The organism is Streptomyces carminius, assembly GCF_002794255.1.
GTDB classification, from domain to species: domain Bacteria; phylum Actinomycetota; class Actinomycetes; order Streptomycetales; family Streptomycetaceae; genus Streptomyces; species Streptomyces carminius.
The window spans coordinates 2,501-59,520 of sequence record NZ_PGGW01000058.1 but is presented as its reverse complement, the minus strand read 5'-3'; the positions used below and the strand labels follow the sequence as shown (position 1 = coordinate 59,520).

General features: G+C 73.9%; 53 protein-coding genes and 1 pseudogene (2 of these 54 running past the window's edge). 40 read left to right on the top strand and 14 right to left on the bottom strand.

All coding sequences use genetic code 11. From position 1 onward, the window contains the following. Positions 1-242, bottom strand: the 5' portion of a protein-coding gene (locus CUT44_RS17435; protein ID WP_100202815.1) for an inorganic diphosphatase. 256 nt of this gene lie to the left of the window's left edge; only the first 242 of its 498 coding nucleotides appear in the window; the start codon lies at positions 240-242; its stop codon lies beyond the left edge, outside the window. A gap of 123 nt (positions 243-365) precedes the next feature. On the opposite strand from CUT44_RS17435, the gene dacB reads away from it, so the two are divergent. From dacB to CUT44_RS33565, 14 genes are all read left to right on the top strand, one after another. After that, positions 366-1,856: a D-alanyl-D-alanine carboxypeptidase/D-alanyl-D-alanine endopeptidase gene (gene dacB, locus CUT44_RS17430; RefSeq protein ID WP_233221456.1), complete on the top strand. Its 1,491-nt coding sequence runs from the start codon at positions 366-368 to the stop codon at positions 1,854-1,856. Positions 1,857-2,042: 186 nt separating this feature from the next. After that, positions 2,043-3,197 carry a zinc-dependent metalloprotease gene (locus CUT44_RS17425; protein ID WP_100202813.1) on the top strand — a complete coding sequence of 385 codons (1,155 nt, stop codon included), beginning with the start codon at positions 2,043-2,045 and terminating at the stop codon, positions 3,195-3,197. Between the two features lie 154 nt (positions 3,198-3,351). Next, the gene (gene tilS / locus CUT44_RS17420; protein WP_100202812.1) at positions 3,352-4,455 is read left to right on the top strand and encodes a tRNA lysidine(34) synthetase TilS; all 1,104 of its coding nucleotides are present in this window, start codon (positions 3,352-3,354) and stop codon (positions 4,453-4,455) included. 36 nt (positions 4,456-4,491) lie between these two features. Beyond that, entirely contained in the window at positions 4,492-5,031 is a 540-nt protein-coding gene (hpt, locus tag CUT44_RS17415) for a hypoxanthine phosphoribosyltransferase (protein WP_100203037.1), read from the top strand. 296 nt (positions 5,032-5,327) lie between these two features. After that, a complete protein-coding gene (ftsH, locus tag CUT44_RS17410) occupies positions 5,328-7,373 on the top strand; it encodes an ATP-dependent zinc metalloprotease FtsH (RefSeq protein WP_100202811.1) in 2,046 nt (681 codons plus the stop codon). 123 nt (positions 7,374-7,496) lie between these two features. Continuing rightward, a complete protein-coding gene (folE, locus tag CUT44_RS17405; protein WP_100202810.1) occupies positions 7,497-8,102 on the top strand; it encodes a GTP cyclohydrolase I FolE in 606 nt (201 codons plus the stop codon). A gap of 59 nt (positions 8,103-8,161) precedes the next feature. After that, positions 8,162-9,037, top strand: a complete 876-nt coding sequence (gene folP, locus CUT44_RS17400; protein WP_199185738.1) for a dihydropteroate synthase — start codon at positions 8,162-8,164, stop codon at positions 9,035-9,037. Between the two features lie 172 nt (positions 9,038-9,209). Beyond that, positions 9,210-9,710 (top strand): nuclear transport factor 2 family protein, encoded by a 501-nt coding sequence (locus CUT44_RS17395; protein ID WP_100202808.1) that lies wholly within the window; start codon positions 9,210-9,212, stop codon positions 9,708-9,710. A gap of 87 nt (positions 9,711-9,797) precedes the next feature. After that, complete coding sequence (gene folB / locus CUT44_RS17390; protein WP_100202807.1) at positions 9,798-10,157, top strand: dihydroneopterin aldolase; 360 nt, start codon at positions 9,798-9,800, stop codon at positions 10,155-10,157. Then, positions 10,154-10,750 carry a 2-amino-4-hydroxy-6-hydroxymethyldihydropteridine diphosphokinase gene (gene folK, locus CUT44_RS17385; RefSeq protein WP_100202806.1) on the top strand — a complete coding sequence of 199 codons (597 nt, stop codon included), beginning with the start codon at positions 10,154-10,156 and terminating at the stop codon, positions 10,748-10,750. Before folB ends, folK begins: the two co-directional genes overlap by 4 nt. 80 nt (positions 10,751-10,830) lie before the next feature. Beyond that, positions 10,831-11,316 carry a DUF3180 family protein gene (locus tag CUT44_RS17380; RefSeq protein ID WP_100202805.1) on the top strand — a complete coding sequence of 162 codons (486 nt, stop codon included), beginning with the start codon at positions 10,831-10,833 and terminating at the stop codon, positions 11,314-11,316. Positions 11,317-11,377: 61 nt separating this feature from the next. Beyond that, the gene (locus tag CUT44_RS17375) at positions 11,378-11,992 is read left to right on the top strand and encodes a class I SAM-dependent methyltransferase (protein WP_100202804.1); all 615 of its coding nucleotides are present in this window, start codon (positions 11,378-11,380) and stop codon (positions 11,990-11,992) included. A 96-nt stretch (positions 11,993-12,088) separates the two neighbouring features. After that, positions 12,089-13,201, top strand: a complete 1,113-nt coding sequence (locus CUT44_RS17370) for a hypothetical protein (protein ID WP_100202803.1) — start codon at positions 12,089-12,091, stop codon at positions 13,199-13,201. A gap of 122 nt (positions 13,202-13,323) precedes the next feature. Continuing rightward, a complete protein-coding gene (locus CUT44_RS33565) occupies positions 13,324-14,367 on the top strand; it encodes a hypothetical protein (protein ID WP_199185737.1) in 1,044 nt (347 codons plus the stop codon). A 34-nt stretch (positions 14,368-14,401) separates the two neighbouring features. Here CUT44_RS33565 and CUT44_RS17360 read toward each other — a convergent pair whose 3' ends face one another. Both CUT44_RS17360 and CUT44_RS17355 read right to left on the bottom strand, forming a co-directional pair. Continuing rightward, positions 14,402-15,718: a PH domain-containing protein gene (locus tag CUT44_RS17360; RefSeq protein ID WP_100202802.1), complete on the bottom strand. Its 1,317-nt coding sequence runs from the start codon at positions 15,716-15,718 to the stop codon at positions 14,402-14,404. Next, complete coding sequence (locus CUT44_RS17355) at positions 15,718-16,230, bottom strand: PH domain-containing protein (protein ID WP_100202801.1); 513 nt, start codon at positions 16,228-16,230, stop codon at positions 15,718-15,720. Before CUT44_RS17355 ends, CUT44_RS17360 begins: the two co-directional genes overlap by 1 nt. 69 nt (positions 16,231-16,299) lie before the next feature. Between CUT44_RS17355 and CUT44_RS17350 the strand changes: the two genes are divergently transcribed. The 4 genes from CUT44_RS17350 to CUT44_RS17335 are packed head-to-tail and all read left to right on the top strand — an operon-like array spanning position 16,300 to position 20,514. Continuing rightward, complete coding sequence (locus tag CUT44_RS17350; protein ID WP_100202800.1) at positions 16,300-17,478, top strand: NADH-quinone oxidoreductase subunit D; 1,179 nt, start codon at positions 16,300-16,302, stop codon at positions 17,476-17,478. Next, the gene (locus CUT44_RS17345) at positions 17,475-18,533 is read left to right on the top strand and encodes an SAM-dependent methyltransferase (protein ID WP_100202799.1); all 1,059 of its coding nucleotides are present in this window, start codon (positions 17,475-17,477) and stop codon (positions 18,531-18,533) included. Before CUT44_RS17350 ends, CUT44_RS17345 begins: the two co-directional genes overlap by 4 nt. Before the next feature lie 36 nt (positions 18,534-18,569). Further along, complete coding sequence (locus tag CUT44_RS17340) at positions 18,570-19,790, top strand: sensor histidine kinase (RefSeq protein ID WP_100202798.1); 1,221 nt, start codon at positions 18,570-18,572, stop codon at positions 19,788-19,790. Positions 19,791-19,821: 31 nt separating this feature from the next. Then, complete coding sequence (locus tag CUT44_RS17335) at positions 19,822-20,514, top strand: response regulator (RefSeq protein WP_100202797.1); 693 nt, start codon at positions 19,822-19,824, stop codon at positions 20,512-20,514. Between the two features lie 686 nt (positions 20,515-21,200). On the opposite strand, the gene CUT44_RS17330 is transcribed toward CUT44_RS17335, so the two are convergent. Beyond that, complete coding sequence (locus CUT44_RS17330) at positions 21,201-22,361, bottom strand: threonine aldolase family protein (protein ID WP_100202796.1); 1,161 nt, start codon at positions 22,359-22,361, stop codon at positions 21,201-21,203. Between the two features lie 112 nt (positions 22,362-22,473). Between CUT44_RS17330 and CUT44_RS17325 the strand changes: the two genes are divergently transcribed. The 11 genes from CUT44_RS17325 to CUT44_RS17270 all read left to right on the top strand — a co-directional run bounded on the left by CUT44_RS17325 (position 22,474) and on the right by CUT44_RS17270 (position 33,610). Beyond that, positions 22,474-23,385, top strand: coding sequence for a Rossmann-like and DUF2520 domain-containing protein (locus tag CUT44_RS17325; RefSeq protein ID WP_100202795.1), 912 nt, complete (start codon positions 22,474-22,476; stop codon positions 23,383-23,385). An 11-nt stretch (positions 23,386-23,396) separates the two neighbouring features. After that, positions 23,397-24,359, top strand: coding sequence for a pantoate--beta-alanine ligase (panC, locus tag CUT44_RS17320; RefSeq protein ID WP_233221455.1), 963 nt, complete (start codon positions 23,397-23,399; stop codon positions 24,357-24,359). Beyond that, the gene (locus CUT44_RS17315) at positions 24,356-26,068 is read left to right on the top strand and encodes an L-aspartate oxidase (RefSeq protein WP_100202793.1); all 1,713 of its coding nucleotides are present in this window, start codon (positions 24,356-24,358) and stop codon (positions 26,066-26,068) included. The genes panC and CUT44_RS17315 overlap by 4 nt, the downstream gene beginning before the upstream one ends. Further along, complete coding sequence (gene nadC / locus CUT44_RS17310) at positions 26,065-27,120, top strand: carboxylating nicotinate-nucleotide diphosphorylase (protein WP_100202792.1); 1,056 nt, start codon at positions 26,065-26,067, stop codon at positions 27,118-27,120. Before CUT44_RS17315 ends, nadC begins: the two co-directional genes overlap by 4 nt. Further along, positions 27,120-27,917 carry a type III pantothenate kinase gene (locus CUT44_RS17305; protein ID WP_100202791.1) on the top strand — a complete coding sequence of 266 codons (798 nt, stop codon included), beginning with the start codon at positions 27,120-27,122 and terminating at the stop codon, positions 27,915-27,917. The genes nadC and CUT44_RS17305 overlap by 1 nt, the downstream gene beginning before the upstream one ends. A 149-nt stretch (positions 27,918-28,066) precedes the next feature. Beyond that, positions 28,067-28,567: a hypothetical protein gene (locus CUT44_RS17300; RefSeq protein WP_146252250.1), complete on the top strand. Its 501-nt coding sequence runs from the start codon at positions 28,067-28,069 to the stop codon at positions 28,565-28,567. A 55-nt stretch (positions 28,568-28,622) separates the two neighbouring features. Further along, entirely contained in the window at positions 28,623-28,805 is a 183-nt protein-coding gene (locus CUT44_RS17295; protein WP_100202789.1) for a hypothetical protein, read from the top strand. Between the two features lie 194 nt (positions 28,806-28,999). Beyond that, on the top strand, positions 29,000-29,410 hold the full coding sequence (locus tag CUT44_RS17290; RefSeq protein WP_100202788.1) for a BlaI/MecI/CopY family transcriptional regulator: 411 nt from the start codon (positions 29,000-29,002) through the stop codon (positions 29,408-29,410). Positions 29,411-29,419: 9 nt separating this feature from the next. Next, on the top strand, positions 29,420-29,947 hold the full coding sequence (locus CUT44_RS17285; RefSeq protein WP_100202787.1) for an amino-acid N-acetyltransferase: 528 nt from the start codon (positions 29,420-29,422) through the stop codon (positions 29,945-29,947). A 171-nt stretch (positions 29,948-30,118) separates the two neighbouring features. Further along, a complete protein-coding gene (locus CUT44_RS17280; RefSeq protein ID WP_100202786.1) occupies positions 30,119-30,451 on the top strand; it encodes a histone-like nucleoid-structuring protein Lsr2 in 333 nt (110 codons plus the stop codon). Positions 30,452-31,084: 633 nt separating this feature from the next. Next, the gene (locus CUT44_RS17270; protein ID WP_100202785.1) at positions 31,085-33,610 is read left to right on the top strand and encodes an ATP-dependent Clp protease ATP-binding subunit; all 2,526 of its coding nucleotides are present in this window, start codon (positions 31,085-31,087) and stop codon (positions 33,608-33,610) included. Positions 33,611-33,713: 103 nt separating this feature from the next. On the opposite strand, the gene CUT44_RS17265 is transcribed toward CUT44_RS17270, so the two are convergent. Continuing rightward, a complete protein-coding gene (locus CUT44_RS17265; protein ID WP_100202784.1) occupies positions 33,714-36,332 on the bottom strand; it encodes an NACHT domain-containing protein in 2,619 nt (872 codons plus the stop codon). Between the two features lie 180 nt (positions 36,333-36,512). Between CUT44_RS17265 and CUT44_RS17260 the strand changes: the two genes are divergently transcribed. Continuing rightward, complete coding sequence (locus CUT44_RS17260) at positions 36,513-36,962, top strand: VOC family protein (protein WP_100202783.1); 450 nt, start codon at positions 36,513-36,515, stop codon at positions 36,960-36,962. Between the two features lie 68 nt (positions 36,963-37,030). Here CUT44_RS17260 and CUT44_RS17255 read toward each other — a convergent pair whose 3' ends face one another. The 6 genes from CUT44_RS17255 to CUT44_RS17230 form a co-directional block, all read right to left on the bottom strand. Further along, positions 37,031-38,383 carry a sensor histidine kinase gene (locus CUT44_RS17255; RefSeq protein ID WP_100202782.1) on the bottom strand — a complete coding sequence of 451 codons (1,353 nt, stop codon included), beginning with the start codon at positions 38,381-38,383 and terminating at the stop codon, positions 37,031-37,033. Between the two features lie 7 nt (positions 38,384-38,390). After that, complete coding sequence (gene cseB, locus CUT44_RS17250; RefSeq protein WP_100202781.1) at positions 38,391-39,089, bottom strand: two-component system response regulator CseB; 699 nt, start codon at positions 39,087-39,089, stop codon at positions 38,391-38,393. 9 nt (positions 39,090-39,098) lie between these two features. Beyond that, positions 39,099-39,971, bottom strand: coding sequence for a hypothetical protein (locus CUT44_RS17245; RefSeq protein ID WP_146252249.1), 873 nt, complete (start codon positions 39,969-39,971; stop codon positions 39,099-39,101). A 62-nt stretch (positions 39,972-40,033) separates the two neighbouring features. After that, positions 40,034-40,651: a SigE family RNA polymerase sigma factor gene (locus CUT44_RS17240; protein ID WP_100202779.1), complete on the bottom strand. Its 618-nt coding sequence runs from the start codon at positions 40,649-40,651 to the stop codon at positions 40,034-40,036. Positions 40,652-40,987: 336 nt separating this feature from the next. After that, the gene (locus tag CUT44_RS17235) at positions 40,988-41,950 is read right to left on the bottom strand and encodes an HhH-GPD family protein (protein ID WP_100202778.1); all 963 of its coding nucleotides are present in this window, start codon (positions 41,948-41,950) and stop codon (positions 40,988-40,990) included. A gap of 180 nt (positions 41,951-42,130) precedes the next feature. Further along, entirely contained in the window at positions 42,131-42,751 is a 621-nt protein-coding gene (locus tag CUT44_RS17230) for a phosphatase PAP2 family protein (protein WP_100202777.1), read from the bottom strand. A 226-nt stretch (positions 42,752-42,977) separates the two neighbouring features. Here CUT44_RS17230 and CUT44_RS17225 point away from each other — a divergent pair, with 226 nt between their 5' ends. Beyond that, the gene (locus tag CUT44_RS17225) at positions 42,978-43,796 is read left to right on the top strand and encodes a hypothetical protein (protein WP_332888271.1); all 819 of its coding nucleotides are present in this window, start codon (positions 42,978-42,980) and stop codon (positions 43,794-43,796) included. Between the two features lie 143 nt (positions 43,797-43,939). Here the strand turns inward: CUT44_RS17225 and disA are convergent, their stop codons facing one another. Together disA and radA are read right to left on the bottom strand one after the other, a co-directional pair. Further along, positions 43,940-45,040, bottom strand: coding sequence for a DNA integrity scanning diadenylate cyclase DisA (gene disA, locus CUT44_RS17220; protein ID WP_100202775.1), 1,101 nt, complete (start codon positions 45,038-45,040; stop codon positions 43,940-43,942). Positions 45,041-45,154: 114 nt separating this feature from the next. Beyond that, complete coding sequence (gene radA, locus CUT44_RS17215) at positions 45,155-46,603, bottom strand: DNA repair protein RadA (protein WP_100202774.1); 1,449 nt, start codon at positions 46,601-46,603, stop codon at positions 45,155-45,157. Between the two features lie 242 nt (positions 46,604-46,845). Here radA and CUT44_RS17210 point away from each other — a divergent pair, with 242 nt between their 5' ends. Further along, on the top strand, positions 46,846-48,546 hold the full coding sequence (locus tag CUT44_RS17210) for a BACON domain-containing protein (protein ID WP_100202773.1): 1,701 nt from the start codon (positions 46,846-46,848) through the stop codon (positions 48,544-48,546). 149 nt (positions 48,547-48,695) lie between these two features. Here CUT44_RS17210 and CUT44_RS17205 read toward each other — a convergent pair. After that, positions 48,696-49,409, bottom strand: a pseudogene (locus tag CUT44_RS17205) (hypothetical protein); the annotation flags it as partial. Between the two features lie 209 nt (positions 49,410-49,618). On the opposite strand from CUT44_RS17205, the gene CUT44_RS17200 reads away from it, so the two are divergent. The 8 genes from CUT44_RS17200 to proC form a co-directional block, all read left to right on the top strand. Continuing rightward, positions 49,619-50,563: a Ppx/GppA phosphatase family protein gene (locus CUT44_RS17200; protein WP_100202772.1), complete on the top strand. Its 945-nt coding sequence runs from the start codon at positions 49,619-49,621 to the stop codon at positions 50,561-50,563. Positions 50,564-50,678: 115 nt separating this feature from the next. Continuing rightward, positions 50,679-51,509: a sugar phosphate isomerase/epimerase family protein gene (locus CUT44_RS17195; protein ID WP_199185736.1), complete on the top strand. Its 831-nt coding sequence runs from the start codon at positions 50,679-50,681 to the stop codon at positions 51,507-51,509. Next, on the top strand, positions 51,506-52,216 hold the full coding sequence (locus CUT44_RS17190; protein WP_100202771.1) for a TetR/AcrR family transcriptional regulator: 711 nt from the start codon (positions 51,506-51,508) through the stop codon (positions 52,214-52,216). The genes CUT44_RS17195 and CUT44_RS17190 overlap by 4 nt, the downstream gene beginning before the upstream one ends. Positions 52,217-52,405: 189 nt before the next feature. Then, positions 52,406-54,244: a dihydroxy-acid dehydratase gene (gene ilvD / locus CUT44_RS17185; RefSeq protein ID WP_100202770.1), complete on the top strand. Its 1,839-nt coding sequence runs from the start codon at positions 52,406-52,408 to the stop codon at positions 54,242-54,244. Between the two features lie 43 nt (positions 54,245-54,287). Further along, on the top strand, positions 54,288-54,812 hold the full coding sequence (locus CUT44_RS17180; protein WP_100202769.1) for a hypothetical protein: 525 nt from the start codon (positions 54,288-54,290) through the stop codon (positions 54,810-54,812). 139 nt (positions 54,813-54,951) lie between these two features. Further along, complete coding sequence (locus CUT44_RS17175) at positions 54,952-55,716, top strand: ABC transporter ATP-binding protein (RefSeq protein WP_100202768.1); 765 nt, start codon at positions 54,952-54,954, stop codon at positions 55,714-55,716. After that, positions 55,713-56,450 (top strand): ABC transporter permease, encoded by a 738-nt coding sequence (locus tag CUT44_RS17170; protein ID WP_100202767.1) that lies wholly within the window; start codon positions 55,713-55,715, stop codon positions 56,448-56,450. Before CUT44_RS17175 ends, CUT44_RS17170 begins: the two co-directional genes overlap by 4 nt. 188 nt (positions 56,451-56,638) lie before the next feature. Further along, positions 56,639-57,020, top strand: the 5' end (the start) of a protein-coding gene (proC, locus tag CUT44_RS17165) for a pyrroline-5-carboxylate reductase (RefSeq protein WP_100202766.1). Its footprint extends 431 nt past the window's final position; 382 of the gene's 813 nt are visible here — the first part of the coding sequence; it begins with the start codon at positions 56,639-56,641; its stop codon lies beyond the right edge, outside the window.

Below are 57,020 nucleotides of genomic sequence, written 5' to 3'. Positions count from 1 at the left end.
CGGAACATGCCGATCGCCCGGCACTTGATGATGCAGCCGGGGAAGGTGGGCTCCTCCAGCAGCACCAGGGCGTCCAGAGGGTCTCCGTCCTCACCCAGGGTGTTGTCGACGAAGCCGTAGTCGGCCGGGTACACGGTCGAGGTGAACAGGTGCCGGTCGAGCCGGATGCGACCGGTCTCGTGGTCCACCTCGTACTTGTTCCGCGAACCCTTCGGGATCTCGATGACGACGTCGAACTCCAAGGGAGACTCCTCCGTGTGCTTCAGTCCTCGCCGGGGCCGCGGGGGCTCTCCCCCTGAGACCGGCGGTGTGGTGGTTAAGTGTCCCTCACGCAGGTGTGTGGGCGCGAAAGGGGCTGGTCCGAGGTGCGGGACACATGGCTGGTGGCGATCGGTTCCGCCGCCGTCGGACTGGCGGTCGCGCTGTCGGCGGTGGCCGTCGCGGGACCGTGGGACTCCGGCCAGCGTACGGCCGAGCGGGTGCGCGCCGCCGACCGGGACCGGCACAGTGGCGCGGAGCACACCGACGGCCGTCCCGGCACCGCGCCCGGCGCCGCGGCGGTGCTGACCGCGCTGGGCACCGGCCGGGGCGGGGGACGGGACGCCGCCGGGCCGGACGACCCCGCCGCGCCGGGCTCCGCCGCCGCCCCCGTGCCCGCCCGTCTCGCCGCCGTCCTGGACCCGCTGCTGGAGAGGGACGTCCTGGGCACGGTCCGTACGGCCGCCGTGGTGGACGTGGCGACCGGACGGCAGCTCTACGGCTCGGAGGCGGACCGGGCCGTCACGCCCGCCTCCACCATCAAGATCGCCACCGCGGTCGCCGCGCTGTCGGCGGCCGGTCCGGACCACCGGATCGCCACCCGGGTGGTGTGGGACGCGGCGGAGCGGCGGATCGTGCTGGTCGGCGGCGGGGACCCGACGCTGACCGGTGCGCAGCTGCGGCGGCTGGCCGGCGCCACCGCCCGGGAACTGGCGGAACGCGGCGCGGGAAGGAGCGGGGCGGACGGGAAGGACGGGAAGGACGGAGCGGAGATCACCCTGGCCTACGACACCTCGCTCTACACCGGCCCGGTCCGCCATCCGATCGGGGTGAACGACAACATCGCGCCGGTCGTCCCGCTGATGGTGGACGAGGGGCGGCTGGACGACAGCACCGCCGGGCCCGCCCCGCGCTCGGCCGACCCGGCCGGCGACGCCGCCCGGGCCTTCGCCGACCGGCTGCGCGAACTCGGAGTCCTCGGGGGTGACGCCGCCCGGCCCGCCGTGGCGGGCCGGGCCCCGGCGGGCGCCGAGGAGCTGGCCGTCCACCGGTCCGCGACGCTGGCGGAGCTGACCGAGCGGATGCTGACGCACAGCGACAACGACATCGCCGAGGCGCTCGCCCGGCTCACCGCCGCCGAGCGCGGCGAGCCCGCGAGCTTCGCCGGGGCCGGGCGCGCGGTGCGGGCGCAGCTCGCGGAACTGGGGCTGCGTCCGGCGGGGGCGCGCTTCGCGGACGGCAGCGGGCTCGACCGGGACGGCCGGATCTCCGCCGGGCTGCTGGCCCGGCTGCTCGCGCTGGCCGCCGAGCCCGGCCGGCCCGGGCTGCGGCCGGCGCTGACCGGGCTGCCCGTGGCGGGTTTCAACGGCACGCTCGGCGGTCGCTACGACGGTGCCGGCACCCGCGGCGGCGCGGGTCTGGTCCGCGCCAAGACCGGCACGCTGACCGGGGTCAACACGCTGGCGGGCACGGTGGTGGACGCCGACGGCAGACTGCTGGCCTTCGCCTTCCTGGCCTCGGGCACCACCGACCGCCAGGGGGCCCACACCGCCCTGGACCGTCTCGCCGCGGCCGTCGCCGCCTGTGGCTGCCGCTGACGCCGGCCCACCGGCACGCACCGCGGCGGCCGGATGCCGGCGGTGACGGACACCGCCGGGGCCGCCGGGCTTTACGACCGGGCCCCGGCGGGCACCCGGGAGCGGAGCCGGTCCGGACCCGGCGTCCCCTGTAGTCGTCCCCCCGTCGTCCTCCCGTCCGGCGGCGACGGCACGTACGGTGAAGCTATGACGAGCCTCGGTGGTGTGGAGATGGTCGACTGGAATCTCGCGGTGGCGACCGCGACCCGGCTCGTGAAGCCGGGGCCCGAAGTGAGCCGGGACGAGGCGCGCGAGGCCGTGGCCGAGCTGCGGCGGCACGCGGCGGCGTCCGAGGAGCACGTACGCGGCTTCACCCGGCTGTCACCGGCCGACGGTGCCGGTGACACCCCCGTACTCGTCGTGGACCGGCCCGGCTGGATCCGGGCCAATGTGGCGGGCTTCCGCGAGCTGCTGTCGCCGCTGCTGGGCAAGATGCAGGAGCGGCGCGCGGGCGGGCCGGGCGGCGCGGTGCTCGGAGTGGTCGGCGGCAAGGTGACCGGTGTGGAGGTCGGCATGCTGCTGTCGTTCATGGCCTCGCGCGTCCTGGGCCAGTACGAGACCTTCGCCCCGCCCACCCCCGACCTGCCGGGCACCCCGGGCGCGGGCGGCGGGCGGCTGCTGCTGGTCGCGCCGAACGTCGTGCACGTGGAGCGCGAGCTGGACGTCGACCCGCACGACTTCCGGCTGTGGGTGTGCCTCCACGAGGAGACGCACCGCACCCAGTTCTCGGCCGTGCCCTGGCTGCGCGACCACATCGAGGCGGAGATCCACTCCTTCCTCGGGGAGACCGACATGGACCCCTCCACGCTGCTGGAGCGGCTGCGCGAGGCCGTCCAGTCGCTGGCCGGGGGCGGGAAACCCTGGACGGCGGGGACGGAGAAGGAGGAGGCGGAGGCGGACGGCGAGGGCCGCAGCTTCGTCGAGCTGGTGCAGACGCCCGCCCAGCGCGAGGTGCTCGGCCGGCTGACCGCCGTGATGTCGCTGCTGGAGGGGCACGCGGACTACGTGATGGACGGGGTCGGCCCCCAGGTGGTGCCGAGCGTGGCCGAGATCCGGGAGAAGTTCCAGAAGCGCCGCGCGGCCGGGGCCGGCCGGCTCGACCAGGCACTGCGCAGGCTGCTGGGACTCGACGCCAAGCTGCGCCAGTACCGCGACGGCGAGCGGTTCGTCCGCGCGGTCGTGAACGAGGTCGGGATGGAGGGCTTCAACAAGGTGTGGACCTCCCCGAACACCCTGCCCACCAAGGGGGAGATCGCCAAACCGGCGGACTGGGTCGCGAGGGTGCACCGGAAAACGGACTGATGACCGCCGAACGCCCGCACAATCACTCTTCCGAGGGACCGTGAGCCGTGGGTGCGCGTGCGATGCTCAGGAAGACCACTCTTCTCTGTCACCATCTACGCACACTGTGTAGTCACAGTGGCCATCCACCCCCCTCCCGAGGAAGTGAACGGACATGGGTCCCCACCCCGCGGTCGCGGCGATACGCCTGGCGGTTCGCCGCACACTCCACGAGATCCTCCGCGAGGCCCGCGGAGACGTTCCCGGCGCCGGGCTCCCCCCGCTGGTGCTCGTCGCCTGCTCCGGGGGAGCCGACTCGACGGCGCTCGCCTCCGCCCTCGCCTTCGAGGCCCCCCGCCTCGGCCTGCGAGCCGGCGGCGTCACCGTGGACCACGCCCTGCAGCCCGGCTCCGACGAGCGGGCCCGCGAGGTCGTCTCCCGTCTCACCGCCCTCCACCTCGAACCGGCCGAGGCCCTCACCGTGACCGTCGGCCGCGACGGAGGCCCCGAGGCCGCCGCCCGCACCGCCCGTTACACCGCCCTCGACGAGGCCGCCGAACGGCACGGTGCCCTCGCCGTCCTCCTCGGCCACACCCGCGACGACCAGGCCGAGACGGTCCTGCTCGGACTCGCCCGTGGATCCGGCACCCGCTCGCTGGCCGGGATGGCGGCCGTCTCCGGTTCACCGGCCGGCCGCCCGGCCGCCCGGCGCCGCTACCGGCGGCCGTTCCTCGCCCTCGACCGGCAGACCACCCGCAAGGCGTGCATGGTCCAGTCGCTGCCCGTCTGGGACGACCCGCACAACGCCGATCCGGCCTTCACCCGCTCCCGGGTGCGCCACGACGCCCTGCCCGCGCTGGAGAAGGCGCTCGGCAAGGGCGTGGTGGAGGCCCTGGCCCGCACCGCCCAGCTCTCGCGCGACGACGCCGACGCGCTGGACGCCTGGGCGCGCGAGGCCGAGCTCTCGGCCCGTACGGCCGCCCCCGCGGCGGTGGAGGGCGCCACCGGCACCGGCACCGCCCCCGGCGCGGGCACCGGCACGGGCGGGACGGTGGCGTTCGACGTCGCCCGGCTCCGCGCCCTGCCGCCCGCCGTACGCCGCCGGGTGCTGCGCCGGGGGGCCGTCGCGGCGGGGTCCCCGGCGGGTTCGCTGTTCGCCCGCCACATCGAGGAGATGGACCGGCTGGTCACGGACTGGCACGGCCAGCGGGCGCTCAACCTGCCCGGCCGGGTGGCCGCCCGGCGGCAGGGTGGCACACTGGTCGTCCGGCAAGTGTGAACCTCGACCGAGAGCGGCAGGGTGGACGAGAAGGACATGGGCACCGACCTGAAGTCGGTGCTCGTCACCAAGGAAGAGATCGACGCGAAGCTGGCCGAGCTGGCCGCTCGGATCGACGCGGAGTACGCGGGCAGGGACCTTCTCCTGGTCGGGGTCCTCAAGGGCGCGGTGATGGTCATGGCCGACCTCGCCCGCGCCCTGTCCACACCGGTCACCATGGACTGGATGGCGGTGTCGTCCTACGGCGCGGGCACCCAGTCCTCCGGCGTGGTCCGCATCCTCAAGGACCTGGACACCGACATCCAGGGCAGGCACGTACTGATCGTCGAGGACATCATCGACTCCGGCCTGACGCTGTCCTGGCTGCTGTCGAACCTCGGTTCGCGCGGGCCCGCGTCGCTGAACGTGTGCACCCTGCTGCGGAAGCCGGACGCCGCGAAGGTGGCGATCGACGTGAAGTGGGTCGGCTTCGACATCCCCAACGAGTTCGTCGTCGGCTACGGCCTGGACTACGCGGAGAAGTACCGCAACCTGCCCTTCGTGGGGACGCTGGCACCCCATGTCTACGGCGGCTGACGCCCCGGACGCCGGGCGGCCGCGGGGCGTCCGAATGTCCCCGCGGCCGCCCGGGAACGCGGGGAGGGTGCTCGGCGTTGTAACCAATGGGCGGGATTGTTCACAGCCCCTCAGGCGCCGCAAGGCCGTGCTTCGGGCGGCAGTGCTGGGGTACCGTCCGAAGGTCGGTCTGTTGATGCAGTCTGTTCGTAGGCCGAGCCGAGCCGAGTAATACACCGTACGCACGGCGACCTCCCCCCGGGATCGCCGTGCCTCAACTGTGGCAGGAGGGACGGGGCGCACGCCGCCCCGTGTGGATGGACGTGAAGCGCTACTTCCGTGGTCCCATCATGTGGATCGTGCTGGCCGCCCTCGCCGTGGTCGTGTTGATGAACGTCGTCGGCTCGTCCGGCGGCTACAAGACGGTGGACACCGGCCAGGTCGTACAGGCGATCAGCAAGAACCAGGTCAAGTCCGCCGAGCTGACCACCGGCGACGAGCAGACCGTCAAGATCGAACTCAAGGGCGACACCGAGATCGAGGGCGGCAACAAGGTCCAGGCCAGCTACATCGACGAGCAGGGCTTCAACCTGGCCCAGCAGTTGCAGTCCAAGTACCAGGAGGGGCAGATCCCCGAGGGGTACACCGTCTCGCCGCAGGAGCAGAACGCCTTCGTCGGGATGCTGCTCTCCCTGCTGCCGTTCGTGCTGATCGTCGTCGTCTTCCTGTTCCTGATGAACCAGATGCAGGGCGGCGGCTCCCGGGTGATGAACTTCGGGAAGTCGAAGGCGAAGCTGATCACCAAGGACACCCCCAAGACGACCTTCACGGACGTCGCGGGTTCCGACGAGGCGGTCGAGGAGCTCCACGAGATCAAGGAGTTCCTCCAGGAGCCCGCCAAGTTCCAGGCCGTCGGGGCGAAGATCCCCAAGGGCGTGCTGCTGTACGGCCCCCCCGGCACCGGCAAGACGCTGCTGGCGCGTGCCGTCGCGGGCGAGGCCGGGGTGCCGTTCTACTCGATCTCCGGCTCCGACTTCGTGGAGATGTTCGTCGGTGTCGGCGCCTCCCGGGTCCGTGACCTGTTCGAGCAGGCCAAGGCGAACGCCCCGGCGATCGTCTTCGTCGACGAGATCGACGCCGTCGGCCGCCACCGCGGCGCCGGCATGGGCGGTGGCCACGACGAGCGCGAGCAGACGCTGAACCAGCTGCTGGTCGAGATGGACGGCTTCGACGTCAAGGGCGGGGTCATCCTGATCGCCGCCACCAACCGGCCGGACATCCTCGACCCGGCGCTGCTGCGCCCGGGCCGCTTCGACCGGCAGATCGCGGTGGACCGCCCCGACATGCAGGGCCGGCTGGAGATCCTCAAGGTCCACGCCAAGGGCAAGCCGATGGAGCCCGACGTCGACCTGAGCGCGGTGGCCCGCCGCACCCCCGGCTTCACCGGTGCCGACCTGGCCAACGTGCTCAACGAGGCCGCGCTGCTCACCGCGCGCAGCGACCGGAAGCTGGTCGACAACAAGTTCCTGGACGAGGCGATCGACCGCGTCGTGGCCGGACCGCAGAAGCGGACCCGGATCATGAGCGACAAGGAGAAGAAGATCACCGCGTACCACGAGGGCGGACACGCCCTGGTGGCGGCGGCCCTGCCGAACTCCGACCCCGTCCACAAGATCACGATCCTGTCGCGCGGCCGGGCACTGGGCTACACGATGGTCCTGCCCGAGGAGGACAAGTACTCCACCACGCGCAACGAGATGCTCGACCAGCTCGCGTACATGCTGGGCGGGCGCGCGGCCGAGGAACTGGTCTTCCACGACCCGACCACGGGCGCCGCCAACGACATCGAGAAGGCCACCGCCACCGCCCGTGCCATGGTCACGCAGTACGGCATGACCGAGCGGCTGGGTGCGATCAAGTTCGGCTCCGACAGCTCCGAGCCCTTCCTGGGCAAGGACATGGGCCACCAGCGCGACTACTCCGAGGAGGTCGCCGGGCTGGTGGACGAGGAGGTCAAGAAGCTGATCGAGACCGCGCACAACGAGGCGTGGGAGATCCTCGTCGAGAACCGGGACGTCCTGGACAACCTGGTGCTGGCCCTGCTGGAGAAGGAGACCCTCGGCAAGGAGGAGATCGCCGAGATCTTCCGCCCGGTCGTCAAGCGTCCCTTCCGTCCCGCCTGGACGGGCTCCGCGCGCCGGACGCCCTCGACCCGGCCGCCGGTCTCCACACCCAAGGAGCTGGCCCTGGCCAACGGCTCGTCGTCCGTCCCGGAGAAGGGCAAGGAGATCGGCCCGACCGACACGGCACTGGCCAAGGAGGACCCGGCCCGGCGGGCTCAGGAGCCCCGTCCCGAGGACTGAACCCGGGCCCGTGAGTGACGGGAGCCACCACGGCTCCCGGAATGCCGTACCGCGCCCCTCCGGTTTACTGACCGGAGGGGCGCGCCGTATTCCCGCCGCGCAGGCACGAGAAACGAGGAACGCATGATCGACCCGGTCACGCTGGACGGCGAGAGCCCCGTCGGCGAGTTCGACGAGAAGCGCGCCGAGAACGCCATACGCGAACTGCTCCTCGCGGTCGGCGAGGATCCCGACCGCGAGGGACTGCGGGAGACCCCGGCCCGGGTGGCGCGGGCGTACCGGGAGATATTCGCGGGGTTGCGGCAGCGGCCCGAGGACGTGCTGACCACCACCTTCGACCTGGGCCACGACGAGATGGTGCTGGTGAAGGACATCGAGCTGCTCTCCTCCTGCGAGCACCACCTGCTGCCCTTCCACGGCGTCGCCCACGTCGGCTACATCCCGGCCGCCTCGGGCAAGATCACCGGGCTGTCGAAGCTCGCCCGGCTGGTGGAGGTCTTCGCCCGCCGTCCCCAGGTCCAGGAGCGGCTGACCACCCAGATCGCCGACTCGCTCATGCGGATCCTGGAGGCGCGCGGGGTCATCGTCGTGATCGAGTGCGAGCACATGTGCATGACGGTCCGCGGGGTCCGCAAGCCCGGCGCCAAGACCATCACCTCCGCCGTCCGCGGACAGCTCCGCGACGCCACCACCCGCGCCGAGGCGATGAGCCTGATCATGGCCCGCTGACCGGCCCGCCGCCGGACGGGTACCCGGGTGCCGCGGGACGAGCGCCTAGGCTGGACCACATGAGTACCTTGCGCGCCTCACGCGGGGAAGTGGCCGGGCTGCCGTCCTGGGACCGCTGTGCGGTCATGGGGGTGGTGAACGTCACGCCGGACTCCTTCTCCGACGGCGGTCGCTGGTTCGACGCCGGGGCCGCGGTCAAGCGCGGGCTGGAACTGGCCGAGCAGGGCGCGGACCTGGTCGACGTGGGCGGCGAGTCCACCCGGCCGGGCGCCACCCGGGTCGACGAGGCCGAGGAACTGCGCCGGGTGATCCCCGTCGTACGGGATCTGGTCCAGGAGGGCGTGGTGGTCAGCGTGGACACCATGCGCGCCGGGGTGGCCGAGCAGGCGGTGGCGGCCGGTGCCCGGCTGGTCAACGACGTCAGCGGCGGCCGGGCGGACCCGCGCATGGTGCCGGTGGTGGCCGCGGCCGGGGTGCCCTACGTGGTGATGCACTGGCGCGGCCAGAGCATCGACATGAACGACCGGGCCGTCTACACCGACACCGTCACCGAGGTGGTCGGCGAACTGCGTGCCGCTCTGGAACAGGCGGTGGCGGGCGGCATCGCGCCCGAGCGGATCGTCGTCGACCCCGGACTGGGTTTCGCCAAGCAGGCCGCGCACGATCTGGCGCTGGTGGACGCCACCGCCCGGCTCCGCCGGGAACTGGGGCGGCCGGTGCTGGTCGCCGCCTCCCGCAAACGGTTCCTGGGCCGGGTGCTGGCCGGAGCGGACGGCACCGTACCGCCGGCCCGGGAGCGGGACGCGGCCACGGCCGCGGTCTCGGCGATCGCCGCCCGCGAGGGGGCCTGGGCGGTACGGGTGCACGAGGTACGCGCCAGCGCGGACGCGGTCCGGGTGGCCCGGGCACTGGAGACGGCGGGGGAGGCACAGTGAGCGTCGCACGCGCGGCTGCCGGGCCGCACATCGCCGTGTCGCCGGGTGGTTGCCGCGGGGGCGGAAGCTCACCGGGAGGCACAGTGAGCGTCGCACGCGCGGCTGCCGGGCCGCACATCGCCGTGTCGCCGGGTGGTTGCCGCGAGGGCGGAGAAGCTCACCGGGAGGTGCCATGAGCGGAGAGGCCCGCACGGACGTCGAGGCCGTCGAGGCGGCGAACGCGGCACTGTACGAGGCGGTCGAGCGCGGCGACATCGACGCCCTGACCGACTACTGGCTGAACGACGACGTCAGCGTCGTCCATCCCGGGTGGCCGGTGCTCAACGGGCGCGACGAGGTGATGCGCTCGTACGCGCTGATCATGGCGAACACCGAGTACATCCAGTTCTTCCTGACCGACGTCGAGGTCTCCGTGCTGGGCGACACCGCCGTGGTGACCTGCACCGAGAACATCCTCAGCGGCGGCCCCGCCGAGGCGGACGGCTCGGCCGGCCCGCTGATCGGCGGCCTGGTGGTCGCCACGAACGTCTTCCGCAGGGACGAGGACGGCCGGTGGCGGGTCTGGGCGCACCACGGTTCCCCGATCCTGGTCGAGGAGGACGACGAGGACGAGGACGGCGACGGCATCGGCGGCGTGGACGGCATGGATCCGGAGGGCGGGACACTGCTCTGACGGTCCCGTCTGAGAGAGTGGCTCCAGCGGTGGCACGGGGTGGCAGGCCCGCCGCGTCCGCCGGCCGACCGACGGGGAGTGAAACGGGTGGATCGCGTCACACTGCGCGGGCTGAGGGTCCGCGGGTATCACGGGGTGTTCCAGCGGGAACGGGAGCAGGGTCAGACCTTCGTGGTGGACCTGGTCCTGGGCCTGGACACCCGGCCCGCCGCGGCCGGTGACGACCTCACCAGGACGGTCCACTACGGCGTCGTGGCGGAGGAGGTCGCCGCGATCGTCGGGGGCGAGCCGGTCGACCTGATCGAGACCCTCGCCCAGCGGATCGCCGACCAGTGCCTGACACACGAGGCGGTGCGGGAGGTGGAGGTCGTCGTCCACAAGCCGGAAGCCCCGATCACCGTCCCGTTCGACGACGTGACCATCACCATCAAGCGGAGCCGTGTATGACGCCGAACAGCGACCCGACCGTACAGCCGGTGCCCGCCTCCGTGGTGCGCCAGGTCGACGCCGCCGACATGACCCTGCACAACCCCAAGCGCGCCGTCCTGTCCATCGGCGGCAACCTGGGCAACCGGCTGGAGACCCTCCAGGGCGCCGTCGACGCGCTGGAGGAGACCCCGGGGGTGCGGGTCAAGGGGGTCTCGCCGGTGTACGAGACCAAGCCGTGGGGAGTGGAGCCGGGCACCCAGCCCGCGTACTTCAACGCCGTCGTCCTGCTGAAGACGACCCTGCCGCCCGCCTCGCTGCTGGAGCGGGCCCACGCCATCGAGGAGGCCTACGCCCGGGTGCGCGACGAGCGCTGGGGGCCGCGGACGATCGACGTGGACATCGTCACCTACCAGGACGCCGTCTCCGACGACCCCGTGCTGACGCTTCCCCACCCGCGCTGTCATGAGCGGGCCTTCGTCCTGGCACCGTGGCACGATGTGGATCCGGACGCCGAGGTTCCGGGGCACGGTCCGGTGGCGGAGCTGCTCGACGCGGTCGGCCGGGAGGGCATCACCCGCCGGGACGACCTGGAACTGCGACTGCCCGAGTGACCACGGCGGCGCCACCGGGCACCGCCATGTCCCAACCGCCGTGTCTCAACTGCCGTATCTCAGACGACGTGGGGAGTTCCGTGAGGGAACTACGTATCAGGACGCTGGCCGGCCTCTTCGTACTCGCCCTGGTGCTCTCCTGGGCGGGCATGGGGATGTGGGACGGGCTGGGCACCCCGCCGGCCGTGCCGGTCGCGGCCCCGGTCGTGCTCGCGCTGATCGCCGCCGTCCTGGCCGCCACCGCCCTGTCGTTGCGCACCCGGCTGCGCGCCCAGCGCGAGCGGCAGCCCGGCGCGAAGGGCGTGGAGCCGATCATGGCGGCCCGCGCCGTCGTCCTCGGCCAGGCCAGCGCCCTGGTGGCGGCCCTGGCCGCGGGCGCGTACGGCGGCGCCGGCCTTTACCTGTTCCTCAACGTCATGGACGTGCCCGCCCGCCGCGACCAGGTGGTCTACGCCGGCCTGTCGGTGCTGGCGGGTGCCGCGGTGGTGGCGGCGGGCATCTTCCTGCAGCGGGTGTGCAGGCTCCCCGAGGACGACGACGAGCCGCCGACGGCGGCAGCGGCCTGACCAGGCCCGCACGGCGCACGGCGGCTACCGGTCCAGACCTGTCGGCGGTTATCGTCACGGAATGGAGGAGATCCCGGGCCCGCCCGACCTGAAGGCCGACGTCCATCCCAGCCGGCGCTTCCAGGAGCGTCTGCTGAGAAACCCCGAGGACCACGAGGCGTGGCTGGGCCTGCAGCTCTCGTACGAGCGGATGGCCGGGGAGTGGCGGTCCTGGACCGACGAGCAGTACGGCTACGACCTTCCCGTGCGCGAGGGACTGCGCCGTGCCCGGCCCGCCCGGTGGGCGGTGGAGATCTGCTGCGGCACCGGCGAGGCGACGGCCGCCGTCGCCGAGGCCGTTCCCACGGTGGTCGCGTGCGATCTGAACCCGGAGATGATACGGCGGCGAGTGGAGGTGCCCGGGGTGTGCTGGATGGTGGCCGACGTACGGGCACTACCCTTGGCGACGGCGCGGGTTCCCTTGGTAGTGTCGCTCAACGGGGTGTTCAACCCCTCCGAGATCGCGCGGGTCGTCGAACCCGGTGGGCAACTCCTGTGGTGCACCTCGTTCCGTTCGGGGACGCCGCTGTACGTCCTGCCGGACCGGATGCGAAGGCTGCTGGGCAGCGGGTGGGCTGTCGAGGGCGGCCACGCCGGACACGGCGAGTGGACACTGTTCACGGCTCCGGACATGTGAACGGTCCGGCGGAGCACGGCCCGCCCGCGGTCCGGCCGACGGGGATGTGCAGGGGGCTCGGCTGTCGTGCAGGTGGTACTCATCGCGCCTTTTCTCATGCGGTTCCGGCTGTGCGCGAGCACCTTCGGGGGTGAGGTCGGCAGGGCGCTGAAGGAGGCCGTCACCGAGGCGGTGCCCGACTTCTCGCCACAGGTCGACACACCGGACTCCCAACTGCTGTTCGACCACCACATGTCCACCGGCGGATCCCGGCTCAGCGGCGAGAAGACCGTCGGTACGGTCCGCCTCGCGGACGTCGGACCGCTGCGGTGCCGCTTCGAGCCCAACGGCTACTGCTACGTCATGCTGACGATCCAGGTCCCGGACCGGAGTGCGATACACGACCGCGAAAGCGAACTGGTGGAGAAGCTCAATCCGCATGTCGCCCGCTGGACCGACGGCATCTCGGAGCGGATGCTCGCCCGGGAACTGGTCGATCCGGTGGGCGAAGCGGTCATGGAACCCGGACGTCTGCTGTGGTGGCACCGGGTGCTGATGGATCCGCCGCGGGACCAGGAGCCGGGCGCGACCCGGGTCTACGGCGTGGAGCGCAGGATCCACGATGACGCACTGCTGCGCTTCGGGGACGGTTTCACGACCCTGGAGCGGCTGCCGGGCCACCGGATCCACGAGGTACTGGAGGGCGTGATGGCGGCTACCACCGAATGGATCGCGGTGGATGAGGCCAACCGGCTGGTGTCGGCCCGGATGCTGCAGCTCAACGACACCCGCTGGAACCGGGTGGCGGAGGTCGACCGGCAGTTCACCGCCTCCCTCAAACTCAGCAAGGACCTGGCGCTGCGGGACATGGTGCGGCTGGAGGAGAGCCGCTACACCGTGAACGCGGGCGCGGTGGTGATGGACGCGGCGATGGAGCGCTGGGCGATGGAACGCGAGCGCGGTGTGCTGGAGGTCCAGCTCCAGTCGCTGCGCGACATCCTCGACTTCCATCGCAGCATGACGCAGTACCGGCGGGACGAGCGACGCAACCGGCTGCTGTTCGTCTTCACGGCCATCGCCCTGTTCCAGTCGATCCTGGTCTGGTACGACTTCGCACACGAAGGCAACAACACCCTCGGACCGGCGATGCGGCTGGCCGTGGTCAGCGTCATCGCCACGCTCACCGTGATTGTGGTGGTCTCGGCCCTGGTGGTCCGGCGCCGCGACTGATCGTCCTGTCGCGGGAACGGGGCGGCGGTTTCTGACGGGGTGTGGGCATCGGGGGACACGCGAGATAACGAATGGGGAGGGACGGTGCCTCAATGGGCGGCACCCACGGTAAATTCCAGGCCATGCCACGAGGACGCCACCGCCAAGCACCTCCCCTGCACCGGATGCTCGCGCCGTCCGCCGTGGCGGGCGCCGCACTCTTCTGCGCGCTCGTGGCCTGGCTGGTGGGTGATGCCGGCGCCCCGGGAGTGATGGCGCTGCGCGTGCTCACCGCCGGAGCGGCGCTGGCCGCCGTCGCCGGGGCCGTGCTGCTGCGCCACTGGGACCGGGAGGCCGGTCGGCGGGTGGCCGAGGTGCGGGCCGCGCGGGCCACGGCCGAGTGGCGGGCCGAGGAGCGGCAGGCGGAGCTGGAGACCGAGCTGGAGGAGGCCGCCGAGCTCCGCCGGAAGGTGGAGATCACCCTCCGGGAGAAGCAGGCCGAGCTGACCCGGCTGCGTACCGAGCACGCCGCGCTGCTGCGCCGGTACGCCACCGCCGAGACCGAGCGCGCCAGCGCGCTGGAGGGGCGGCGGCAGCTCGCCCTGGAGGCCGCCGGGCAGGTCAAGGAACTCACCACCGGGGCGGCCGACCACCGCCGGGCCTCGGGCGCCCCCACCCCGCTGACCTACATCCAGGCGAGCGAGGCCCTGACCCGGCTGCGGACGAACGCCGTGCTCCAGGAGGAGAGGGCGCAGCGGGAGCGGGAGGACGCCGAGCGGAAGGCGGCGGAGGAGCGGGAGGACGCCGGGGAGAAGGCGGCGGAGGAACGGGAGGCGGTCGTACCGCCGCCGGGACGGGAGCCGTATCCGGGCTGGGCAGGGGGTCAGTCGCCCAGGCGCGGCGGCTTCGACTTCTTCGGCACCGGCGGCGCCCCGCGGCGGCGCAGGGAGACCGGGGGGCCGCGCACGCCCGCCGAGCCCCCGTCCGACCGGGACGAGGAAGGTGACCGGGCGGCCGGGACCCGTTCAGGGCCGGAATCGGAGGTTTCCGCCGCGAGTGAGGTCATCCGTCCGGGTGCGGCCGGCACCGCGGAATCCGGCGCGGCCGGTCCGGACGGCGAGGGCGCCGGAGGTTCCGCCGGGGAGCAGGAGACGGACTCCGGGGAGCCGCGCCGCGCCCGCGCCTGACCGCCGCGCCCCGCCCCGCACCGCCCCGCCGCCGTCACCGCGTCAGCCAGCGCTCCGGGCGTGCCGTACGGCGCCCGGTGCGGGAACGCTCCGCCTGGGCCCCGACCACGGCGCGGGCCTCGTCGGCGTCCCGCAGCCGGGCCGCCACCGTGCCCGCGCCGTGGTCGACATGGACGTTCGCCAGTCCCAGCCGCCGCTCCCACGGCCCCTGGGACAGCCGTACGCTCTGCACCTTCGCGTGCGGCACCAGCTCCGTCCTGCGGCACAGCAGCCCGCGGCGGGCCGCGAAGACCGCCCCCGTCACCCCGTGCCCGTACCCCCGCCACCACAGCGGCACCGCCCAGCGGGCCCGGCGCGGCACCGGGGTCAGGGCCGCCTCCGCCTCGGCCGGGTCGACATCGGGGAGCACCCGCCCCAGCACGCCCCGGGCGGTCTCCCGGGTGGCGACCGGCAGCAGGACGCCGCCCTCGTTGCCCCCGGCCGCGACGCTCAGCTCGACCCGCACCCAGCCGCGCCGCCGCCACAGCAGCGGCTCAATGATCCGCACCGCCTGGATCCGGCCCGGCGGGACGGTGGCGTGCGCGCGGTCCAGCAGCCCGTGGTCGAGCCGCACCCCGTCCGGGGACTCGGCCACCACCCAGTCGAACTCGGTCATGAAACGGCCCGCGCCGCCCCGCCAGAGCCCGCCGAGCAGCGGCACCACGACCGCCAGGGCGGGCCAGACGCTGTCCGAGAACAGCCAGACGACCACCGGGAGGACGAGCGTCGCGGCCAGCAACGCCCAGAGCCCGCCGAGCAGCAGCAGGGAGACGAGCAGCATCCCCGTGTCGACCCGGACCAGTTCCCGGGCGGGCGCCTCGCCCGCCCCGGGCGCGTCCTCGGGCGCCATGCCCGCCGCCCGCGCCAGCAGCTCGGCGCGGAGCGCCACCGCGTCGGACTCGCCGAGGAAGGCCAGCTCGTCCTTCTCCTCCGCGCCGACCACGTCCAGCTTGAGCTTGGCGACCCCGACGATCCGGGCCAGCAGGGGCCGGCCGACGTCGATCGCCTGGATGCGGTCCAGCCGGATGTGCGCCGCGCGACGGAAGAACAGGCCGGTACGGATGCGCAGTTCGGTGTCGGTCACCAGATAGCTCGTCATCCACCAGGACAGGAAGCCGTACGCCGCCGCCACCAGCAGCACCACCGCCAGCGCGGCCAGCAGCCAGGCGGGGGTCAGGGACTCCACACCCCGCCGGGCCCGCTCCGGGTCCTGTACGGCGAAGGCCAGCAGCGCCGCCACCGGCGCCCAGGCCCGCCGCCACGGCGTGACCGGGTGCAGCCGCCTGCCCTCGGGACGTTCCAGCAGCGCCATCACAGCCCCGCGGAGCGGGCCTCGCCCAGCTCGGTGAGCCGCTCGCGCAGCCGCTCGGCCTCCTTCGGCGTCAGGCCGGGTATGTGCGCGTCGGTGGTCGCCGCGGCGGTGTGCAACTGCAGCCGGGCCAGCCCGAAGTGCCGCTCCAGCGGCCCGGAGGTGACCTCCACCAACTGCATCCGGCCGTACGGCACGACGGTCAGCTCGCGCCAGATCACCCCGCGGCTGATCAGCAGCTCGTCGGCGCGCTCGGCGTAACGCCAGGACGCCCAGTTGCGGGCCAGCGCCCGCCAGCCCCAGGCCGTCGCCGCCGCCGGCACCAGCGCGCCGGCCGCCCAGCCCGGGCCGGCCAGTACGTACAGGAGCAGGCCCAGTACCGCGGCGAGCGGGAGGAGCACGGCGGCCAGCACCGTTCTGCGCATCCGCAGCAGGCCCCGCTCCACACCGCGCCACGACTCGTCCCCGCCGGTGCGCTCCGCGGTGTCCGGCGGTCCTTCGGCTGGCAGGCTCATACCGGCAAGAGTAGGCGGGAGCGGCGCCCGGCCGCGCGGGGCGCCGCGCGCTGCTGCCAGACTGGGACCATGACCCAGCCCGGCACGGCCACCGAGCACACCGAGCACACCGAGACGACCGTCGGCGTCGGAGGCGCGGCGGAGAGCACCGACATGGTGCTCAACATCGGCCCCCAGCACCCCTCCACCCACGGTGTGCTGCGGCTGCGGCTCGTCCTGGACGGCGAGCGGATCACCACCGCCGAGCCGGTGATCGGCTACATGCACCGCGGTGCCGAGAAGCTCTTCGAGGCGCGTGACTACCGGCAGATCATCGTGCTGGCCAACCGCCACGACTGGCTGTCGGCGTTCTCCAACGAACTCGGTGTCGTCCTGGCCGTCGAGCGGATGCTCGGCATGGAGGTGCCCGCCCGCGCGGTGTGGGCGCGGACCCTCCTGGCGGAGCTCAACCGGGTCCTCAACCACCTGATGTTCCTCGGCTCCTACCCCCTGGAACTGGGCGCGATCACACCGGTGTTCCACGCCTTCACCGAGCGCGAGGCGCTCCAGCGGGTCCTGGAGGAGGTCTCCGGCGGGCGCATCCACTACATGTTCAACCGGGTCGGCGGCCTCAAGGAGGACCTCCCGGCCGGCTGGCTCGGCCGCACCCGGCAGGCCGTCGCCGAGGTCCGGGCGAAGACGGACGTCTACGACCGGCTCGTCCTGGGCAACGAGATCTTCCGCGGCCGCACCCGCGGGGTGGGCGTCCTGGACGCGGCCACCGTCCACGCCTACGGCGTCAGCGGCCCCCTCGCCCGCGCCTCCGGGGTGGACTTCGACCTGCGCCGCGACGAGCCGTACCTGGCCTACGGGGAGCTGGCGGACGTCCTGAGGGTCGTCACCCGGTCCGAGGGCGACTGCCTGGCCCGCTTCGAGGTGCTGCTGGAGCAGACCCACAACTCCCTCGACCTCGCCGACGCCTGCCTGGACCGCCTCGCCGAACTGCCGCCCGGCCCGGTCAACCAGCGGCTGCCCAAGGTGCTGAAGGCCCCCGAGGGCGCCACCTACGCCTGGACGGAGAACCCCCTCGGCCTCAACGGCTACTACCTGGTCTCGAAGGGGGAGAAGACCCCGTACCGGCTCAAGCTCCGCTCGGCCTCGTACAACAATGTCCAGGTGCTGTCCGAGCTGCTGCCCGGCACGCTGGTGGCCGACATGGTGGCGATCCTGGGCTCGATGTTCTTCGTCGTCGGCGACATCGACAAGTGACCGGCGAACCGGCGCCGGGACCGCGGCGCTGGCGGGAGGCCGCCGAGGAGGCCCTCTACGGGCCGGAGGGGTTCTTCGTGCGGCAGGCGCCCGCCGCCCACTTCCGCACCTCGGTGCACGCCTCGCCGCTGTTCGCGCACGCGGTGGCGGAGCTGCTGCGGCGCGTCGACGAGGTGCTGGGGCGCCCCGCCGAGCTGGCGCTGATCGACTACGGCGCGGGCCGCGGCGAACTGCTGACCGGCGTACTGGCCGCCCTGCCCGCGCTGCCCGGCGACCTGGCCTCCCGAGTGCGCGCCCACGCCGTCGAACGCGCCCCCCGTCCCGCCGGGCTGGACCCGGCGATCGGCTGGTCCGCCGAACCGCCGCACCGCGCGGCCGGGCTGCTGTTCGCCAACGAGTGGCTGGACGACGTTCCCGTGGACATCGCCGAGACCGACGGCGACGGCGTACCGCGCTACGTCCTGGTGGACGGCGACGGCACCGAGCACCCGGGCGGGCCGGTGACCGGCGCGGACGCGGAGTGGCTGGCCCGCTGGTGGCCGCTGCCGCCCGAGCCGGGCCGCCGCGCGGAGATCGGCCGCCCCCGCGACGAGGCGTGGGCGGCGGCCGTGTCCTGCCTGGACAGTGGCCTGGCCGTCGCCGTGGACTACGCCCACACCCGCGCCGCCCGTCCGCCGCTGGGCACCCTCACCGGCTACCGCGACGGCCGCGAGGTGCCGCCCGTCCCCGACGGCGACCGCGACCTGACCGCCCATGTCGCCCTCGACGCGTGCGCGGCGGCGGTCCGCCCGCCGCCCGGCCACGGACCGGCCGTACTGCTCCCCCAGCGCGCGGCACTGCGCGCCCTGGGCGTGCGCGGCGACCGCCCGCCGCTCACCCTGGCCACGGCGGACCCGGCCGCGTACGTACGGCTGCTCGGCCGCGCGGGCGAGGCCGCCGAGCTGACCGACCCGGCGGGCCTGGGCGGTTTCACCTGGCTGCTCCAACCGCGCCGGGCGCCGCTGCCTCCACCCTGGGGAGTAGGCGGCACGGACGGGGATCGCCCGCCGGGCTGACTCCCGCCCGTGCCGCGTCTGCCTACGCTGGGTGATGTGTACCGGGTATACGAGTTCATACGCAGGCATCCCACCTGGGTCGACAGTCTGTGGGCCGTGGTCCTGCTGGCGATGTCCGCCGGATGGCTCGTCTCGGTCATAGCGGCGCCGGAGCCGCCGGTGGAGCAGAGCGAGGCGCAGCTGATCGCCTCCGGGCCGATCGTCCTCGCCCTGTGCGCGGTGGTGGCCCTGCGGCGCCGCGCGCCCGAGCGGATGCTGCTGCTGACCGCCGGGGCGGGGGTGGCCGAGGTGGCGACCGGCGCGTTCCCGGTGCCGGCCAACTTCGCCATGCTGGTGATCGTCTTCACCAACGCCTCCCGGGGCAGGCGCTGGGCCTCCCGGCTGGCCCTCGCCGGCGCCCTGGTCGCGCCCACGATCTCCGCGCTCCGCTGGCCCGACGAGGAGCAGTCGCTTGCCGCGGAGATCGTCGGCACCGTCTTCCTGACCGCCACCTTCGTGCTGGCCTGGGTACTCGGCGACTCGATGCGCACCCGGCGGGCGTACTACGCGCAGCTCGAGGAACGTGCCGCCCGGCTGGAGAAGGAGCGCGAGGCGCAGGCCAAGGTGGCCGTCGCCGCCGAGCGCGCCCGTATCGCACGCGAGCTGCACGACGTGGTCGCGCACAACGTCTCGGTGATGGTCGTCCAGGCCGACGGCGCCGCCTACGTCCTGGACGCCGCGCCCGACCAGGCCAGGAAGGCGCTGGAGACCATCTCCGGCACCGGCCGCCAGGCGCTGTCGGAGATGCGGCGGCTGCTGGGCGTGCTGCGCACCGGGGAACAGGCCGAGGGCGGGGAGTACGTGCCGCAGCCCGGGATCGAGCAGCTCACCGAGCTCGTCGACCAGGTGCGCGACACGGGCCTGCCGGTGGACTTCCGGGTGGAGGGCACCCCGTGCCCGATGCCCAGCAGCATCGGGCTGACCGCGTACCGCATCGTGCAGGAGGCGCTGACCAACACGCGCAAGCACGGCGGTCCGGACGCCGGGGCGACCGTCCGGCTGACCTACGGCGCCGACGACCTGACCCTGCTCGCCGAGGACGACGGCCGCGGCGCGCAGCGGGAGCTGTACGAGATCGGCGGCCTGGACGGGCTGGGCCAGGGGCTGATCGGGATGCGCGAGCGCGTCGGCATGGTCGGCGGCAGCCTGGACGCGGGGCCGCGGCCGGGCGGCGGCTTCCGGATCAGCGCGGTGCTGCCGCTGAAGAACACGACGTGAACCGTGCGACAACCACAGGAGAGGGAACCCCATGACCGTCCGGGTGATGCTCGTCGACGACCAGGCGCTGCTGCGCACCGGCTTCCGCATGGTGCTGGACGCACAGCCCGACATGACGGTCGTCGCCGAGGCCTCGGACGGTGCCGAGGCACTGGAGAGGCTGCGCGCCGCCGCCGTGGACGTGGTGCTGATGGACGTGCGGATGCCCCGCCTGGACGGCGTCGAGGCCACCCGCCGCATCCGCGAGCGGGGCGAGGGCGGCCCCGGAAACCCCAGGGTGCTGATCCTGACCACCTTCGACCTCGACGAGTACGCCTTCTCCGCGCTGCGGGCCGGGGCGAGCGGCTTCCTGCTCAAGGACGTGCCGCCGAACGAACTGCTGGGCGCGATCCGCGCGGTCCACAGCGGGGACGCGGTGGTCGCCCCGTCCACCACCCGCCGCCTCATCGACCACTTCGCCACCCTGCTGCCCGCCGCCGGGGAGCGGCCGCGGGCCAGGGGGCTGGAGCGGTTGACGAGCCGTGAGCGCGAGGTGCTGCTGCTGGTGGCGCAGGGCCTGTCCAACGGCGAGATCGCCGCGCGGCTGGTGCTCTCGGAGGCCACCGTCAAGACGCACGTGGGCCGGGTCCTGGGCAAGCTGGAGCTGCGCGACCGGGTGCAGGCGGTGGTGCTGGCGTACGAGACGGGGCTGGTGCGGGCGGGGGGCGGTCCCGCCACGGGGTGAGGGGTGCCCTGGGCGGGCACGGGGGTGCGGGTTCTGGTGGGTGCTGGGGTCGGGGCCGGTCCGGGGCGGCCATTCCGGACGGTACGATTTACGGCCGTTGACGTGCCACGTTTCCTTGCCCGCTCATTGGCCGCAAATCGTACTTGAGTGTCCGGAACGGCCGCCCCTCCCCGTCCCCTCCCCGCCGTCGCCGAGTGCATCCCGTCGCGCCTGCGGCCCTCCACGCCCACCGGCTCGTACACGTCGGTTGACGTCCCTGGCCGCGCCACGATGCCGGCCACTCGCGCCTGCACATGAGGGCGACCAGGACGTGCCGCTGCCGTGGGGCGGGTGCCGGCCGCTCACCCGGGTCCGTGAGGGTGGCCGGGCCGACCCGGCTCTGGCTCCGGGCGGCCGTTCCGGGAGCGGGCTCGGCCCGGGGTGTGCGGCCCGCGGCCGGGTGAGTGTGCCGGGAGTGGGCCCGGCCCGGAGCACGGGCGAATCGGACCGGTAGCCGGGGGACGGCGGGAGGGGACGGGGAGGGGCGGCCGTTCCGGACACTCAAGTGCGATTTGCGGCCAATGAGCGGGCAAGGCAACGTGACACGGAAACGGCCGTAAATCGTACCGTCCGGAATGGCCGCCCCGGACCGGCCCCGACCCCAGCACCCACGGAACCCGCACCCCCGTGCCCGCCCAGGGCACCCCTCACCCCGTGCCGGGCACCCGGGCCAGGAACGCAGACAGTGCCTCGCGGACGTCCGCCGGACCCCAGCCCAGCCCGGGCGCGCCCACCGTCACCTCGGCCATCGCCGTCCCGGGCGGCCCCGGCGCCTCCCACCACCGGAACAGCACCGTCCCGTCCTCCTCCGCCTGCCGCACACCCGCCTCGGTCAGCTCCTCGGCGCCGTACGGCAGCCACACCTGGAACTGGTGGGTGTGCGGCTCCTCCGGATGGATCCGGAACCACGGCACCCCGGCCGAGGCCAGCCCCTCCCGCAGAACGCCCGCCACCGTCCGTGCGTGGGCGACGTACTCCGGCAGCCGGGGCAGCTCCCGCTCCAGCCCCACCAGCGCGGACAGCGCGGCGGGCCACTGCTGGAAGAGCTGCCCGCCGTAGCGGTGCCGCCAGGCGCGCGCCTCCTCCACCAGGTCGGGCGGCCCGGCCAGGGCGGCGCCGGAGAGCCCGCCGAGGGACTTGTAGTACGAGACGTACACGGTGTCGGCCAGGGCGGCGATCTCGGTGAGCGGGCGCCCGAAGTGCGCGGTGCACTCCCACAGCCGGGCCCCGTCGAGGTGCACCACCGCGTCCCGCTCCCGGGCCGCGGTGACGGTCTCCACCAGTTCCTCCCAGGTGGGCAGTACGAAGCCCGCGTCGCGCAGCGGCAGTTCCAGCAGCAGTGTGCCGAACGGCTCGGGGAGCTCCCGTATCTCGTCGGCGGTGGGCGTCCGCGGCTCGGCGGTCGGGTGGACGGTGTGCAGCCCGGCGAGCCGTACCAGTGCGCCCCGCTCGTGGCGCTCGGGGTGCGACATGGGATGCAGGGCGACGACGGGGCTGCCGGTACGGTCCGCCCAGCAGCGCAGGGCGACCTGCTGGGCCATGGTGCCGGTGGGGAAGAACGCGGCGGCCCCGGTGCCCAGCAGGGCGGCGGTGCGCTCCTCCAGGGCGGTGACGACGCCGTCCCCGTACAGGTCGGGGCGGCCGGCCAGGTCCCAGACCCCGGCTCCCTCCTCGGCGAGCCGGGCCAGCCACCCGGCGAGCGTCCCGCCGGCGGGGCCGTCGGCCAGTCTGCGCGGCGCGTGGTTCCACGCCGCGAACCGCCGCTCCCGCGCGGCGTCCTCGTTCGCTGTCTCCGGATCCGGGGTCATGGGCCGATCATCGCCCACCGGGACCGGAACGGCCGTACCCGGGCGTCCGCGTAGCATGGCGGTAATCGTCCGGTACCGGATCCGTCGGACTGGAACGGAAGGCCCAGCTCACGTGAACCAACACTCCTCGGGTGCCGCCGGGGACCGTCCCGCGCGCCTGACCGTCGGTGTCGTCGGCGCGGGCCGCGTCGGCCCCGCCCTGGCCGCCGCGCTCGGGCTGGCCGGCCACCGCCCGGTGGCCGCCTCGGGCGTCTCCGACGCCTCCCGCCGCCGGGCCGCGGCGCTGCTGCCGGGGGTGCCGCTGGTGGAGCCCGCCGAGGTGCTGGCCCGCGCCGAGCTCGTCCTGCTCACCGTGCCCGACGACGCCCTGCCCGCCCTGGTCGCGGGCCTGGCCGAGACCGGTGCGGTACGGCGCGGCCAGCTGCTGGCGCACGCCTCGGGCCGCTACGGCACCGCCGTGCTGGACCCGGCGACCCGGGCCGGTGCCCTGCCGCTGGCGCTGCACCCGGTGATGACGTTCACCGGCACGCCCGTGGACGTCTCCCGGCTGGCGGGCTGCCCGTTCGGGGTCACCGCGCCCGAGGAGCTGCGGATGGCGGCCGAGGCGCTGGTCATCGAGATGGGCGGGGAGCCCGAGTGGATCGCCGAGGAGGCCCGGCCGCTGTACCACGCGGCCCTGGCCGTGGGCGCCAACCACCTGGTCACCCTGGTCGCGCAGGCCATGGACCTGCTGCGCGCGGCCGGGGTCGCCGCCCCCGACCGGATGCTCGGCCCGCTGCTCGGCGCGGCCCTGGACAACGCCCTGCGCTCCGGTGACGCCGCGCTGACCGGCCCGGTCGCCCGGGGCGACGCGGGGACGGTCGCCGCCCATGTCGCCGAACTGCGCCGCCACGCCCCGCAGGCGGTGGCGGGCTATCTGGCCATGGCCCGCACCACCGCGGACCGGGCCCTGGCCAACGGCCTGCTCAGGCCGGAGCTGGCCGAGGACCTGCTGGAGGTCCTCTCCGACGGGGGGAACCGGTGACCGGAGGAACCGTGGAACGAGGGGGCCGGGTCGTGCCCGTACCGCGTACCGCCGCCGAACTGCGCGCCCTGCCGCGCGCCGGGCGGCGGGCGGTGGTGATGACGATGGGCGCCCTGCACGAGGGACACGCCGCCCTGATCCGTGCCGCCCGCGCGGCGGCCGGGCCGGACGGCCAGGTGGTGGTCACCGTGTTCGTCAACCCGCTGCAGTTCGGCCCGGACGAGGACCTGGACCGCTATCCGCGCACCCTGGACGCCGATCTGGTGGTGGCCGCCGGGGCGGGTGCCGACGCGGTCTTCGCGCCGCCGGTCGCGGAGGTCTACCCGGGCGGGGAGCCCGAGGTGCGGATCAGCGCCGGTCCGATGGGGGAGCGGCTGGAGGGTGCCCACCGCCCGGGCCACTTCGACGGTGTGCTCACCGTCGTCGCCAAGCTCCTCCACCTCACCGCCCCCGACGTGGCGCTGTACGGGGAGAAGGACGCCCAGCAGCTCGCCCTGATCACCCGCATGGTCCGCGATCTGAACTTCCCCGTGGAGATCACGGGCGTGCCCACCGTGCGCGAGCCCGACGGGCTGGCGCTGTCCAGCCGCAACCGCTACCTGTCGGCGGCCGGGCGCACCACGGCCCTGGCCCTGTCCCGCGCCCTGTCCGCCGGGCGCGAGGCGCTCGCCGGCGGCGGCGGGCCGCGCGAGGTGCGCGCCGCGGCCGGGGCGGTGCTGGACGGGGCCCGGTCGGCCGATCCGCCGCTGGAGACCGACTATCTGGCGCTGGTGGACCCGGACGGCTTCACCCCGGTGCCGGAGGAACCCGGCGCGTACGGGGGCGAGGCCGTGCTCGCCGTGGCGGCGCGGGTGGGCACCACCCGCCTGATCGACAACGTCCGGCTGCGCCTGGGGTCTCCTGCCGGGGAAACCCGAGAAACCGGGGAAACCCGAGAAACCGGGGAAACCCGAGAAAGCGGAGGAGCCCGGTGAACGACTTCGCGAACCCGCCGGCGGCCGGCCTGCGGCTGACGGCCCCGCGCGCCGGCTGGGCGATCGGGGCGGACGTGGTGGTGGTCGGCTCCGGGGTGGCCGGGCTGACGGCCGCCCTGCGCTGCGCCGCGGCCGGGCGGCGGACGGTGATCGTCACCAAGGCCCGGCTGGACGCGGGCTCCACCCGCTGGGCGCAGGGCGGGATCGCCGCCGCGCTGGGCGAGGGCGACACCCCCGGGCAGCATCTGGACGACACCCTGGTCGCGGGCGCGGGCCTGTGCGACGAGGCGGCGGTGCGGGCCCTGGTCACCGAGGGCCCGGACGCGGTGCGGCGGCTGATCGGCGCCGGGGCGCGGTTCGACACCGGCGCCTCCGGGGAGATCGCGCTGACCCGCGAGGGCGGCCACCACCGGCGCCGTATCGCCCACGCGGGCGGCGACGCGACGGGCGCGGAGATATCCCGGGCGCTGGTGGCGGCGGTGCGGGAGGCCGGTATCGAGACGGTGGAGAACGCGCTCGTCCTGGATCTGCTCAAGGACGGGCGCGGACACGCGGCCGGCGTCTCCCTGCATGTGATGGGGGAGGGGCGGCACGACGGCGTGGGCGCCGTGCACGCCCCGGCGGTGGTGCTGGCCACCGGCGGCATGGGGCAGGTGTTCTCCGCGACCACCAACCCGGCCGTCTCCACCGGTGACGGCGTCGCCCTGGCGCTGCGGGCCGGGGCGGAGGTCTCCGACCTGGAGTTCGTCCAGTTCCATCCGACGGTGCTCTTCCTGGGCGCGGGCAGCGAGGGCCAGCAGCCGCTGGTGTCGGAGGCGGTGCGCGGCGAGGGCGCGCACCTGGTGGACGCGGACGGCGTGCGCTTCATGCTCGGGCAGCACGAGCTGGCCGAGCTGGCGCCGCGCGACATCGTCGCCAAGGCCATCATGCGGCGGATGCGGGAGCGGGGCGCCGACTGCATGTACCTCGACGCCCGGCACTTCGGGGCACGGATGTGGGCGGAACGTTTCCCCACCATCCTCGCCGCCTGCCGCGCCCACGGCATCGACCCGGTCACCGGGCCGGTCCCGGTGGCGCCCGCCGCGCACTACGCCTCCGGCGGGGTCCGTACCGACCTGGCGGGCCGCACCACCGTGCCGGGGCTGTACGCCTGCGGCGAGGTCGCCTGCACCGGGGTGCACGGCGCCAACCGGCTGGCCTCCAACTCCCTGCTGGAGGGCCTGGTGTTCGCCGAGCGGATCGCCGCCGGCATCGCCCGCGCCCCGCGCCGCGCCGCCGCACCCGTGCCCGCGCCCGGTGGCGGACGGACGGTCCCGCTGCCGCCGCCCGAGGCGCGGTACGCGATCCAGCGCACCATGACCGCCGGCGCCGGAGTGCTGCGCTCCGCGGGCAGTCTGGCGCGGGCCGCCGCGGAACTGGCGGCGCTCTCCGCGGCGTCCGACGGGGTGGGCAAGCCCGCCGAGCCCGGCGTCGAGGCCTGGGAGACGGCCAACCTGCACCTCGTCGCCCGGGTCCTGGTCGCCGCCGCCCTGCGCCGCACCGAGACCCGGGGCTGCCACTGGCGCGAGGACCACCCCGACCGCGACGACGAGGTCTGGCGCCGGCATCTGGTGGTCGCTCTGCGTCCCACCGCCGAGGGCTCTACGCTCGTCGTCCGTACGACCGACTCGACCGCCTTTCCACCGGTCGCACCCGAGGAGAAGCCGTGACCCCCACACCCGACGAACTACCGCTGCTCCAGATCGGCCGCCACCGCCCGGACGAGGCGGTGAACGGCGCGGCGGGCGGCTGCGGGGACGCCTGCGGCTGCGGGGCCGGCGACGAGGACGAGTCCGACTTCGGTCTCGACCCCCTGGAGTGCGGCCTGGACCCGGACCTGGCGCGGCTGCTGGCGGACGCGGGCCTGGACCCGGTGCAGGTCGAGGATGTCGCGCACCTGGCGATCGAGGAGGACCTCGACCACGGCGTGGACGTCACCACCGTCGCGACCATCCCCGAGGAGGCCGTCTCCACCGGCGACTTCACCGCCCGTCAGGCGGGCACCGTCGCCGGGCTGCGGATCGCCGAGGCGGTCCTGTCGGTGGTGTGCACCGAGGAGTTCGAGGTCGAGCGGCACGCCGAGGACGGCGACCGGGTGATGCCCGGCCAGCGACTGCTGTCGGTGCGCACCCGCACCCGCGACCTGCTCACCGCCGAGCGCAGCGCCCTCAACCTGCTGTGCCGGCTGTCGGGCATCGCCACCGCCACCCGGGCCTGGGCCGACGAGCTGGAGGGCACCGGCACCCGGGTCCGCGACACCCGCAAGACGACGCCGGGGCTGCGCGCCCTGGAGAAGTACGCGGTGCGCTGCGGCGGCGGGCTCAACCACCGGATGTCGCTGTCGGACGCCGCGCTGGTCAAGGACAACCACGTGGTGGCGGCGGGCGGTGTGGCGGAGGCGTTCCGCCGGGTCCGCGCGGAGTTCCCCGGGGTGCCGATCGAGGTGGAGGTGGACCGGCTGGACCAGCTCGAACCCGTCCTGGCCGAGGGCGTGGAGCTGATCCTGCTGGACAACTTCACCCCGGAGGAGACCGCCGAGGCGGTGAAGCTGGTCGCCGGGCGGGCGAGGCTGGAGTCCTCCGGCCGGCTCAGCCTGGCGGGCGCCCGCGCGTACGCCGCCACCGGCGTGGACTACCTGGCGGTGGGCGCCCTCACCCACTCCTCGCCGATCCTCGACATCGGCCTGGACCTGCGCGACGAGACGCGGGAGGAGGGAAGCTGATGCTGCTCACGATCGACGTCGGCAACACGCACAGCGTCCTCGGACTGTTCGACGGCGACGAGATCGTCGAGCACTGGCGGATCTCCACCGATCCCCGGCGCACCGCCGACGAGTGGGCCGTCCTCCTCCAGGGGCTGATGGGGATGCATCCGCTGCTGGGGGTGGAGCTGGGCGACGGCATCGACGGCATCTGCGTCTGCTCGACCGTCCCCTCCGTCCTGCACGAGCTGCGCGAGGTGACCCGCCGCCACTACGGGGACATCCCGTCCGTCCTCGTCGAGCCGGGCACCAGGACCGGGGTGCCCGTCCTGATGGACAACCCCAAGGAGGTCGGCGCGGACCGCATCGTCAACGCGGTGGCCGCGGTCGAGCTGTACGGCGGCCCGAGCATCGTCGTGGACTTCGGCACGGCCACCACCTTCGACGCGGTCTCCACGCGGGGCGAGTACGCCGGCGGTGTCATCGCGCCCGGTATCGAGATCTCGGTGGAGGCCCTCGGGGTGCGCGGCGCGCAGCTCCGCAAGATCGAGCTGGCCCGGCCGCGCAGCGTCATCGGCAAGAACACCGTGGAGGCCATGCAGGCCGGCATCCTCTACGGCTTCGCCGGACAGGTGGACGGCGTGGTGGAGCGGATGGCCCGGGAGCTGGCGGACGACCCGGAGGACGTGACCGTCATCGCGACCGGCGGACTGGCCCCGATGGTGCTGGGCGAGGCCGCGGCCATCGACGAGCACGAACCGTGGCTGACGCTGATCGGCCTGCGGCTGGTCTACGAGAGGAACCGGCCCCGGAGCTGACGTCCCGGCGTCCAGGGCGGGACGGGAGCAGGGCGGGACGGGGCAGGACGGGGCGCGGCGTACGGCCGTATGCCGGGTGTTCCGGGTGGTTTTCCGGCCTTTCACGTCATGTGCCGGGTTCCGTGGTCTTCCTGACGTACCGTCACGGTATGCCCATGCCATACGGTTGCCGAGGCGCCCTGGTCGTCAGCGCCGAGGAGTTGCGGGTGCTCGAAGGCGCCCTCGCGTTCGCCCTCCGGTCCGCCGGCGTCCCGGCGCCGCACGCGCCGCGCCCCGGCGCCGTACGGCCCGAGGCGGCGCGGGAGTACCGGCGGCTGGCGGGGGCCCTGGCGGAGGCGGCCCGGGAGGCGCGGCGGCTGCGGGCGTTCCTGCTGGCCGACCTGGACCGCCACCGCGCTGCGCTGCCGGGCGCCGTGTCCGGCTATCTGACGCTCCTGGAGGAGGCCCTGGCGCTGGACTGCGTACCGCGCCGGGCCGATGTGGAGGCGCTGCGCGGGCTGTGTGCCGAGCCGGCCGGGGCGGCGGAGGGGGAGCGCCGTGCGGGGCTGCTGCGCCGCTGCGAGCGGGCGGTGGCCGCCCGGTCCGCCCCGGCCCGCCAGGCGCCCGTGCCGCGCCCGTCCGTGCCGTCGCGGCGGTCCCTGCCGGTCTGACGCGCGGGGGCGCCGGTTAGGCTGGGAGACCCGGGACCGAAGGAGGCTGACCGGCATGGAGTACATCGCCGCACTCACCCCGTCCGCGGTGATGGCCGTGGCCTTTACCGCGCTCATCGTGACGATCGTCAAGAACCAGGGCGGCGCCAACAAGGCCAAGGAGGACGCCGCCGTGGACGCCATGGCGCGGGCCGAGGCCGCGCGGGGCGCGTCGCGGAGCGGCGGCGAGGAGCGTTAGACGGCGGCAGCCGCAGCCGGCGGGAGGCGTGCGCCGCGGGGACGTACCGGACGTGTCCCGTGGCGCACGCCTCTTCCGTGTGCGGATGCCCGTGGGCCCCGGTGAGGCCTCGCGGGTGTCCCGCGGTCCGGCGGACCGGCCGGTGAAGCGGGGCATGCCGGGCGTTTCGCCCATACGGGACTATCGTTATTCCCGTGCCCCGGCCACTCGGAGAGTTGGAAGACGCGGTGATGACACGGGTATGGCGGTGGAACCGCCCGGTCACGGTGCGAGAAGTGCTGGACGACCTTCGGCGGGAACGGCCGGTCGCATACACCACCGTCATGACCGTAATGGACAACCTCCGGGAGAAGGGCTGGCTGCGGCGCGAGCGGGAAGGCCGGGCCTATCGATATGAAGCCGTCTCCACCCGGGCCGCCTACTCCGCGGCACTGATGAACAACGCATGGTGCACGAGTGACAACCCCGCCGCGGCGCTTGTGGCGTTCTTCGGGATGATGTCGGCGGAACAGCGGGAAGCCCTGCGGGATGCCTTGCGGGTCGTGCAGCCGGAAGGCGTGCATCTCGACGCCCCCGGGGGAAGCGGCGGGGCTTCGGAGCGATAGCGTCCGGACATGCCAGAAGCACCGGGCCCGGTAAGCGAGGTCACCGTCCGCCGCGCGAGAACCGGTGATGTGCGTGCCGTGCGCCGCCTCATCGACACGTACGCGCGCGATCGCATCCTGCTCGACAAACCGATGGTGACGCTTTACGAGGACATCCAGGAGTTCTGGGTCGCCGAACGCGACCACGACGCCCGGGTGGTGGCCTGCGGCGCCCTCCACGTCATGTGGGAGGACCTGGCCGAGGTCCGTACGCTGGCAGTCGATCCCGCGCTCAGGGGCGCGGGGGTGGGGCACCTGGTGCTCGAGAAGCTGCTGCAGACCGCGCGCCGGCTGGGAGTGCGACGCATTTTCTGTCTCACCTTCGAAGTGGACTTCTTCGCCCGGCACGGCTTCACCGAGATCGGTGAGACTCCGGTCGACGGGGATGTCTACAGCGAGCTGCTGCGTTCCTATGACGAGGGGGTGGCCGAGTTCCTCGGTCTCGAACGGGTGAAACCCAACACCTTGGGCAACACACGGATGCTGCTGCACCTATGAGCCGCCGGCACCGTGTGGCCTATGTCCGAAAGGTCCCGCCAATCCGGCCGGATCCGCCGGGCAAACTTCCCCGGGGGTTTGTGTTTTCCCCGAAAAAGCGGTTTGCTTTCGTCGTCAGCATCAGTAATCGGTTTTCGATGACTGACCGCACACGACGAATGGGAGTAACCGGTGGCGCAGAAGGTTCAGGTCCTTCTTGTCGATGACATCGACGGCGGTGAGGCGGACGAGACGGTGACGTTCGCCCTTGACGGCAAGACCTACGAGATCGATCTCACCACCGCCAATGCGGACAAGCTCCGCGGCCTGCTCGAGCCCTATGTGAAGAGCGGCCGCCGCACCGGTGGCCGTACGGCCCGCGGCAAGGCCCGTGCGGCCGGTGGTGGCGGCAGCCAGGACACCGCGAGGATTCGCGCCTGGGCCAAGGAGAACGGCTACGAGGTCAACGACCGGGGACGAGTCCCCGCCAACATTCGCGAGGCCTACGAGAAGGCGAACGGCTGAAAGTCGCGTGCGGTGGCGTTCCGCCGCCGTACCCGCCGGAACGGCCGTTCCGTACCGGCCGGGGCACCGGCCGGAGCCGTTCCGCGACCCCGCCCGGGAGGCCGCGGCCGCGCAGCGGCCTCCCGAGGGCCGTGCGCGGGCCGGGCCGCGCTCCCGGTCACACACCGCTTCCACCCATCACCCGCAGTGTCGGGATGTCGTGGTTGAGCGGGCGGCGTCCGCCGCGCAAGAGTGTTCGCCAGTAGCGGATGCGCCCCCCGTGCCCCGCATGGACTGTCAGTGTCCCGGGGTAAGAAGTCGGTGAGGAAATCCCACGTGGAACGGGGGTGCGGCACCGGCGATGGAGCGGTGGACGGGCGTGTCGGCCGTGAGGCGTTCGCCGTCGGCGTAGTGGAAGCGGGCGGATATGTCTGGCCTGCGGGAACATCGTCTCGCACCATCGGGTTGGAACTGTTGTCGGCTGTCCGGGACGAGGGCGGGAAGGCGTACAGCTCATCTCCGCCCCTGCGCGGGGGCGATCCGGACGGGTGTCGGCAGTCGGAACGAGCGGTCCCCGCTTGCGGGACTAAGCTGCGGAAGGACAGGGAGGGGACCGACCCCTTACTGCCTGACCGCTCTGAGGAGCGATTAACGATGTTCGAGAGGTTCACCGACCGCGCGCGGCGGGTTGTCGTCCTGGCTCAGGAAGAAGCCCGGATGCTCAACCACAACTACATCGGCACCGAGCACATCCTCCTGGGACTGATCCACGAGGGTGAGGGTGTCGCCGCTAAGGCCCTGGAGAGCCTCGGGATTTCGCTCGAGGCGGTCCGCCAGCAGGTGGAGGAGATCATCGGCCAGGGCCAGCAGGCCCCGTCCGGCCACATCCCCTTCACCCCCCGTGCGAAGAAGGTCCTGGAGCTGTCGCTCCGCGAGGCCCTTCAGCTCGGCCACAACTACATCGGTACGGAGCACATCCTGCTCGGCCTGATCCGCGAGGGCGAGGGCGTCGCCGCCCAGGTCCTCGTGAAGCTCGGCGCCGACCTGAACCGGGTGCGGCAGCAGGTCATCCAGCTGCTGTCCGGCTACTCCGGGGGCAAGGAGACCGCCGCCGCCGGCGGTCCCGCCGAGGGCACGCCCTCGACCTCCCTGGTGCTGGACCAGTTCGGCCGCAACCTCACCCAGGCCGCCCGCGAGTCCAAGCTCGACCCGGTCATCGGGCGCGAGAAGGAGATCGAGCGGGTCATGCAGGTGCTGTCCCGCCGTACCAAGAACAACCCGGTCCTCATCGGCGAGCCCGGCGTCGGCAAGACGGCGGTCGTCGAGGGTCTGGCCCAGGCGATCGTCAAGGGCGAGGTGCCCGAGACGCTCAAGGACAAGCACCTGTACACGCTGGACCTGGGCGCCCTGGTCGCCGGGTCCCGCTACCGCGGTGACTTCGAGGAGCGCCTGAAGAAGGTGCTCAAGGAGATCCGCACCCGCGGCGACATCATCCTGTTCATCGACGAGCTCCACACCCTGGTGGGTGCGGGCGCCGCCGAGGGTGCGATCGACGCCGCCAGCATCCTCAAGCCGATGCTGGCCCGCGGTGAACTCCAGACCATCGGCGCGACGACGCTGGACGAGTACCGCAAGCACCTGGAGAAGGACGCGGCCCTGGAGCGCCGCTTCCAGCCCATCCAGGTCGCCGAGCCGTCGCTGCCGCACACCATCGAGATCCTCAAGGGGCTGCGCGACCGCTACGAGGCGCACCACCGGGTGTCCATCACGGACGCCGCCCTGGTGGCCGCCGCGCAGCTCGCCGACCGCTACATCTCGGACCGCTTCCTGCCCGACAAGGCGATCGACCTGATCGACGAGGCCGGCTCCCGGATGCGCATCCGCCGGATGACCGCTCCGCCGGACCTGCGCGAGTTCGACGAGAAGATCGCGAACGTGCGCCGGGACAAGGAGTCCGCGATCGACGCGCAGGACTTCGAGAAGGCCGCTTCCCTGCGGGACACCGAGAAGCAGCTCCTCGCCGCGAAGACGAAGCGGGAGAAGGAGTGGAAGGCCGGCGACATGGACGTCGTCGCCGAGGTGGACGAGGAGCTGATCGCCGAGGTCCTGGCCACCGCCACGGGCATCCCGGTGTTCAAGCTCACCGAGGAGGAGTCCTCGCGCCTGCTCCGCATGGAGGACGAGCTGCACAAGCGCGTCATCGGGCAGGAGGACGCCATCAAGGCGCTGTCCCAGGCCATCCGCCGTACGCGGGCCGGTCTGAAGGACCCCAAGCGTCCCGGTGGCTCGTTCATCTTCGCCGGCCCCTCGGGCGTCGGTAAGACCGAGCTGTCCAAGACGCTGGCGGAGTTCCTCTTCGGCGACGAGGACGCGCTGATCTCCCTCGACATGTCGGAGTTCAGCGAGAAGCACACCGTCTCGCGGCTGTTCGGCTCGCCCCCCGGCTACGTCGGGTACGAGGAGGGCGGCCAGCTCACGGAGAAGGTGCGCCGCAAGCCGTTCTCGGTCGTCCTGTTCGACGAGGTCGAGAAGGCCCACCCGGACATCTTCAACTCGCTGCTGCAGATCCTGGAGGACGGTCGGCTGACCGACTCCCAGGGCCGGGTCGTGGACTTCAAGAACACCGTCATCATCATGACGACCAACCTCGGCACCCGGGACATCTCCAAGGGCTTCAACCTGGGCTTCGCCGCCCAGGGCGACACGAAGACCGGCTACGAGCGGATGAAGAACAAGGTCAACGAGGAGCTCAAGCAGCACTTCCGGCCGGAGTTCCTCAACCGTGTCGACGACACGGTGGTCTTCCACCAGCTCACCGAGACCGACATCATCCAGATCGTCGACCTGATGGTCACCAAGGTGGACGAGCGGCTGAAGGACCGTGACATGGGCCTCGAGCTCGGCACGGAGGCCAAGAAGCTGCTCGCCAAGAAGGGCTACGACCCCGTCCTGGGCGCCCGGCCGCTGCGCCGGACGATCCAGCGGGAGATCGAGGACATCCTGTCGGAGAAGATCCTCTTCGGCGAGCTGCGCCCCGGTCACATCGTGGTCGTCGACACCGAGGGCGAGGGTGAGGCGGCGAAGTTCACCTTCCGCGGCGAGGAGAAGACGGCCCTGCCGGACGCCCCTCCGGTGGAGTCGGCGGCGGGCGGCGGCCCGAACCTCTCCAAGGAGGCGTGACGCCGCCCGGCGCGCAGGCGCCGGGCAGGCAGCACCGAGCCACATGAGGCGGCCCGGGACCGTTCGAACGGTCCCGGGCCGCCTCATGTGTGCGGGGGCGGGATCAGGGCTTGCTGCGGACCTCGACGCCGGCGGGGACTCCGCCGAGGAGTCGCCCGACTCCGGGGGCCACCACCAGGACCCGCAGCCGGGGAAAGGCCGAGAGCCATGAGAAGTCCAGCGACCCGGAGAAATCCCCCAACCACAGGTGTGTCGTCAGCGACGCGGAGGAATCCCCCAGCCACAGATGCGTCAGCCGGTCCGGGCCGATGTGCTCGGTCAGCACCCGGAGGTCCGGATCGCCGGTGGGCACGTACTGGATGCGGGAACGGCCTCCCAGCGCGCGCAGGGCGCGGAGGTCCTCGGCACTGTGCGCGGAAAAGTACAGCCCGTCCTCGTCGAGGTGGGCGAGGACCTCCTCGGCGTAGGTGGCGCGGTCGAAGCGGTGCCAGGACCAGGCGAGCTGGCGGCGCACGTCGAGTGAGGGATGGTCCCGGTACCGGACGAGCAGGGGGAGAGCCGCGTCGGTGCCGATCCGGGTGGCGGTGACGACGACCGCCTCCGCCACCTCGTCCGCAAGGCCCTCGGGGCCGGGCAGCAGCTCCAGGACGAGCGAGCCGCCGAACTCGGCGAGGGCGAGAGCGGTGGGGCGATGCTGCGGCGGCAGCAGCTCACCGGCGAAGGAACGGACCCGGTTCCGTACCGCCGGGTCCAGCTCGGTGGCCTGCTCCAGGCAGGCCAGGGCCAGCAGTGCCCGGCGGACGGTCGTGCCGACCGTGGTGAGATCGAGCAGGCCGTCCAGGATGCGGGCGCGTTCGTCCGGTCGGGCGTGGGCGACGGCCATCCGCACCACGTCCTCCAGTTCGGTCCGGCCCGCGTTGTCCACCAGCCACGGGAAGTCGCGGGCCTCCACCAGCGCCCGGGCCGCCAGGTAGTCCTGGAAGGTGCGGTGGACGAAGTCGAGCTGCCCGGCCACGGGCTCGCGCAGCAGGCCGCTGCGCTCCAGCAGGTACCGCAGCACCTCCTCCGGGCCCGCCTCGATGTACGCCATCATCGGCAGCACGCCTTCCAGGACGGCCAGCGCGTCCGCGCGGTCCATCTGGGCGCGGTCGTTGCGCACCATCCAGTACGCCAGCTTCTGCAGCAGGGTGAGCTGCGGTTCCTTGGCCAGCCGCAGATCACCGTCCCGGTGCATGCCGCGCTCGGTGTCGCGGCGCTCCAGCAGCATCGACAGCGCCGCCTCGTACAGGTCCTTCCGGCCCTGCGGCAGGAAGCCCCGGCGCTCGCGGTGCAGGGCGCACAGCAGGCCGCACATCAGCGGGTTGGTGGCCAGCCGGCCGAGGTCCTGCTTGGTGCGCAGGGCGGCCAGCAGGGAGCGGGCCGCCTCCGGCTCCGCCCCGGCCGCGGCGTGCCAGCGCGTCACGAACGCCGCCACGTCGTCGCGGTCCATCGGTGTCAGGGTCAGCTCGCCGAAGCCCTGGGAGGCCAGCCACTCGTCGCGCACCGCCGAGGGGCGGGAGGTGACCAGCCACAGGTTGTCCGGGTAGGCGCCGAGCAGGTCGTCCAGCCGGCGGCGGGTCTCCTCGCGCTCCCGCTCGGGGACCTCGTCCACGCCGTCGACCAGCAGCAGTCCGCGCCCGTCCGCCAGCACCCGGTCCGCCCAGCCCGGCGGCTGGGCCCCGGCGAGCGGGCAGCGCACCGCTTCCAGGAAGCGGTCGGGGGTGGGCAGCCCGCCGGTGGCGGCGAAGGCGCGCAGCGGGAGGACGAAGGGAACGCGGCCGGTGAGCTCCGGGTGCGGCGCGCCCGCCGCGTCTCCCGCGTCCGCCGGCCGTGCCGCCGTCACCGCGAGCCACTGCACCAGTGTCGTCTTGCCCGAGCCGGCCACCCCGCGCAGCAGCACCCGGGAGCGGCCGGTGAGGATCCGGTCGGTGCGGACCGGGACGGGCTGCTCGCCCGCGCCGTCGTCCCGGCTCGCCTCCAGGGACAGGAAAGCCGTGTCCAGCCGCCACTCGCGCGAGTGCGCCAGGTCCAGACCGTAGATCGTCAGACGGCTGTGCTTGCGGGCGACGTAGTCGGCGTACCGGCGCTCGAACGCCGCGTCCTCGGCGGAGCGGGCGGCCAGCGCGCGAGCCCTCCCGGCCGCCGGGGACAGGCTCGCCTCCAGTGCCGCCAGCCGCCGGGTCTGCTCCACCAGGGTGCGGGGGATGAACGTGGAGCGCTGGGTGAAGAAGTGCAGGAGCTGGCGGCAGGCGGCCTCCAGCAGTACGTCGTGCAGGACGGCCGCGCCCTCGGCCAGGTCCCGGGTGGGTTCCCCGGCCGCCGCACGCAGCCGCCGGGCCAGTTCCCGCTCGCCCAGCTCGACCGCCTGCGCGTCGTCCATGTCCAGGTCGCCCAGCGCGTACAGGGTGCGGGCCAAGGCGTGGGCGACGGCCCGCTCCTCGTGGCCGGGCAGCCGTTCGGCCGCCGGGAGCGGCTCGGTGGCCCGGGCCAGCAGCTCGTCCGCGAGCTTCGCCAGCTCCTTCTCGCCCAGGGCGCGCTTCTCGCCCCGGAAGGAGAGCCGGCCGCTCAGCCGCACCGGCCGGTCGGCCAGTCCCGCGCCCGGGCCCTCCCGCACCAGCAGCTTCCCCACCAGCGGCGCGACGGCGCTCGCCGCCAGCCGTGCCCCGACAGTCGCGGCGTCCATGATTCCCCCCGGGAGATTTCTCGGGTTCTTCCCGGGGAGATCGTAGGGCCGGCTGTCAGGGCCGTGTGCGAGCGTCGGACAGCTGGGTTCGGGGAGCGTGATTGCGGAGAAGCAAGGGGGTGGGGGCACTGCTCGCGGCGGGCGAGAGCACGGGTCCACGACCGGCTTCGGGAGCACATCATGATCAAGGGAATGTCCGCGGTCACCGTCTGGTCCACCGACCAGGACCGGGATCTGCGGTTCTTCGTCGAGAAGCTGGGCTTCGAGCCGCGCGGTGACATCACCGTGGGCGGCACGCGCTGGGTCACGGTCGGTGTCGGGGGTCAGCCGGACGTCGAGCTGACCCTGGTGCGCACGGACGTCCCCGGCCTCGACCCGGAGTCGGTCGAGGCCCTGACGAGACTGGTCGGCAAGGGGGTGCTGGGCGCCGGGGCGCTGCGGACGGACGACTGCCGCGGCACCTACGAGAAGCTGAGGGCGCGGGGCGTGGAGTTCGTCCAGGAGCCGCGGGAGCGGCCGTACGGCATCGAGGCGGTCTTCCGGGACACCTCCGGCAACCGGTACGCGCTGACCCAGCGCCGCGAGGACTGGCTGGATCCGAGCAAGGAGTGGTCGGAGATCTGCGACTGACGGCGGGCGCCCACCGCGTGAGCCGCCTCCCGTACGGGCGCCCCGCCCCGCCCCGGGCCGGGGCGGACTCACACCGGACGGGCGTCCGGCGGCGTCTGGGGGAGCCACAGGGCCGCCACCGCGCCGTTCGGCCGGGCGTTGCGGAAGGTGAGCCGGGCGCCGAGCACCCGTGCCTGCCCCACCGCGATCGTCAGCCCCAGACCGTGCCCGCTGCCGCGGTCCGGGCTGCCGGTGCGGAACCGGCTCGGTCCTTCGGCCAGCAGCTCCCCGGGGAAACCGGGGCCGTGGTCGCGCACCCGGATCCGGCGGCCGTCGACCGCGACCTCGACGGGACCGCGGCCGTGGCGGGCGGCGTTGGCGAGGAGGTTGCCGAGGATGCGCTCCAGCCGGCGCGGGTCGGTCGTCACCACGGACTCCCGCACGACGTTCAGCCGCGCGTCGGGCGCCATCGCGTGCACCCGGCGCGCGACGAACTCGCCCAGCGCCAGTTCCTGGAGTTCGGCGCGCTCGGCGGCGCCGTCCAGCCGGGCGACCTCCAGTACGTCCTCCACCAGGGTGCGCAGCGCCTGGGCCCGGTTGCGGACGAGTTCGGTGGGGCGGCCCGGGGGCAGCAGTTCCGCGGCGGCGATCAGGCCGGTCACCGGGGTGCGCAGCTCGTGGGCGATGTCGGCGGTGACCCGGCGTTCGGCCTCCAACCGCTGCTGGAGCGCCTCGGCCATCCGGTCGACGGCGCGGGCCAGCTCGTCGGTCTCGTCGCGCACCCGGTCGCCGATCGAGTCCCGCACCCGTACCCAGGTCTCCCCCTCGGCCACCTGGCCCGCCGCCGCGGCCGCCTGGCGCAGCCGGCGGGAGAGCCGTCCGCCGATCAGCACACCCAGCACCGTGCCGCCCAGCACCACCGCCACCGAGCCGAACACCAGCGCCCGGTCGAGGTCGGCGAGGACGGTGTAGCGGTCGGTGTAGCGGGTGCGCAGGGAGAGCACCCGGCCGTCGGGCAGCAGGGTGGCCGCCCAGACGTCGAGGTACTCGCCGTGGCCCTCCATCACGAAGGTGGCGCGATCGCCCCCGGCCACGGCCTCCCGCAGCGGCTCGGGCAGGCCGGGATCGTCGATCTCGGCGCCGAGGGAGATGCGGCCCGTGGACTCGTGAACCCGCTGGACGGTCAGCAGCCGCTCGTCCTGGAGGTCACGGCTGCTGTCGATCATCGAGGACTGGGCGGCGCCGTGCACCAGCAGGCTGAGCACCAGCGCCACCAGTGCGCCGACGATGGCGATGGCGGCGCTGAGCTTCCAGCGCAGTCCGGTGCGCGGCACCCACCGCCGGCCGCGGCGGGCGGTCTCCCGCAGCGGCCGAAACCGGGGGAGGGTCTGGAGCAGGCGCCGCTGCGGGCGCGGACCGATGAGCAGATCCAGCGGGTCCATCCGCCGCTCAGCCCCTCAGCTTGTAGCCGAAACCGCGGACCGTCTCTATGCGCCGCTGTCCGATCTTGCCGCGCAGCCGCTGGACGTGGACGTCCACCACCCGGGTGTCGCCGCCCCAGTCGTAGTCCCACACCCGCTCCAGCAGCCGGTCGCGGCTGAGCACCGTGCCCGGGGCCGCGGAGAACTCCAGCAGCAGCCGCATCTCCGTCGGGGTCAGCGGCACCGGCGCGCCGTCGCGCCGCACCTCCATGCCCTCGGTGTCGATCTCCAGGTCACCGAATCGCAGGGTGCCCGGGGCGCCGTCGCCGCCGTCCTGCCCGGCGGACGCGGTCGTCGCGTGGTCGAAGCGGCGCAGTACCGCACGGATGCGGGCGACCAGCACGGTGCTGTCGAACGGCTTGGTCACGTAGTCGTCGGCACCGGCCTCCAGACCCAGCACCACGTCGATGGAGTCCGCCCGCGCCGACACCATGATCACCGGCACCAGCGACTCCTCGCGGATCCGGCGGCACAGGCTCACTCCGTCCAGGCCCGGCAGCATCACGTCCAGCAGGGCGATGTCGGGGCGCCGGGAGCGGAACGCCGCCAGGCCGTCCAGGCCGTCGGCGGCGGCTGTCACGGTGAAGCCGTTGCGCTCCAGGGAGAGCTGGGTGGCCTCCCGGATGACGTCGTCGTCCTCCACGAAGAGCACATGTGTGTCGGCCATCGGCTCCGCTCAACCCCCCTGGTCCGCTCCCGGACCGGTTCTGCTTCTCGTCGTCCCCGTCGTCCCCGTCGTCCCCGTCGTCCCCGCGCCGTCCGTGCCGGTGAGCTCGCCGGGCACGTCCTCGACGACCGTCCGCCGGGGCTCCGGCTCCGGCGTGATCAGCTCACCGGAGGGCCGGTGCCTGCGCGCCAGTTCGACGAACCGGTCCTGCCGCCAGCCGTAGCTGACCACATAGTGGCCGGAAGGGCAGCACGCCGGGTCGCCCTCCGCGTAGACCTGGTGGGTCACGTCCAGCAGGGCGCCGTCCGTCTCGGCACGCACGGGCGGGGTCTCGTCGGCGAAGACACCGATGTACTGCCCGTTGGAGCTCTGCCGGTAGACGTAGCTGCCCAGACCCATGTTGTCGGTGCAGTCGAAGACGTTGATCACGATATCCGGTCCGTGCTCGTCGCCGGTCAGCCTCCCGTACGCCACGTCCACCGGCCAGGTCTCGGCCGAGCAGGGCCGCAGGGCCCGTTTGACACCCTCGCCGACCTTGGGGTCCTTGCGCAGCAGGGTGAGGACGTCCAGCTCGCCGCCGGTGTTGGGCGGGCTGATGGGCTGGGCGCCGGTGGGCAGCGGCGAGGCGACCGGCGGGTGGGGCAGTGACTCCTGCGGCGATTCGGCCGGCGAGGAGGGCCATGGGCGCGCGGGCAGCGGTGACGCCTTGGAGCGCGGCGCCTCGGCGGTGGCGGTGACGGACGTCTCGATGCGCACCCCGCCGCCGCCGCTGCATCCGGTCAGCACGGCGGCCGCCAGCACGACGACGGCGGTGGCTCGCGCCACCGCCGTCCGGGTGCCGGAGGTCACCGACACCACCGGCCGTCTCCTGGCCTCACGCACCCGCCTCCTCCTCCGCTCCCGGCGGCCGCGCCGGCCCTGCCGCTTTGGTGGTCGGTGCCGTCTCAGCGCCTGCCGCTCCGGTGCCTGCCGCCCCGCTGCGCCCTGTTGCAGGCCGCGCTGCTGCCGACGGTGCTCCGGTGCCCGGAGGACCGGCCGTCCTCGTCACCGTGCTCCCGGCGGGCGCGATTCTCCAGCTCCTCGCGCAGCCGCGCCAGTGCACGGTGCAGAGTGCTCTTGACAGTACCGGGTGAGATGCCCAGTGCGGCAGCCGTCTCCTCGGTACTCAGCTGCTCCCAGTGGCGCAGCACGACCACACCGCGCTGCTTGGGGGCCAGGACCTGGAGTATGTCGAGCAGCAGGGCCCGGTCGGCGTGCTGCTCGGTGCCGTCCTCCATGCTGACCACGTCCGGCGGCATGTCGGTGGGGATCTCGTCCAGCCGCCGGGACCGCCACCACTGGGTGCGGGTGTTGATCATCACCCGGCGCAGGTAGGCGTCCGCCAGCGACTTGTCCGCGATGCCGTCCCAGTGGCCGTAGGTACGGGTCAGCGCGGTCTGCAGCAGGTCCTGGGCGTCCACCGGGTTGCCGACGAGCCGGCGGGCGCTGCGCAGCAGAGCGTCCTGCCTGGTCCGGACGTACTCCTCGAAGTCCAACGTCTGGGGCGCCGTCGCCGTGCTCATGCTGTCTCCCCCTGATCGAGCGGGTCCCGTGGTCGGCGGCCCCGCTGTGGCCGGTACGGGCAGAGACGCTATGGAGGCGGTGTTGCGGGCGGCCCCACGGTGGGAGCACGGACAGTGCACGGCTGTCCGGCGGTTGTGTAACGACCGGGGAGCGGATCCGGAACCGAGAGTGACAGCCGCTGGTCGGCGGGGCGCGGAAAACGCGCCGTGCGAACAGAGCGTGACGGAGGGGCGGACGTCGCGGCGGTACATCACCGTGAGTGCGGGAGGGGCCGGGTACGGCGGTGCGGCCGCCGTGGCGGCCGCACCGTTTCCCGGCTGTCCTTCAGCCGCCTTTCAACTGGTTCGCATCCGGCTCTGGGGAAGCCGGTAGACACCGCCCTCCAGCGGCTCGACCAGCCCGTCCGCCACCAGCCCGTCCAGGGCGCGGGACCGCTGCACCGGCTCGTCCCACACCCGGTCCAGGACGGCCCGGGGCACCGGGTCCACCGCCTCGCGCAGCACGGCCAGCAGCCTGCCGCGCACCTGGCGGTCGGTGCCCGCGTAGCTCTGGGTGCGGCGCGGCGGCCCGTCGTGCGGGGGCGAGCCCGCCCGGCGCCAGGCGCACAGGTTCATGATCGGGCAGTTTCCGCAGTCCGGCTTGCGGGCCGTGCACACCAGGGCGCCCAGCTCCATCGTCGCCGCCGCCCAGCGGGCCGCCATCGTGTCCTCCTCGGGCAGGACGGCGCGGGCGAGGTGGCGTTCGGCGGCGGTGGTGGCGGTCGGCGGGAACTCGCGGCCGCCGAAGGCGCGGGCGAAGACCCGCCGGACGTTGGTGTCCAGCACCGCGTGCCGCTGGCCGTACGCGAAGGAGGCGACGGCCGCGGCCGTGTACTCGCCCACGCCCGGCAGCGCGAGCAACTGGGCGTGTTCGCGCGGCACGTCACCGCCGTGCCGTTCCGTTATGGCGGCGGCGGCGCCGTGCAGCCGCAGCGCGCGGCGCGGATAGCCGAGCCGGCCCCAGGCGCGTACCGCCTCGCCCGGCGGCTCGGCGGCCAGGTCGGCGGGGCGGGGCCAGCGGACGAGCCACTGCTCGTACACCGGCAGCACCCGGTTGACCGGGGTCTGCTGGAGCATGAACTCGCTGATCATCACCCCCCAGGCGCCCGCCTCGGGGCGGCGCCAGGGCAGGTCGCGGGCGTGGTGTTCGAACCACTCGACGACGGGGGTGTGGAGGTCGGTGGGGGCGGGGGAGTCGGGGGGACGGAGGCCGGCCGTGGTCGGACCGGTGGGGCTGTGCTCGGATGTGGTCGCAGTCATGGCGCTTCCGATCCTGACACGGCGGAGCGCGGCAACGCAGCGGCCCGCGCCGGTGGGCGGTCGGCACCACCCGTCGTACCGTATGCCGCACCCGTTCTGCGGTATGTCGTGGCCATGGCACTCCGGCCGGCGCCCGCACCCATGGCCGCGTCCCGCGCCGCCCCGGTCCCGCTGCCGCGTCTACGGGACCGGTTCGGTACGGCCGAGCCGTACGCGCACCCGCTCCACCAGTACGGCCGCCGGCCGTACCGCCGCCCAGGCCACCAGCGGCACCACGGCCGCGCCCAGCAGGGCGCCCGCCACCACGTCGTGCGGATAGTGCACTCCCAGGAACACCCGGGAGAACGCCGTCAGCGCGGCCAGTGGCAGGACCAGCCGGCCCGCCGTCCGCCAGACGAGTACGACGGCCACCGCCGCGGCGGCCGCGACGGTGGCGTGGTTGCTGGGGAAGGACCAGTCGCCCGGCGCGGGGCAGGGGGCGATCGCGGGCGCCGCGTCCGCCACGGCCCGGCACGGCCGCTCCTGCCGTACGACCAGCTTGACGGTCTCGCTGAGGCCGTACGCCACCGCCACCGCCACCGGACCGAGCAGGGCCCGGGCGAGCACCCGCGGCCCGGCCCGCCGCACCCGCCAGCACGCCACCGCCAGCACGGCCGCGAGCACCAGCGGTCCGCCCCCGGTGCCGTGCTCGGCGAGGGCGTGCGCCCAGCCGGGCGCGTCCGCGGCGAAGTCGGTGACCTCGCGGTAGAGGCCGTCGCTGCCGGCGTGCGAAGGGAATGGGACGTGGGGATCGCTGCTCATGCCCGAACGGTACGGAAAGTGTCCATGTGGTCACACGCGGACACATTCGGGCGTCGCTTCGGACAGCCGCCGGGAGGTGCCCGGCCGATCATCACAAAAGTTGTCCGCCGGTACGGCGGGTGAGGACCATGGGGCTCTTGATGTCTCGTAAGGTTTCCGCGTGGGATCTCTGCGCAAACCGGTCGGGCCCCTTCCTTCCTCGATCTACTGGCGGCGAAGGGCGGTTGTGCTTGCGCTCCTGTTGTGCCTGGCGCTGCTCGTCATATGGGCCGTCGGATCCGGCGGCCCGGGCGGTGGCGGCGGTGGCGACCAGGGCCGGGGGCGGGGCGGTGACGGAACCGTCAGCTCCATCACCCCCGGGCCGACCTCCTCCGAGTCACTGATCAGCGAACGCCCCGGCGGACGCGAGGAGGTGGGCGGCGGCACGGGCGGTACCGGCGACACGGGCGGTGGCGACACCGACGGCGCCCGGGGCGGTACGGGCTCCGGAAGCGGTGGCGCCGGTGGCGCCGGTGACTCCGGCGCGAACGGCGGCGGTTCGGACGGCTCCGGCCCGGACGGCGGCACCGGTTCGGGTGCCGGCGGCGCGGACACCGGGGTCTCGGGCGGCGCCGAGGCCGTACCGGCCGGCTCCGCACTGCCGGACTGCCGCTCCGGCTCGGCCGAGACGACACTGCGCAGCACCGAGAACCGGTACGCGCCGGGCGAGGAGCCCGTCTTCCGGCTGACCGTGCGGAACGAGGGCGACAGCGCCTGCAAGGTCGACTTCGGCGGCGGCGCCACCGTCTTCACGATCACCGAGGCCGGGGACGGAGACAGGAAGGTCTGGCAGTCCGACGACTGCTCCAAGGGCACCCGCTCGGCCCACTACCGGGTCCCCGCGGGCGGAACGGCCGTCCGCACCCTGGAGTGGGACCGCCGGCACAGCGATCCGGCCCGGTGCGCCACCCTGGGTGCCACCGCCAAGGCGGGCACCTATCTGGTCGAGGCCCAGGTGGCGGGGCTGGAGAAGGCCCGCACCTCGTTCGTGCTCACCAAGGACTGACGGGCCGAAGGACAGAAGGACCGCGGGACCGGCCGGCGCACCGGCGCGGGGGGCGACGGCCGGGCGCGTACCGCGCCCGGTGGGACGCGGCCGTACCGCCGCCGCACCGTACCGCCGCCGCACCGCCGCCGGGTGACCCGGCGTCAGACGTACCGCTCCAGGATCGACGACTCCGCCAGCCGCGACAGCCCTTCGCGGACCGACCTGGCCCGCGCCTCCCCCACGCCGTCGACGGTCTGCAGGTCGTCGACGCTCGCGGCCAGCAGCTTCTGCAGCCCGCCGAAGTGCTCCACCAGCCGCTCGATCACGGCGTTCGGCAGCCTGGGCACCTTCGCCAGCAGCCGGTAACCGCGCGGCGAGACCGCGGAGTCCAGCGTCTCGGGCGAACCGCTGTACCCCAGCGCCCGCGCCACGGTGGGAAGTTCGAGCAGCTCGGTGTGGGTCAGCCGGTCCAGCTCGGCCAGCGCCTCGCCGACCGTGCGGGACCGCTTGGCGCTCGGCTCGGGCACGTAGTCGCGGGCGACCAGCTCACGCTCGGGCTCCACACCCGCGATCAGCTCGTCGAGCTGGAGGGAGAGCAGCCGTCCGTCGGTGCCCAGCTCCACCACGTACTCGGCGATCTCCGTGGCGATCCGCCGGACCATCTCCAGCCGTTGGGCCACCGCGGAGACGTCGCGGACGGTCACCAGGTCCTCGATCTCCAGCGCGGAGAGGGTGCCCGCCACCTCGTCCAGCCGCAGCTTGTACCGTTCCAGCGTCGCCAGCGCCTGGTTCGCCCGGGACAGGATCGCCGCCGAGTCCTCCAGGACCCGCCGCTGGCCGTCGACGTACAGGGCGATCAGCCGCATCGACTGACTGACCGACACCACCGGGAAACCGGTCTGGATCGACACCCGCTGCGCGGTGCGGTGCCGGGTGCCGGTCTCCTCCGTCGGGATCGAGGCGTCCGGGACGAGCTGTACGCCCGCCCGCACGATCTTGGTGATGTCCTTGTCGAGGATCAGCGCGCCGTCCAGCTTGCACAGCTCGCGCAGCCGCGTGGCGCTGAACTCGACGTCCAGTACGAAACCGCCGGAGCACAGCGCCTCGACGTGCTTGTCCATGCCCAGCACGATGAGTCCGCCGGTGTTCCCCCGCAGGACGCGCTCCAGGCCGTCGCGCAGGGGGGTGCCCGGCGCGACCGCGCTCAGTGAGGCGCGCAACAGGCCGTCGGCGCCGGCTGCTGCCCGGTCGTTGGCTGCCACGGCACTCCTTCTGGTCGTGCGTACGTACGGGCGAGACCAGGGCAAAGTCTACCGGCGGCGGTCGGCCCCGTGTGGTGTGCTCCGCCCGGACGGGCCGAGGTGCCGGGCCGCGGGTCAGCCGTCGCCCCGTCCGGAGCCCTTTCCGCCGCCCCGCCCGGCACTCTCCTCCGCGGTCCGCGCGGACCGCGGGGGCCGTGCGGGCAGCACCCGCAGCGCCTCTCCGATGTCCGCGACCTCCTGCACCCGCATCCCGGCCGGCACCTTCCCCGGGTCGGTCGGCACCAGGGCGTGGGTGAAGCCCAGCCGCGCCGCCTCGGCCAGCCGCCGCTGCACCCCCGTGACCCGCCTGACCTCACCCGCCAGCCCCACCTCGCCGATCGCCACCAGGTTCTTCGGCAGCGGGACGTCGCTGGCGGCGCTGGCCAGCGCGAGCGCCATGGCCAGGTCCGCGGCGGGCTCCGACAGCCGCACCCCGCCGACGGTGGCGGTGTAGATGTCCCGCTTGCCCAGGGCGCTGATCCGGCCGCGCTGCTCCAGCACGGCCAGCATCATCGACACCCGGGAGTTCTCCAGCCCGGAGGTGGTGCGCCGCGGCGAGGGGATCTGGGAGTCCACCGTCAGCGACTGCACCTCCGCCACCAGCGGCCGGCGGCCCTCCAGGGTGACGGTCAGACAGGTGCCGGGCACCGGCTCGGCGCGGCGGGTGAGGAACAGCCCGGACGGGTCGGCCAGCCCGGTGATGCCCTCGTCGTGCAGCTCGAAGCAGCCGACCTCGTCGGTCGCGCCGTAGCGGTTCTTCACCCCGCGCACCAGCCGCAGCCGGGCGTGCCGGTCGCCCTCGAAGTGCAGCACCACGTCCACCAGATGCTCCAGCAGCCGCGGTCCGGCGATGGCGCCGTCCTTGGTGACGTGGCCCACCAGCAGCGTGGACATCCCGCGCTCCTTGGAGGCCCGGATCAGCGCCCCGGCCACCTCCCGCACCTGCGCCATCCCGCCCGGCGCGCCGTCGATCTCGGGAGAGGCCACCGTCTGCACCGAGTCCAGGACGAGCAGCCCGGGCTTGACCTCGTCGAGGTGGCCCAGGACCGCGGCCAGGTCCGTCTCGGCGGCCAGGTACAGATGGTCGGCTATCGCCCCGATCCGGTCCGCCCGCAGCCGCACCTGCCCGGCCGACTCCTCACCGGTGACGTACAGGGTGGGGTGCTCGGCACCGGCCGCCTTGGCCGCCACGTCCAGCAGGAGCGTCGACTTGCCCACGCCCGGCTCGCCCGCGAGCAGCACCACCGCACCGGGCACCAGCCCGCCGCCCAGCACCCGGTCCAGCTCGGGCACACCCGTACCGCGAGCGGTGGCCACCTGCCCGTCCACCTGGCCGATGGGCAGCGCGGGGGACGAGACCCGGCCGGGCGCGGTGGTGCGGACGGCCGGGGTGCCGCCGCTCTCCTCGACGGTGCCCCAGGCCTGGCACTCCGGGCAGCGGCCGAGCCACTTGGCGGTGCTGTAGCCGCACTCGGTGCAGCGGTAGGCGGGACGGTCCTTCGCGGACGACTTGCGGGCAGCCATGGCCTCACGGTAGCCGGAGCGGCTGACAGCCGGTTCCGGACCGCGTCCGCCGCCGGACCCGGCCCCGGTCTCCGGGACCGGCGGCGGACGCCGCCCGGCCCGTTCCCCCGGCCCGTCTCCCGCCCGTCACCGGGCCGTTCCGTGCCGCACATCCCGTGTTCCGCCGCCGATGGTCACCCGTAAGGGTTAAACCCGCCCGAGCAGGGCCGGGGAGCCCCGGCCTTCCGCCTACGGTCGGCCGGGTGACGAACACTCGGCGCGAGCACCCCACGCACACCACCGGCGCACACCGGGCGCACCGTGGCACGCACCGCGCCGCGCCGCGGCCGGGGGAGTCCCCCGATCCTGGCACGGAGCACCTGGACGGGCTGTTCACCTACTGCCTGTCCGTCATGTGCGAGCACGAGGCGGCCGTCACCGCCCTCGGCGAGGCGCTGGCCGTCGCCGACCGGCGCCGCCGGCGCGGCCGCGCCCCGGCCGACACCGCGCTGCACCGGGCCTGGCTGTACTCACTGGCCCGGTGGGCCTGCCTGCGGCGGCTCGCCGAGCGGCCGGGGCTCCCCGAGCCGGCCGAGGTCACCGGCCCCGTCGCCACCGAGCGCCGCCGCGAACTGGCCTCGCTCGCCTGGCCGGAGGCCGCCGGAACCGGCCCCGAGCAGCGCGAGGCCCTGGAGCTGGCGGTACGCCACCAGTTGCCGGTCCACGAGGTCGCCGCCGTGCTCGGGCTGGGGCACGACGCCACCGGGCTGCTGCTGTCCAGCGGCGCCTGCGAGGTGGAGCGCACCCGCACGGCGCTCGCCGTCGTCGACCGGGGCGGCTGCCCGGCCGTCGCCCGGCTGGCCGAGGGCCGGGAACTGCTGCTGGACGGCGCGCTGCGCCGGGAGCTGGTGCGGCACGTGGACGACTGCGGGAAGTGCCGCCGTACCGCCGAGCGGGTCCTGGCGGGCGGTCCCTGGCCGGGCACCGCTCCCGCGGACGCCGGCACGCTCACCGTCCTGCGGGCGCCGGGCGACGAGGTGCGTGCCGCGATGCTCGCCGCGCAGCGCGCCCGGAACCGCCGCGCCCCGCGCTTCGACCGGCGCGGCTTCCCCGCCGGCCCGGGGGGCCGCGCCGAGCACCTCGCGCGGCTGCGCCGCCGCGCCGTGGTCGCCGTGGTGGTGGCGGCCCTCGTCACCGCTCCCGCGCTGGCCCTGTGGGCGGCGTACCGGGGCACACCGCAGGACGGCGGGCCGGGCGGCGGGACTCAGGCCTCGGCGGCCGAGCGGAGCGGCTCCGGCGGGCGGTACGGCGGCCCCCACGGGGACGGCTCCCGGCCCGGGGGCGGTGCCTTCCGGGAGGGGAGCGGCGGTGTCCGCGTCGACGTCGACGTGACCGGCGTGGACGGCCGGAAGGGCTCACCGGGAGACCCGGACCGGCCGGGGGAGCCGGGAGGACGGGGAGAACGGGGCGAACCGGGAGAAGGGGAGGCGCCGGGGCGGGACGACCGCACCGGGCCGGGCCGGCTGACCGTCGGGGCGCGGCCCGCCGGCGGCGCCACACTCGTCGTCCTCACCGCCTCGGGCGGCGAGCGGGTCCGCTGGACGGCCCGGGCGGACGCCTCCTGGCTGCGGCTGAGCCGCACCCGGGGGACGCTGCGGCCCGGGGAGTCGGTCACCGTCACGGTCACCGTGGACCGCGGCCGGGAGCCCGCGGGCGCGTGGAGCGCCCGCATCTCGGTCGATCCGGCGAAGGCGGTGGTCACCCTGCGGGGGCAGGGCGCACGGGGAGAGGGGGACGTCCCGCCACCCGCCGAGGAACCGCCGGCCGAGCCCGGGCCGACGCGGGAGCCCGCCGGGGAGCCCCCCGCCGAACCCCCCGCCGAGCCCTCCGACCCGCCACCCGCCGAGCCCTCCGGTCCGCCACCCGCCGGGGAGGCCGGTCCCGGGCCTGGTCAGCAGGACTGACCGGGCCGGTCGTCCGGCCGGCCGGTGGCGGCAACGGCGACGGCGTCCGTGCCGGCGGACACCCGGTCACCCCGGTCCGTCCCGTCCGCCTGGCCCATCCCGTCCGTCCGGTCCGTCCGGTCCGTCCGGTCCGTCCCGTCCGCCTGGTCCACCCGGTCAGCCGGGTGCGGCACCGGCGGTGCCTGCGCCGCCAGCCGTTCCTCGCACAGCCCCACCAGCCGCTCGTATCCCGCCGGGCCCATCAGCTCCGTCAGTTCCGGCCGGTACGAGACGTACACTGGCTCACCCGCGCCGTGCGCGGACGACGCGCCCGTGCACCACCAGTGCAGGTCGTGTCCGCCCGGGCCCCAGCCGCGGCGGTCGTACTCGCCGATCGAGACGTACAGCCGCTGCTCGCCGTCCGGCAGCTCCACCCACTCGAAGGTGCGCCGGATCGGGAGCTGCCAGCACACGTCCGGCTTCGTCTCCAGCGGCTCGCGCCCCTCCCGCAGCGCCATCGTGTGCAGCGCGCAGCCCGATCCGGCGGGGAAGCCGGGCCGGTTGAGGAAGACGCACGCGCCCTGGTGCAGCCGGGTCTGCCGCTCGCCGTCCTCGGTCACCTCGGTCCAGCCGCGCCCGGAGGTGCCCTCCGCGTGGAACTGCCACAGCTCGGGTGTGAGCCGTGCCACGTGCGCCGCCACGCGCTTCTCGTCCTCCTCGTCGGAGAAGTGCGCGCCCAGCGTGCAGCAGCCGTCGCTCGCGCGCCCCGCGCTGATTCCCTGGCACCCCTGGCCGAAGACGCAGTGCCAGCGGGAGGTCAGCCAGGTCAGGTCGCAGCGGAACACCTGCTCCTCGTCCGCCGGGTCCGGGAACTCCACCCACATCCGGGCGTGGTCCAGGGAGACCTCCTCGCCCGCGGCCCGGCGCCGCTCACCCCCCACGTTCCGGCCGCCGTCCGGGGCGCCCTCCGGGTCACCGCCCGGGCCGCTGTCTGAGTTGTAGGAGTTCGCCGTTTTCGTCTTCGTCACGCCCCCAGGGTATGCACCCCCGCCCGGTCCGTGGTCCTCACCCGGTCGCAGTAGCGTGGCCCCTTATGAGACTCGGTGTCCTCGACGTGGGTTCGAACACGGTGCATCTGCTGGTGGTGGACGCGCACCCCGGCGCCCGCCCCCTGCCCGCCTACTCCCACAAGGCGGAACTGCGCCTGGCCGAACTCCTCGACGACGACGGAGCCATAAGCCCCCACGGGATCGAGCGGCTCGTCGCCACCGTCCGCGAGGCGATGGAGGTGGCGGAGGACAAGGGTGTGGAGGACCTGCTGCCGTTCGCCACCTCCGCCGTGCGGGACGCCGCCAACGCCGATCTGGTGCTCCGGCGGGTGGCCGACGAGACGGGCGTGGTGCTCCGGGTGCTGTCCGGCGAGGACGAGGCGCGGCTGACCTTCCTGGCCGCCCGCCGCTGGTTCGGCTGGTCGGCCGGCCGGCTGCTGGTCGTCGACATCGGCGGCGGTTCGCTGGAGATCGCGTACGGCATCGACGAGGAGCCCGACACCGCGGCCTCGCTGCCCCTGGGCGCGGGCCGGCTCACCGCCGCCCGGCTGCCCGGCGACCCGCCCGACCCGGCCGACGTCCGCGCGCTGCGCCGCCACGTACGGCACGAGATCGCCAAGGTGGTCGGCGACTTCAGCCGGCTGGCGCCCCCCGACCGCGTGGTCGCCACCTCCAAGACCTTCAAGCAGCTCGCCCGGCTGGCGGGCTCCCCCGGCAACGGCGAGGGCATGTACACACAGCGCGAACTGGACCGCGCCGCGCTGGAGGAGTGGGTGCCCAAGCTGGTCGCCATGCCCACCGCCGAGCGCGCGCGGCTCCCCGGAGTCTCGGAGGGCCGGGCCCGGCAGTTGCCGGCGGGGGCCCTGGTGGCGGAGGGCGCCATGGACCTGTTCGGTGTGGAGCGGCTGGAGGTCTGCCCCTGGGCGCTGCGCGAGGGCGTCATCCTGCGCCGGCTGGACACCCTGGCCGCCGCCGCTCCCGCCGGCTGACGGCCGGTTGACGGCCGGGGCGGTGCCGTGAGCTTGCCCACAACCCCGCCCGTCGGGGCGCGGAACGGCCGCCGCGGACCCGGGGATCCCCGCCGCGCGCCGTAGGCTGTTCTGCGTGGTCGATCCAGCGGTGCGTTTCCCGAAGCCGGAACCGAAGGTCGCCCTGTCCACGGCCTCCGTCTACCCGGAGACCACGGCGACGGCCTTCGAGATCGCCGCACGCCTCGGTTACGACGGGGTCGAGGTCATGGTGTGGACCGATCCGGTCAGCCAGGACATCGAGGCGCTGCGCAGACTCTCCGACTTCCACGGTGTGCCGGTCCTCGCGGTGCACGCCCCCTGTCTGCTGATCACCCAGCGGGTGTGGTCCAAGGACCCCTGGAACAAGCTCCAGCGCTCCCGCGAGGCCGCCGAGAAGCTGGGCGCGGGCACGGTCGTGGTGCACCCGCCGTTCCGCTGGCAGCGCGCCTACGCCCGGGAGTTCGTCCGGGGCGTGTGGCGGATGGCCGACGAGACCGACATCCGCTTCGCCGTCGAGAACATGTACCCCTGGCGCTACCGGGACCGCGAGATGCTCGCCTACGCCCCCGCCTGGGACCCGACCGAGGAGGACTACCGCCACTTCACCCTCGACCTGTCCCACACCGCCACCGCCCGCAACGACACCCTCGCCATGGTGAACCGCATGGGCGACCGGCTGGCGCACCTCCACATCGCCGACGGCAACGGCTCCGCCAAGGACGAGCACCTGGTCCCCGGCCGGGGGACCCAGCCGTGCGCCGAGGTGCTCGAGCACCTGGCGGCGAGCGGCTTCGAGGGGAACGTGGTGGTCGAGGTCAACACCCGCCGCGCGATGTCGCCGGCCGAGCGCGAGGCGGACCTCGCCGAGGCACTGGCCTACACCCGCGCCCATCTCGCCGCCGCGTCCCGGACGGCCGGACCGTGAGCGGCGCCGGACACCCCGGGGAACCCGGACGCCCCGGGGAACCCGGACGCCCCGGACCCGCCGGCCGTACCGCCCCGCCCGTACGCCGCCGCGGCCGCCCCACGTCGGCCGCCCGCGCGGCGGCCGGGGAGGCCGCCCGGGACCGCATCCTGGCCTCGGCCCGCACCGAGTTCGCCGAGCGCGGCTACGACCGGGCGTCCATCCGGGCCATCGCCCGCGGCGCGGACGTCGACCCGGCGCTGGTCCACCACTACTTCGGCACCAAGGAACAGGTCTTCGAGGCGGCCGTCGAGGTCTCCTTCGCCCCTGCCAGGGAGGGCCTGCGCGCCCTGCCCCCGCACACCCCCGGCACCCTGGGCGGCCGGATCACCCGTTTCTTCCTCGGGGTGTGGGAGAACCCGGTCACCCGTGAGCCGCTGCTGGCCCTGGTCCGCTCGGCGGTCAACAACGAGACCGCGGCCCGGATCCTGCGCGCCCAGGTGACCCGGGAGCTGATGGCCACCGTCGCCCGGGAGCTGGACGGCCCGGACCGGGAGCTGCGGGTGGAGCTGGCGGCCGCGCAACTGGTGGGCACGGCGATCCTGCGCTACGTGATCAAGGCCGAGCCGCTGGCCTCCCTGGACGCCGGGGAACTGGCCGTCCGGCTGGCCCCGACCGTCCAGCACCAGCTGACCGGACCGGTGGGGGAGCGGCTCCGCGAAGGGTGAGCGGCAGGTGAGCGGCGGAGGTGTCCCGCGGACGCGGCGCGCACCCGCCGGGCGGAAACCGTGTCTTACGATCCGGACTTTTCGTCCGCATCCCGGTCCCGGGGGCGTACGCTCGACAGCCACGGTCCACGTATGGCCGCGCACGGCCCCGCGGAAGGTCCGCACCGGCTCACGAAGGAGTGGAGCAGCATGCCCGAGCTGAGGTCCCGTACCGTCACCCACGGCCGCAACATGGCGGGTGCCCGCGCCCTCCTGCGGGCCGCCGGCGTAGCGCGCGAGGACTTCGGCAAGCCGATCGTCGCGGTGGCCAACAGCTTCACCGAGTTCGTCCCCGGCCACACCCACCTCCAGCCGGTGGGCCGGATCGTCAGCGAGGCGGTCAAGGCGGCGGGCGGCGTCCCCCGCGAGTTCAACACCATCGCCGTGGACGACGGCATCGCCATGGGCCACGGCGGCATGCTCTACTCGCTGCCCTCCCGCGACCTGATCGCGGACTCCGTGGAGTACATGGTCGAGGCCCACTGCGCCGACGCCCTGATCTGCATCTCCAACTGCGACAAGATCACCCCGGGCATGCTGATGGCCGCGATGCGGCTGAACATCCCCACCGTCTTCGTCTCCGGCGGCCCCATGGAGTCCGGCCGCGCCACCCTCGTCGACGGCACCGTCCGCAAGCTCGACCTGATCAACGCGATCGCCGACTCGGCCGACGACTCCGTCTCCGACGAGGACATGGCCCTCATCGAGGAGAACGCCTGCCCCACCTGCGGCTCCTGCTCGGGCATGTTCACCGCCAACTCGATGAACTGCCTCACCGAGGCCATCGGCCTCTCCCTGCCCGGCAACGGCTCGGTGCTGGCCACCCACACCGCCCGCCGGGCGCTGTACGAGAACGCCGGCCGCACCGTCGTGGAGATCACCCGGCGCCACTACGAGCAGGACGACGCCACCGTCCTGCCGCGCACCGTCGGCTCCCGGGCCGCCTTCGAGAACGCCATGGCCCTCGACATCGCCATGGGCGGCTCCACCAACACGATCCTGCACCTGCTCGCCGCCGCCCAGGAGGCCGGGCTGGACTTCGGGCTGCCCGAGATCGACGCGATCTCGCGCCGGGTGCCGTGCCTGTCCAAGGTCGCGCCCAACGGCTCGTACTACATGGAGGACGTCCACCGGGCCGGCGGCATCCCCGCCATCCTGGGCGAGCTGTACCGGGCGGGCCTGCTCAACGAGGACGTGCACACCGTCCACAGCGACTCGCTGGCCGAGTGGCTCAAGACCTGGGACATCCGCGGCGGCTCCCCGTCGCCGGAGGCGGTCGAGATGTTCCACGCCGCCCCCGGCTGCGTCCGCTCCGCCAGCGCCTTCTCCCAGTCCGAGCGCTGGGAGTCGCTGGACACCGACGCGGCCGGCGGCTGCATCCGCGACGTGGCGCACGCCTACTCCAAGGACGGCGGACTGGCCGTCCTGCACGGCAACGTCGCCGTCGACGGCTGCGTGGTGAAGACCGCGGGCGTCGACGCGTCGATCCTCACCTTCACCGGCCCGGCCGTCGTCTGCGAGTCGCAGGAGGAGGCCGTCGAGAAGATCCTGACCAAGCAGATCAAGGAGGGCGACGTCGTCGTCATCCGCTACGAGGGCCCCAGGGGCGGACCGGGCATGCAGGAGATGCTCTACCCGACCTCCTTCCTCAAGGGCCGCGGCCTGGGCGCCAAGTGCGCGCTGATCACCGACGGCCGCTTCTCCGGCGGCACCTCGGGCCTGTCCATCGGCCATGTCTCCCCGGAGGCGGCCGCGGGCGGGGCCATCGCGCTGGTCGAGGACGGCGACCTGATCGCCATCGACATCCCAGCCCGCACCATCGAGCTGAAGGTGGACGAGGCCACCCTGGCCGCCCGCCGGGAGGCCCTGGACGGCCGGTACGCCCCGAAGGCGCGCGACCGCAAGGTCTCCGCGGCCCTGCGCGCGTACGCCGCGATGGCCACCAGCGCGGACAAGGGCGCGGTGCGGGACGTCGACAGGCTCGGCTGACACCCCCGGTCCGTCCGGGAACCCCGCCGTCATAATCGACACCATGAGCGAGATGCGGGAGCGCCCCGAGCCCGAGCCGATCCGTTTCTACGGCACCACCTGGGTGGACCACTCCGGTGGCTACCACGTCCGCCGGATCGCGCTCGCCCTCGGGGCGCTCGTGCTCGCCGCCGCCGGGGCCTGGGTGCTGCGGCTGGCCTACGAGGGATCGACCCTCACCGAGGGCGGGAGCGTACTCGGCACCCTGCTCGTGGTGGCCTTCGCGCTGTCCTGCTCCATGGCCTTCAGCCGCACCCTGACCAACTACACCCGCGATCCCGCCGACCCCGCCGTCCGTGACCGGCCGGACGTCTCGATGCGCTCCATCAAGGTGGTGGGCTTCCTCGGCGTCCTGCTCGCCTACGCCCTGCGCAGCCTGGTCGAGGCACCGGGCGAGAAGCCGCGCCGCGCCGAGTACGACCGGGCCGTCGAGCGGTACGAGCGCCGCAGCGCGAGCCGCGCCGCCCGCCGCGGCAACCCCGCCGCCCGCCGCGGCTCCGCCCCGCGCCGGTCCGGCCGGAGGCGCTGACGCCCCGCCGTAGCTGCCGTACCCGCCGTATCCGCCGCCCCGCGCGCCCCCGTCCCCGAAGACCTCCGGGACGGGGGCGCGCGTTTTCCGCCGCCGTCGCGCTTGACGCCGCCGACACACCGGGAGCATTATTCAACACATGATGAATTGCTCTTCCGGGGCGGCCGTCCGGGCCGGCGGACTCACCGTCGTACGCGGTGGCCGCACCGTCCTCGACGACCTCTCCTTCGAGGTCCCGCACGCCACCGTCACCGGCCTCCTGGGCCCCAGCGGCTGCGGCAAGTCCACCCTGATGCGCGCCGTCGTGGGCACCCAGGCCAAGGTCACCGGCACCCTGGAGGTCCTCGGCCACCCGGCCGGCACGGCACCGCTGCGCTCCCGCGTCGGCTACGTCACCCAGGCGCCCTCCGTCTACACGGACCTCACCGCCCGCCAGAACCTGGACTACTTCGCCGCCGTCCTCGGCCTGTCCCGCGACGAGCGCCACGCGCAGGTCGAACGCGCCCTCGCCGACGTCGACCTCACCTCGCACGCCGGCTCCCTCGCCGGAAACCTCTCCGGCGGCCAGCGCTCCCGGGTCTCCCTGGCCGTCGCGCTGCTGGGCAGCCCGGAGCTGCTGGTCCTGGACGAGCCCACCGTCGGCCTGGACCCCGTCCTCCGCCGCGACCTGTGGAACCTCTTCCACCGCCTGGCCGGCGAGCGCGGCACCACCCTGCTGATCTCGTCCCACGTCATGGACGAGGCCGACCGCTGCGAGAGGCTGCTGCTGATGCGCGCCGGCCGGATCCTCGCCGACGACACCCCCGACGCCCTGCGCGAGCACACCGGCACCGGGACGATCGAGGACGCCTTCCTCCACCTGGTCGACACCGCCCGCGCGAAGGAGAAGGAGACGGCCCGATGAACACCCGGCGCACCCTGGCCACCGCCGGCCGCGTACTGCACCAGCTCGGCCACGACCGCCGCACGATCGCACTTCTGCTGTTCGTGCCCGTGCTGCTGCTGACCCTGCTCCACTACGTCTTCGACGCCGACCGCCGCGCCTTCGACGGCATCGGCGCCTCCCTGCTCGGCATCTTCCCGCTGATCACCATGTTCCTGGTGACCTCCATCGCCACCCTGCGCGAGCGCACCTCCGGCACCCTGGAGCGCCTGCTGGCCATGCCGCTGGGCAAGGGCGACCTGATCCTCGGCTACGCCCTGGCCTTCGGCGTGCTCGCGGTGGCCCAGGCGACCCTGGCCACCGGTGTGGCGATCTGGCTGCTGGACCTGGACTTCGCGGGCTCCCCCTGGCTCCTGCTGCTGATCGCGCTGCTCGACGCCGTACTCGGCACCGCGCTCGGCCTGTTCGTCTCGGCCTTCGCCGCCACCGAGTTCCAGGTGGTCCAGTTCATGCCCGCGCTGATCTTCCCCCAGATCCTGCTGTGCGGCCTGTTCGCGCCGCGCGACAGCATGCAGCCCGTCCTGACGGCCGTCTCCGACGTGCTGCCCATGTCCTACGCGGTCGACGGCATGAACGAGGTACTGCGCAGCACCGACGTCACCGGCGACTTCGTCCGCGACGTGGCCGTCGTCGCGGGCAGTGCCGCCCTCGTCCTCGTCCTCGGCGCGGTCACCCTCCGCCGCCGCACCGCCTGACCCGGACCCGCTCCGCACCCGTCACGCGGGACACCGCCGGACGCCCTCACCGGCGAGGCAGGGCCGCGGAACCGGACCGGTGAACGCCCCTGCCCGCCAGTCGGACGCCCCGGCGGCCACCCCGCGCCGGGTGCGAGGATTGCGACGCAACCGCATACGCACCGGATCCCGGCAAGGTGAGTCCTCCCATGACCCAGAAGATCGCCATTCTCGGAGCAGGCAAGATCGGTGAGGCCCTGCTCTCGGGCATGATCCGCGCGGGCTGGACGCCCGCCGACCTCCTGGTCACCGAGCACCGCCGGGAACGTGCCGAGGAGCTGCGGACCCGCTACGGCGTCACCGCCGTCACGAACGCCGAGGCCGCCAAGGCCGCCGACACCCTCATCCTGGCGGTCAAGCCGCAGGACATGGCGGCGCTCCTGGGTGAACTCGCCCCCCACGTCCACGCCGACCGGCTGATCGTCAGCGTCGCGGCCGGCGTCCCGACCGCCTTCTTCGAGGAGCGCCTCCCCGAGGGCACCCCGGTCGTCCGGGTCATGCCGAACACTCCGGTGCTGGTCGACGAGGGCA

Coding starts and splice junctions, on each gene's coding strand:
- CUT44_RS17425 (WP_100202813.1), top strand. CDS start 2,043: ATGACGAGCCTCGGTGGTGTGGAGATGGTCGACTGGAATCTCGCGGTG.
- tilS (WP_100202812.1), top strand. CDS start 3,352: ATGGGTCCCCACCCCGCGGTCGCGGCGATACGCCTGGCGGTTCGCCGC.
- hpt (WP_100203037.1), top strand. CDS start 4,492: ATGGGCACCGACCTGAAGTCGGTGCTCGTCACCAAGGAAGAGATCGAC.
- ftsH (WP_100202811.1), top strand. CDS start 5,328: ATGGACGTGAAGCGCTACTTCCGTGGTCCCATCATGTGGATCGTGCTG.
- folE (WP_100202810.1), top strand. CDS start 7,497: ATGATCGACCCGGTCACGCTGGACGGCGAGAGCCCCGTCGGCGAGTTC.
- folP (WP_199185738.1), top strand. CDS start 8,162: ATGAGTACCTTGCGCGCCTCACGCGGGGAAGTGGCCGGGCTGCCGTCC.
- CUT44_RS17395 (WP_100202808.1), top strand. CDS start 9,210: ATGAGCGGAGAGGCCCGCACGGACGTCGAGGCCGTCGAGGCGGCGAAC.
- folK (WP_100202806.1), top strand. CDS start 10,154: ATGACGCCGAACAGCGACCCGACCGTACAGCCGGTGCCCGCCTCCGTG.
- CUT44_RS17375 (WP_100202804.1), top strand. CDS start 11,378: ATGGAGGAGATCCCGGGCCCGCCCGACCTGAAGGCCGACGTCCATCCC.
- CUT44_RS17370 (WP_100202803.1), top strand. CDS start 12,089: ATGCGGTTCCGGCTGTGCGCGAGCACCTTCGGGGGTGAGGTCGGCAGG.
- CUT44_RS33565 (WP_199185737.1), top strand. CDS start 13,324: ATGCCACGAGGACGCCACCGCCAAGCACCTCCCCTGCACCGGATGCTC.
- CUT44_RS17360 (WP_100202802.1), bottom strand. CDS start 15,718: ATGGCGCTGCTGGAACGTCCCGAGGGCAGGCGGCTGCACCCGGTCACG.
- CUT44_RS17355 (WP_100202801.1), bottom strand. CDS start 16,230: ATGAGCCTGCCAGCCGAAGGACCGCCGGACACCGCGGAGCGCACCGGC.
- CUT44_RS17350 (WP_100202800.1), top strand. CDS start 16,300: ATGACCCAGCCCGGCACGGCCACCGAGCACACCGAGCACACCGAGACG.
- CUT44_RS17335 (WP_100202797.1), top strand. CDS start 19,822: ATGACCGTCCGGGTGATGCTCGTCGACGACCAGGCGCTGCTGCGCACC.
- CUT44_RS17330 (WP_100202796.1), bottom strand. CDS start 22,361: ATGACCCCGGATCCGGAGACAGCGAACGAGGACGCCGCGCGGGAGCGG.
- CUT44_RS17305 (WP_100202791.1), top strand. CDS start 27,120: ATGCTGCTCACGATCGACGTCGGCAACACGCACAGCGTCCTCGGACTG.
- CUT44_RS17300 (WP_146252250.1), top strand. CDS start 28,067: ATGCCCATGCCATACGGTTGCCGAGGCGCCCTGGTCGTCAGCGCCGAG.
- CUT44_RS17295 (WP_100202789.1), top strand. CDS start 28,623: ATGGAGTACATCGCCGCACTCACCCCGTCCGCGGTGATGGCCGTGGCC.
- CUT44_RS17285 (WP_100202787.1), top strand. CDS start 29,420: ATGCCAGAAGCACCGGGCCCGGTAAGCGAGGTCACCGTCCGCCGCGCG.
- CUT44_RS17270 (WP_100202785.1), top strand. CDS start 31,085: ATGTTCGAGAGGTTCACCGACCGCGCGCGGCGGGTTGTCGTCCTGGCT.
- CUT44_RS17265 (WP_100202784.1), bottom strand. CDS start 36,332: ATGGACGCCGCGACTGTCGGGGCACGGCTGGCGGCGAGCGCCGTCGCG.
- CUT44_RS17260 (WP_100202783.1), top strand. CDS start 36,513: ATGATCAAGGGAATGTCCGCGGTCACCGTCTGGTCCACCGACCAGGAC.
- CUT44_RS17255 (WP_100202782.1), bottom strand. CDS start 38,383: ATGGACCCGCTGGATCTGCTCATCGGTCCGCGCCCGCAGCGGCGCCTG.
- cseB (WP_100202781.1), bottom strand. CDS start 39,089: ATGGCCGACACACATGTGCTCTTCGTGGAGGACGACGACGTCATCCGG.
- CUT44_RS17240 (WP_100202779.1), bottom strand. CDS start 40,651: ATGAGCACGGCGACGGCGCCCCAGACGTTGGACTTCGAGGAGTACGTC.
- CUT44_RS17235 (WP_100202778.1), bottom strand. CDS start 41,950: ATGACTGCGACCACATCCGAGCACAGCCCCACCGGTCCGACCACGGCC.
- CUT44_RS17230 (WP_100202777.1), bottom strand. CDS start 42,751: ATGAGCAGCGATCCCCACGTCCCATTCCCTTCGCACGCCGGCAGCGAC.
- radA (WP_100202774.1), bottom strand. CDS start 46,603: ATGGCTGCCCGCAAGTCGTCCGCGAAGGACCGTCCCGCCTACCGCTGC.
- CUT44_RS17200 (WP_100202772.1), top strand. CDS start 49,619: ATGAGACTCGGTGTCCTCGACGTGGGTTCGAACACGGTGCATCTGCTG.
- ilvD (WP_100202770.1), top strand. CDS start 52,406: ATGCCCGAGCTGAGGTCCCGTACCGTCACCCACGGCCGCAACATGGCG.
- CUT44_RS17180 (WP_100202769.1), top strand. CDS start 54,288: ATGAGCGAGATGCGGGAGCGCCCCGAGCCCGAGCCGATCCGTTTCTAC.
- CUT44_RS17175 (WP_100202768.1), top strand. CDS start 54,952: ATGATGAATTGCTCTTCCGGGGCGGCCGTCCGGGCCGGCGGACTCACC.
- CUT44_RS17170 (WP_100202767.1), top strand. CDS start 55,713: ATGAACACCCGGCGCACCCTGGCCACCGCCGGCCGCGTACTGCACCAG.